Below are 57,671 nucleotides of genomic sequence, written 5' to 3'. Positions count from 1 at the left end.
CCCACGGCGTACGCGGTGACCGTGCGCGTCGCGAGGGTCGTGACGTCGATCCCGGTGCCGGCCTGCGGGACGCTCGCCCCTGCGTCGATGTGCGCGGCCTGGGAGCTGGTGTCGTTCAGCACGACGATCTGGCCGGTCACGGAGATGCCGGCGACGGATCCGGTCACCGCGATGTCGGTGACGTCCTCGGTGAGGTTCGCGTGCACGCCCACGGTGCCGGCCGCGGAGACGTCGGCCGTTCCCGCGACGCCGGCGTCGGTGTGCAGGCCGATCGTGAGGACCGAGATGCCGGCGCCGAGCGCGCCGAGCCCGACGCTCGCGGCGCCCGCGAGGACGACGACGTCGAGGCGGTCGTCGGCGGTGACCTGCACGCCGGCCTGCATCGAGTGCACGGTGCCGTAGATCGTGGCGGACGTGCCGGCCGGCGGCGCCGGGTGTCCGGACGTCGGGTTGAAGGTGTCGGCGGTGATCGATCCGCCGGGCGACGCGGCGCCGAGGCCCTGGTTGGCGGTGTCGCCGCTCGCGTAGATGTACGTGCCGTACGGCGCGTCGACCGGCGTCCACTTCGTGCCGTCCGCGGCGATCGAGGCGCCCGAGGTGAAGGCGACGTTGGCCTGGTAGTAGTGGCCGCTGCCGTCGGTGACGATCACGCCGTTCTTGTACGTGTGGCCGGCCTGGTAGAGCGCGACCTTCTGCGCCGCGGTGCCGCTGAGCGCGCTGCCCCAGCCGTCGCCGCCGCCGGAGGCCGCGCCGTCCGCCTGACCCTGGGCCGACATGGCGCCGCTGTCGCCGGTGGTGGCGCTCTTCGGGTCGGACAGCTCCCAGTACAAGGTCTCCGACGGCGCATGCGCGTTCGTCGGGTCGCTGTTGTGGCGGGCGACGTAGGTGTGCCCGGAGGAGGTCACGACGTCGCCGGTCGTGTACGAGTTCGCCGAGGAGTACGCACCGCGCTGCGGGCCGTTCGCGTCGGAGTTGTACTGGTCCGTCGGGGTCGTGCCGATCGACCACACCGAGACGGCGCCCGCGAGGCCGACGAATCCGCCGCCGACGCTCACCGCGTAGCTGGAGACGTGCTTGATGGCGAGCGCGTTCACGGCGACGCCGCCGTTCGCCCAGACGTCCGCCGCGCCGATGTAGGACGTGACGCTGACGTTCGCGACGCCGATGTCGATGCCGCCCGCGGCGCCCACGAAGCCGCCGGCGACGCCGCCGGCGAAGGTCAGCGAGTCGAGCCGGTCCGTCGCCGTGACGGTGACGCTCTGGTTCGACGCGACGCCGCCGAGGATGGATCCGGAGCCCTTGTTCACGGTCGTGCCGTCGTCGATGAAGGCGGCCACGCCGACCGTGAGGATGCTGACCCCGACGTTGCCGCTGACGCCGACGAATCCGGCTGCGAGACCGGCGACGATCCCGAACAGCTTCTCGGTCGAGCCCGCCTGCACCGCGAGGCCGTGCACGGTCTGCGTGCCGAAGCCGTCGTTCGCGATCGTGCCGTCGTCGACGCAGCCGTCGCCGGCGATCGTGCAGCCGTATCCTGCGCCGAGGCCCTTGACGGTGACGGTGTTGTTCGTGCCCAGGTAGGCCTGCGTGGACTTGGTGGCGACGACGACGTCGACGCCCACCCCGACGCCCACCCAGCCGACGGCGAGGGAGGCGGTCACCAGGATCAGCGACGTGTCGTCGGAGGCGAGGACGGCGATGTCGCCGTCCGAGCGCAGGGTGACCCCGTCGCCCGTGTAGGCGTTCGTGAAGGTCTTCAGCACCGTGACCCCGACCGTGCCCGCGACGCCGACCGTGGCGCCGGCGGCGGCGAGGTTCACCGAGACGACGGCGTCGCTCGTGTGCGAGACGACTTCGATGTCGTGCTTCGCGTTGACGATCGCGTCGTGGGCGATGTAGGCGTCGGCGTGCAGCTCGACGACCCGGACCGCGGCGGAGAGGCCGACCGCGGCGGTGCCGCTCACGGCGACGGAGGCGGCGATGCCGAGCGTGCGGTAGTTGTTGCCGGCGGCGACGCGCAGGGACTGCCCGGAGGACGCCGACCCGTCGTTCGCGGTGCAGGCGGCGGTGGCGCAGTTGATCTTGGCGTGGTCGCCGATCGACGCCGTGGTGTGCACCGTGAGCACCGAGACGGATCCGGAGAGGTTGACGGCGACGGTGCCCGCGGCTCCCGCCGAGACGCCGAGGGAGGCGATGTAGTCGCTGTTGGTCGCGGTGACCGCGACGCCGGAGAACCCGGAGGAGGTGCCGGTCGTGATCGTCTGCGGACCGGTCTGGCCGGCGTCGGCGCCGGGCAGCTGTCCGGAGCGGACGAAGCTGTGCGAGCGGCCGCTGCCCGTGGAGGTGAAGACGATCGGGACGGTCGCGCCCGGGACGGCCATGCCGTCGTGCGCGCAGTCGTCGGCGTTGAGCGTCGCCTCGCACTTGGTGCGAGCGATCTGGAAGTGGCCAGGGGTGTTGTCGACGACGTAGTAGGTGGCGCCGTCCACGAGCCCGCCGATGGCGGTGCCGCCGCCGGCGCTGTACACGACCGGGTCGCCCACGGCGGCCTGCGGGTCGTACGGGAGCACGATGGAGTCGGTGCCGACGTCGACGGCGGGGTTGAAGCGCGGGGCGTCGTCGCCCGCGGCGCCGGGGGTGTTCGTCGGGATGAAGCGCTGCGATTCGCTCATCATCCCGGAGGGCAGGGTCATGCCGGTGATGATCGGGGAATCCGCGTTCGGTCCGCGGATCTGGATGCAGGTGCCGCACCCGTTCACGAGGTGCACGAAGTACGTCGCGCCGTCGGAGAGACCCGTGATCGGCTTGCCGCCGCCGGCGTCGTAGACGACCTGCTGGCCCTCGACGAAGTTGTGCGTGTAGCCGAGGTTGATCGTGGTGCCGTCGGACATGAGGCCCTGCGGCAGCGGCGTGTGCGGCAGCGGAACCGGGTAGCCGCCCAGGTAGCCGCGCGGGTCGAACCGGGTGTCCACCCCGGAGGTCGTGTAGCCGCCGGTGTTCACGGTGCCGTGCGTGGTGGCGCCGCCGAGCGCCGTGACGACCGCGGACGAGCCGATCGTCGCGTTCGTGGTCTTGGTGACGACCGGCACGGCGACACCCGCGCCGATCGCGGCGGTGCCGCCGGCGCTGATGTTGCCCGCGATCACGAACAGCGTCATCGCCTCGTCGGCGGACACGATCACGTTGCCCCCGGCACGGACGTTCGCGCCGGATCCGATGCTTGCGGTGGTGGTCACGACGATTACCGGGACGGCGGCGTTGACGGTGACCGCGGCCGTGCCGCCCGCGGAGACACCGGCGGAGATGGACTTGATGTCCTCGCGCGAGGTCGAGGTGACGACGACGTCGCCGTTGGCGTGCACGGTGGAGGACGATCCGATGGTCGCCGAGGTGGTCTTGTGCAGGTCCTCGACGTCGAGGCCGACGCCCACGCCGGCCGTTCCGCCGACGGCCACGGCGCCGGCGAGCGCGAGGATCGTCGTGGTGTCGGAGGCCGTGACGGCGACCGACTGCGAGGTGCTGCCGCTCGAGTTCGTGCAGCTCACGCCCACGCAGTTCACCGTCGTGCTCGAGCCGATCCCGGCCGTGGTGACGTCCGTGAGCACGTCGACCGACACGGATCCGGCGATGCCGGCGTTGTTGCCGCCCGCGCCGGCGACCGCGACGAGGAGGATGTCGCCGAGCTGGGTGGCCGAGACCGTGAGCCCGGTGGCGCCGTCGGCCTCGATGTCGGCGTGGTCGCCGATCGTCGCCACGACGGTGCCGCTGCGGACCAGGAGGGCGAGCGAGGCGCCGACGCCCGCGCTGCTCGTGGAGATCGCGACGTTGCCGGACGCGATGCTGAGCTTGTCCGCCATGTCGGACGCGGTGACCGCGACGTCGCCGCCCGCGTGCACGACCGCGTTGTCGCCGATCGTGGCGGAGGTGGCGTGGTCGCCCGGGTTGATCACGATGACGGCGAAGGTGCCGGCGACCGCCGCGCTCGAGTCGGAGGCGCTGCCGCCGACGACGATCTCGAGCAGGTTCTCGGTCGAGGCCGCGGCGACGGAGACGCCGCCTCCTGCGGCGACCTTCGCCCCGGCGCCGATGCGGGCCTTCACGTCCTTCGTCATGACGAGGACGATGATGGATCCGGCGACCGAGGCGGATCCGCCGCTCAGCGCGAGCCCGCCGGAGACGTCCACGATGTTCGTGTCGTCCTGCGCCGAGACGTTCACGGACTGGCCGGAGCCGCCGGTGGCCGTCTGGTTGACCTTGGCGCCGTCGCCGAGGTAGGCCTCGGTGTCGAACAGCAGCACGTCGACCACGATCGTCGCGCTCACCGCGACGCCGCTGCCGCCGACGGCGCCGCCGAGGGCGAACGACGACATGGCCGGAAGGTGGTCGTCGATCGTGCTGTTGCCGGTCGTCGGCGCGAGCGGCGCGTATGTCTGGTGCGCCGTGACGCCGATGGCGCCGGCGGCCTGCAGCGTGGTCGCGGCCGTCGAGCCCGTGCAGTCGGGGTCCGTGGTCGGGTCGGCGCCGGAGCAGACGGCGGCGATCGTCGAGACGGCGGGCAGGATGTTCACGGCGAACGCGCCGCCGATGCCCTTGCCGCTCGTGGACAGCGCCCCGGAGAGCGCGAGGTTCAGCAGGCGCATGTCGGTGACCGCGTTGACGTCGATGCCCTGCGTCGAGATGACCGTGGCACCCTGGCCGATCCGCGCGGCGGTGTACAGGTTGAGGACGTTGATGCCCGCCGAGGCGGCGATGCTCGTGCCGGACTTGCCGCCGGCGGCCGCGAACGCCCAGACGATGAAGTCGTCGTGCTTGCCGGCGGGGGTGATCGCCTCGACCGTGACGCCCGCGCCGGTCACCGTGGCGCCCTGCAGCACGTGCCCCTTGTTGCTCAGGTTCAGGTAGTTGAAGCCGACCGCGGCACCGATCTCGGTGCTGCCCGAGGTCAGGTCGAAGGCGGTGCTGATGGCCTTGGCCGTGTTCCCGGTGAGGTCGGAGGCGCTGACCTTCACCGCGCCGCCCGTGGCGGTCACGGTGATGCCGCCGCCGATGCGGGCCTCGTTGGCCGCCTCGATCCAGTTCCACGCGATGGACGCCGCGATCCCGGTGCCGCCGCCGCTCTTGCCCGTCTTGCCGCTCGCGCTGCTGTTCGCCGAGGTCGTCTGGTCGTTGGATTTCGGGGTGGTCTTCCCGGCGGTGGCGCCGGTCGTGTTCGGGTTGTCCTTGATCTGCTGGTTCGACTTCGTGTCGGAGCTGTTGTCGCTGTCGCTGCTGCCGCGCGCGCTGGCGGTCGCGTTCGCGGCGTCCGCGAGCTCGGAGGTCGCCTCGATCGTGATCGCGGTGCCGCTGATCGAGCGGTCGATCGCCGCGAGGGTGTTCCAGTCGAGGACGACGTTGAGGGCGACGATGGCGCCGACCGCGACGTCTTTGCTCGCAGCCTCCGCCTTGCCGGACGTGTCGAGCTCGTCCGTGTGCTCCGCCAAGACGGTCACGGATCCGCTGACGGTCAGCGCGGATCCGCCGCCCAGGCGGGCGGTCACCGTGTCGTGGTTGCTCACCACGAGCGCGACGGCCGGCGTGATGGCGGGGTTGTCGCCGCTGGTCTTGGTCCCGGCCTCGACCTCGGCCGACACCTGCCGCCAGCCCTTCGCCTCGATCTCGACGTTGGCGCCGCCGGAGACGGCCGCGCCGTCCTCGACCTCGGAGCGCACCCGGTTCGACGGGAGCAGGGTGACCGGATCCTGGCCGGAGAAGATGTTCAGGGCGACCGAGGCGCCGACGCCGACCGAGTCGCCGGTCTCGGCCTTGCTGGTCGCCTTCGCGGCGTCGCGTTCGTTGCTGCGGCTGCGCAGGGTCAGGTCGTCCGTGGTGAGCGTGATCGACGCGCCCGCCGGGACCACCGCCTCGGTGCGGTTCTTCACGATGTTGATCGCGACGGATCCGGCCACGCCGATCGTGGTCGAGTCGCCGGCGCCGGATTCGGCGTGCGCCTCGAACTCGTGCTCGTCGAGACGGAAGATCTGGTCGGCCGAGGGCGAGGACGGCAGGTCGATCCCGTGCAAGAAGGGGCCGGCGACCGTGCTCCACGCGTGCCCGCTGGACGCGAAACGGTACAGGCCTGCGCTGTGGCCGAGTCCGTCGTCGGCGGTGAGCTCGTAGTAGTCCTTGTCCTTGGGACCGCCGGTGGGCAGCTTCTCGCCGGACTCGTCGCCGGCGTACTGCCAGGCCGAGCCGTCCCAGCGGTAGAGGCTGCCCTGCGGGTGGCCGGCGTTCGGCACGGTCAGGACGCAGAAGGCCGGGCTCGAGGTGTGTGCGCAGTCGCTCAGCTTGCTCTTCTCGGGCACGTCGCCGGCGAGCACCGCGCTGCCCCAGCCGCCGCCGGAGGAGTACTGGTAGACGCCCTTGCCGTGCGAGCCGTCGTCGGCGCTGAGGTGGAAGTACTGGGTCGCGTACGGGCCGGGCAGGTCCTTGCCGCGGTCGATGACGTCCCACGAGGTGCCGTTCCAGTGCCGCAGCACGTCGTGGTTGTCAGGGTCGGCGAGGTCGGTGATCCCCGCCTCGGCGTCGAGGCCGGTCGCGACGATCGTGGAGGCGCCGGTCGCGGCGCGGTTGGTCAGGTCGACGGCGTTGACCCCGACACCCGCGCCGACGCCGACGGCGGCCTTCGCGGTGGTGTCGCCCTTGCCGTGCGCCGAGGAGTCGGTGTGCGCCGAGCTCTTCAGGGTGACGGCGGCAGTGTCGGACGTGATCGTCAGGGCGTCGGCGATCGTCGCGGTGCTGACGGTGGTGACGATGTTGATCGCGAGCGCGGCGGCGACCGACAGGGACGGCGAGCTCGAGCCGCTGTTGTCCTGGCCGTCGGCGGTGCCGGTCTTCGGGGTCGAGGTCTTGCCCGAGTCCTTGCCGGCGGCGTTGTTGTCCTTCTGCGTCTTGTTCGCGTTGCCGAGGTTGTTGTCGGCCTTGCTGTTGGTGTCCTGACCGTCGTTCGAGGCGCCGCTCGCGGCCGCCTCCGCCTCGCTCGTGGTCTGCGAGCTGCCGGTCGCGGTGAACCCGATCGCGCCGTGCGCGTGCAGGCTGCGGTCGGTGTGCGCGTCCACGGTGTGGTTCACGACGGCGAGGGCCAGGGAGAGGCCGATCCCGGCGGTGGATCCGACCGTGGTGTCGCCCTTCGCGGTGGTGTCGACCGCGCCCGTGAAGGCGGCGGTCACCGCGATGGCTCCGGCGACCTGGACGGTGGGACCGGCCCCGAAAGCGGCCTGAGACGATTCGTTCGCGATCGATACCGCGACGGAGGGGGTGACGGTCACCTTGCCGCCCTGGCCACCCGCGTCGGTCTCGTTCGTCAGCGCATCGGCGTTCGTCGAGTTCAGCGTGATGTTGCGCGCTCCGACGACCGGGGGGCCGTTGGGCGCGGAGGTGTTCAGGTCGAAGCCGGTGAAGACGTCGTTGTTGACGAGGTTAAGGGCGACGGACGCGCCGATCCCGACGGTCGCTCCCCCGGACTGCGCCGCGGTGGCCTTGGTCGTGCTGCTGCCCGCGGATCCGGCGGTCATCGTGATGTCGCCGACTCCGGTGATCTGGACTCCCCCGCCGCCGAGCGGCGACGCGTGCACGGCCGCGGTGGTCTTCTCGTTGAGGAGGTTCATCGCGAAAGCGCCCGCAAGGCCCAGGGTGCCGTCCGAGCTGGACGCTCCCGCGGTGGCCTCGGCGTCGATCGTGTGCTTGGCGTCCGGCGCGGTGTTCATGATCGCGGACAGCGTGAGGCCGGTCGCGGCGTGCACCGTGCTGCCTGCGCCGATCGAGGCGTCGTTGACGATGTTCACCAGGTTGACGGCGACGGCCGCGCCGATAGTGAGCGACGAGCCCGTGCTCGCGGTTCCGGTGGCGATGGCCTTGGCATGCGTGGTGTTGCTGGTCGCGAAGGTCACCTGACCGGCCGTCGCGGTGACCGACTGCCCGTCGGCGAGCAGAGAGGTCGAGCTGGAGTCGACGATGTTGAAGACGATCGCCGCCGCGACGGTGATGGAGGTCCCGCCGCTGCCGCCGGCGCCGTCGCCGGACTTCACGGCGGGGGTCGTGGAACGGCTGCCCGCGCCGCCGTTGGCGCTCGAGGTGCCGTTCGCGAACGAGGCCTGGCTGTCGCCCTTGTGGTTGACGGTGGTGGTGTCGCCGCCCGGGTCGCTCGCGGAGGCCTCGCCTTTCGCGCCCGCCGAGCTCGCGCTGGCTTCGGTATCGGTGTCGCTCGCGCCGTCGGCGCGGAAGCTCACGTCGTGGCCGGCGACCGCGATGCGGCCCAGCGAGGCGTCGGCGCGGTGCGTGGCGAGGGTCATCGCGAAGGCGGCGCCGATGGCCAGGTCGCCGCCGTCGGTGGCGCCGGTCGCGACCGTCTTGGCCTTGGCGGTCTGGCTCGCATGCGCGGCGATCGAGCCGCCGACGTCGAGGGTCGCACCGTCCACGATCCCCGCGGAGGTCGACACGTTGTCGACGTCGAGGGCGACCACGGCGGTCAGCGTGAGGCTGCCGCCGCCCTTCGCGCCGCTCGTCGCGGTCGTGCCGCTGTCGCTCGCGCCGGTGGCGTTCAGGGTCAGGTCGTGCACGCCCGCGAGCGTCGCTCCGCTCGTCACCCCCGCGTTCGTGGTGACGTCGACGACGTCGATCGACGCGGAGGCGCCGACGCCGACGGACTTGCCGGTGCCGTCCTTCTTCGAGGTCGCATCCGTGCGGTCCCGCACGTTCGAGCCGCCGGTCAGGGTCAGGTTCGCGTGGACCGTCGGGATGCCGCGCACCTCGGCGAGGTTCTTCACGACCGCGACGTTCACGGCGAGGGATCCGGCCACGCCGACCGAGCCGCTGCCGGACGCGCCGGACTGCGCGGTCGCGGAGTACTGAGACTGAGCGGGCGCGACCGCCTCGACGGTGACGCCGGTCGCGTTCAGGGTCGCACCCCCTGCGAGATACGCCTCGGTGGTGAAGGTCGCGACGTTCACCGCGATGCCGATGCCGATGCCGCCGGATCCGTCGGCGTTGCCGCCCGAGGCGGACGCCGAGTCCACGTTCTTGGCGCCGGCGTGCACGGTCTGCGTGCCGCCCGTGGTCGTCACGCCCGTGCCCCCGATGTAGGCGTGCGTGCCGCCGGTCAGGATCACGACGCCGAGGGCGCCGGCGATGCCGCTGTTGCTGCCGCTGGTCCCGCCTGCGGCGCCGTCGGCGGTCTTCGCCTGGCCGTTCGCGCGGGCGGGATCGTTGACGCCCTTGTCGTTGCCGGTCGAGCCCTTGGGGCTGGTCTGCGCGGTCGCGGTGGCGGTGGTGTCGCTGTCGGCCGCGACCGCGAGGTCGGCCGCGGTGATGGCGGTCGGCGAGGCGGAGTCGATCGATGCGGTGGTGTTCTGGTTCAGGATCACGACCGCGATCCCGGCGCCGCTGTTCGCGGGGGTCGCATCGCCGGTCGCCACGACGTCGACGTGGTTGATGGCGTGCAGGGCGGCATCGCCCGTCGCGGCGAGGGTCGCGGTGCCGGTCAGCGTCGTCAGCGCGTCGCTGAAGACGGTCACGGTCGCGACCGCGGCGTCCTGCTGCGCGGTGGATCCGTCGCCGCCGGCACTGCCCTCGCTCTTGCCGCTGTCGACCTGCGGGTTCGCGGTGCCGTGCACGTCGCTGGTCGCGGTGAGGGCGGCGGTCGTCCCGCTGCCGAGCTGCGCGTCCCCGCCGACGGAGACGGTCGCGCCGGCGTCGATGATGAGGTTGTCGGTGTACTTCTCGTTCGCCGTGAAGGTCGGCACGGACGCGGTCGCGGAGAGGGTGAGCGCGCCCGTCGTCGTGTGGATGGATCCGCCGTCCACGGTGACCGCGGCGTGGTCGCTCACGATCACGCCGTAGAACGAGTCGGGCGTGACGGTCGAGGTGGCGGTCGCGGTGAGGCTCTTCGCGGTCACGTCCGCATTCGTGAACGAGATCGAGGTGTCGGCGCAGTGCGTCGCCGGTGTGCCGTTCACCAGGCAGGAGAGGGCGCTCGAGACGCCGCCGCTGACGGTCTGCGAGGCGGTCAGCGACACGTCTCCCGCGGTGAGGGACATCCCGCTGTCCAGCAGGATCTGCCGGAACACCACCGTCAGGTTGGCCGTGGCGAGGTCGAGCGCGCCGTGCAGATACAGGACGTCGTTGCCGGTGCCCTGGATCGTCAGCGAGTTCGTCGGCGTGACGAAGTCCGTGACCTCGGCGGCACCGGGGCAGCTCATGTTCAGGCTGCCCGCGGTCGCGGACGGGGACAGCGTGCAGGTGGCGTCCGCGGAGCCGAGGTCGAACGCGATGTCGGCCGCGGTGTTGATCGTCATGGGCGCGATGCGGGTGTAGATCACCGTGGTGTCGTCGAGGACGACGGTGCCGGAGTGCGCGTCGACGGGACGCGACACGGTCCTGGCCGCCGATCCGGCGAAGTTCAGGGTGTTGTAGCCGTCGCCGCCATCGAAGCGGACGGTGAGCGCGGGGTCGGCGGTGCCGCGGTCGATCACGAGCGTGTCGTCGTGGCCGCCCTGCACGTCGATCTCGGTGATGCCGGCGAGGGCCGTGGAGACGGTGCCGGCGGCCGTGGTGAAGACGGCCGTGCCGTCGGAGCCGAACGAGAGCATCCCGGTCCCGGTGGGCAGCTGCACGGTCCAGGTGCCGGCCGCGGGGGCCACGGGAAGCGTGGCCGTTCCGGCGGCGGTCGTGGACGACGGGGTGCTGCCGGACCCGGTCTGAGTGGTGCTGGTCTGGGTGGTGCTGGTCTGCGTGCTCGGCGCCGCGGGGCTCGTCGTGCTGTCGGTCGGTGTCGTCGATCCGCTGGTGTCCGTCGCCGAAGCGCCGGTCGAGCCCGTGCTGCTCGAGCTCGTGGTGCTCGAGTCCGTGGTGCTCGAGTCCGTGCTGCTCGAGTCCGGAGCGGGTGCCGGGGCCGGAGCGGGTGCCGGGGCCGGAGCGGGTGCCGGGTCAGGCGCGGGAGCGGGATCCGCCGCAGGGGCCGGGGCGGGCGCCGGCAGCAGCGACGCATCGACCGCGTAGCTCTCCCCCGCCGAGAGCGAGGGCGTCATGACGGTGCCGGGCGTGTGCTCCAGGCCCAGCACGTGGCCGAGCTCGTGGCGGACCACGGTGAGCAGATCCATGTGCGCCGACGCCGGGTCGTTCGGGAACGTGACGTTCCAGCCCCAGCCCGCCGCGTGCGCGTCGATGACGACCGCCCCGGAGTCCTCGCTGCCGAGCCACCCGCCGCCGAGGTCGCCGACGGAGGCGCTGAACCCGGAGAAGTCCGCGTTCGGGTCGACCGCCGTCCACTCCGCCTGCGCCTGGGCGACGGCGTCGTCGAGCTGGCCCTGGGTGAGCACGGCGGAGGCGTCGACCGGCGTGGCGGGAGCCGAGTCGGCCATCAGCGGAGAGGGGGCGTCTGTCGTCGCCGCGGCCGTCCCCGTGGTGCCGGTGGTCGTGGTCCCGGTGGTCGATCCGGTGCCGGTCGACCCGGTGGCGGGATCCGTCGATCCGGTCGACCCCGTGCCGGTCGCGGGATCCGCGGAACCCGTGGCGGATCCGGTGCCTGTGGTCGAACCGGTGCCTGTGGTCGATCCCGTGGGGGTCGTCCCCGTGCTGGTCGAGCCTGTGGTTCCGGTGCCGGTCGTCCCCGTGCCCGTGGTCGATCCCGCGCCCGTGGTCGATCCCGTCGAACCCGTGCCGGTGGAACCCGTCGCGGCCGGCGTGCCTGAGCTGCAGGTGACGGAGTTGCCGTCGGCGCTCCGCACGCAGTGCATCTGCGATCCCGAGGCGGCAGGCGCGGGATCCGCCGGCGTCGTCGTCGAAGCGGGCGGAGCGGCGGGAACCGTCGTCAGCACCGTCACAGGAGCGCTCGACGCGACCTGCTCGGTGGTCGACCCGACCGGCGCCTGAGCGCCGGCGGCGGCCTGGCTGTTCGCCTCCGCCTGCGCCTGCTGCAGAGCGGCCTCGTACTGCGCCTTCGCGGCGAGGTAGGCGCTCAGCGCTTGCGCGTAGGCGGCGAACTGACGCTGCGCGTCCATCGCCTCGAGCCGCTCCTGGCTGAAGGCGCGGAGCATGCTCTGCACGGTCGAGGACGGCGTCCAGACGGCTGCGGCCGTCGCGGGTGCGGCCGAGGCGGGCAACGGGGCTGCGGCGGCGCTCGTGGGCAGCGACAGCACCAGCGCCGTCGCGAACGCGGCGATGATCGCCACGACGCGTGTGCGCCGGCTGCGCGCGCCGAATCGATCCGGCACCCGCCGCCCCAAGTCATCCGTCCTGGCGTACACCAAGACCTCCCAGCTCCCATGGAACCGGTAGGCGCGCTCCCCCACGCGGATACCGAGACAAGCTGTACACGCACCGGACCCCCGCCGTCAACAACCAATATCCGACGGGGCGGAGATCGCTGCCGGACAGTGCTGGATCGCGCGGGCAGCACCCCCGGATGGGTGCGCATAGAGCTCATGCCAGAACCGGCATATGGCCCGATCCCGTCGCGTTTCCTCTCGCAGCCGGACGCGATCCCGGCGCAGACGGAGAACGCCCCCGGCCCCTCGGCGAAGAGGGGATCGGGGGCGTTCTGCCGGAAACCGGGGCTACTTGGCGACAGCCTCTGCCGGCTGTTTCGCCTGCGCGGGCTTCGCGGCGGGTGCCGGAGCGGCGTCCGCGGCCGGGCGCGGCCGGGCGGCGAACTCCTCGAACACCGCGCGCGGCGACTGAAGCGCCTCGATGCCGACGATGTCGCGGCCGAGCCAGAGGTTGTTCCACCAGCCCCACAGGATGCGCCACTTGCGCTCCCACGAGGGCATGGCGAGACCGTGGTAGCCGCGGTGCGCGACCCAGGCGAGGAAGCCCTTGAGCGCGAAGTCGCCGGACTGGAACACGCCGTCGTAGAGACCGAGACCGGCCACCGCGCCGAGGTTCTTGTGGAAGTACTCCTTCGGGTCCTCTCCGCGGAGCACCGCGACCAGGTTCTTCGCGAGCAGCTTCGCCTGGCGCACGGCGTGCTGCGCGTTCGGCACGCACATGCCGCCGACGCCGCCGCCGGACAGGTCGGGGACCGCGGAGACGTCACCGGCGGCCCACGCGCCCTCGATGATCTCGTCGGCCGTGCCGACGCGCAGATCCGCACGGGTCTGGATGCGCCCGCGCTCCTCGACGAGCAGGTCGCCGCCGCGCACGACGGTGGGGTTCGCCATCACACCGGCGGTCCAGATGATGAGGTCGGACGGGATGACCTCGCCCGTGGAGAGCTCGACGTTGCCGTCGACGGCGGCCTTGACCTGGGTGTCCAGGTGCACGTTCGCGCCGCGCTTGGCGAGGTCCTTCAGGACCCACTCGCTCGTCTTCAGCGAGACCTCCGGCATGATCCGGCCCATCGCCTCGATGAGGTGGAAGTGCGTGTCGTCGAAGCTCAGCTGCGGGTACTTCGCGATCAGCGAGGAGGCGAACGAGCGCAGCTCCGCGAACGCCTCGATGCCCGCGAATCCGCCGCCGACGACGACGACGGTGAGCAGGCGGTCGCGCTCCGGGCCGGCCGGGATCGCGGCGGCCTTGTCGAAGTTCGACAGCAGCGTGTCGCGCACGGCGACGGCCTCTTCGATCGTCTTCAGGCCGATCGCGTTGTCCGCGATGCCGGGGATCGGGAACGTGCGGGAGACGGCTCCGGCGGTCACGACGATCTGGTCGTACGCGAACTCGTACGGCTCGCCGACCGCGGGAGCGATGGTGGCGACCTTCTCCGCGTGGTTGATGCCGGTCACCTTCGCGGTGATGACGGTCGTCCGCTTCAGGTGGCGACGGTGCGCGACGACCGCGTGCCGCGGCTCGATCGAGCCGGCGGCCACCTCGGGCAGGAACGGCTGGTACGTCATGTACGGCAGCGGGTCGACCATCGTCACCTCGGCCTCGCCACGGCGGAGGTGCTTCTCCAGCTTCCACGCGGTGTAGAAGCCGGCATAGCCGCCGCCCACGATCAGGATCTTGGGCGCAGCAGCTCTCTGTGCCACGGTGCTCTCAGTCACGGAGGCTTACTCCTCAGTCATCGGGATTTTGGCGTGCGAAGGGCGCGCGCCGAACGGATGCGCCGGGCAGCAGCGGTGACGCCAAGCGCTATCAGGATACCAGGCACGGTGAGTGCGACGAGCGGGAGGGTACCGTACAGCAGTGAATCGGCGCTGGGCACGAGCGGGGAGCCCGGTCGGGAGGGCGCGTCCGCCTGCGGCAGAGGCGGGATCGCGGCCGGCGTCGAGGTGGGCTGCGCGGGCTGCTGCGCCGGCGCCCGGCGGTGCAGGCGCACCCACTCCGACAGGTCTCCGAGCGGGTTCTCGCCGATCGGCGGCAGCGCGGCCGAGACGGCCGCCGCGGCGTCGATGAGTCCGTAGCCGTACTGCGGATCGGGATGCGCCGTCGCCTGCGGGGCCGGACGGGCCGTCAGGATGATCTGGTTGATCACGCTGTCCGCGTTCATGCCGGGGTGCGCGGCCCGGACGAGCGCGACCACTCCGGCCACGATCGGCGCGGCGCCGCTCGTGCCGTTCCAGGTCTCGATCGTCCCGTTCGCGTCGACCCCGAGCAGCGCCTCGCTGGGCGCCGAGACCGCGATCGTGATGCCCTGGGTGGAGGCGGCGCGGCTGGCCACCCCGTGCTGGTCCACTCCCCCGACGGTCAGGACGCCCGGGATGGTCGCCGGCGCGCCCACCATCGACGTGCCGCTGCCGCGGTTGCCGGCGGCGACCACGACCACCACGTCGTGGTCGAAGGCGTACTGGAACGCGTGGTCCCAGCTCTGGTCCCACTCCAGGGTGTTGGTCGTGAACGACAGGTTGATCACGTTCGCGCCGTGATCCACCGCCCACACCATCGCGTCCGCGACCTGCTTGGCGAAGGGCACCGGTGCGGTGGTGCCGAACCCGAGCGAGATCGAGAGCAGCTTCGCCTCCGGGGCGACCCCGATCATGCCGGTCCCGTCGGGACGAGGGCGGCCTGCCGCGAGCGACGCCACCCGGGATCCGTGATCGCTGTCGAGCGGGCCCAGCGGCGTGCGCCCGTCGGGGGATCCGATCCCGGAGACGTCGGTGCCGTCCACGACCGCGCCGTCGAACTGCGGCGGTCCCTTCGCGATCCCGGTGTCGATGACGGCGATCGTGACGCCGGCCCCTCTGGTCGTCTTCCAGGCGTTCTCGATGCCGGCGCCGGGGATCCAGTACTCCGCGGCGCGCTCCGGGTCGGCGGGAGCGCTGGGCGTGGGTGTGGCGGCGACGAGCGGCGCCGCGAGGGCGAGCAGGAGCGCCGCGATGACGATCCGCCATCGCGTCGTGCCGTGCCGCGCCCGCCGCGCCGTCATCGCGCCCGGCTCATCGCGCCTGCGCGGCTCCCGGCTCGGCGCATTCGCAGCGCTCCGGGGACCAGCGGGAGCGGTCCAGGGCCGCGTCGCCGATCGGGTTGACGCCGGGGCCGGCCGCGAGGGCGTGCCCGGCGAGCGCGTGCAGGCACTTCACCCGCGTCGGCATGCCGCCGGCGGACACCCCGGCGATCTCGGCCACGTCCCCGAACTGCGCGCGATCGGCGAGGTAGGCCCGGTGCGCCCGCAGGTAGGCGGCGGCCGTGTCCTCGTCCTCCAGCAGGGCGGCGAGCTCCGGCATCACGTGCTCGGCCTCGAGCGTCGACATCGCGGCCGCGGCGGCCGGGTGGGTGAGGTAGTAGAAGGTGGGGAACGGCGAGCCGTCCGGCAGCCGGGGCAGCGTCGCGACCACGGTCGGGTTGCCGCACGCGCATCGCGCCGCGATCCCGACGACGCCGCGCGCCTCCCGGCCCAGCTGCGCGGAGACGACCGCGAGCTCGGCGTCGGTGGGCGGGGCGAACGGAGGCGTGGTCACCCTTCCAGGGTACGGGGTCACGACGGGAAGGCCGTCAGTGCGCGGCGGTTCCCGCCGCCGTCTGGGCGAGCCCCGCGCCGGTGACGCTGCGCAGCAGCTGCGCGGCCCAGTCCGACGACCGCTGCTGCGGCGTGTCGCTGACCGGCGCCTGCTCCTTCGGCTGCGCGGCCGCGTCGATGTCGTTGTCGATCAGGTAGACGACTTCGCCCGGCTTGACGTAGAACAGCCGCTCCCTGGCCTGGGCGGTGATGTACGCCGGATCGTTCCAGCGCGCGCGCTCGGCCTTCAGGTCGTCGATCTTCTGCTGCGTGACGTGCACCGAGTGCTCGAGCGCCGCGATCCGCTGCTTCTGGTCCAGATAGGTGCCGAGGGTCGGCACGAGCACCCAGGCGCCCAGCACGACCAGGGAGAGCATGATCACCATGAAGCCGCTCAGCCTGATCCCGCCGACCCAGCCGCGCACGTCGACCGCGGCCGGGCCGCGTCCTCGCTGCTCCCGGACAGACGAGGAAGGAGGAGTCCGCCGTTCGGTCATGACTCCTCCTTCACGTCGGCCGGCACACCGGCTCGTCAGCGGATGTGCTGATCAGCCCTTGAAACGCGGGAAGGCGGAGCGGCCGGCGAAGACCGCCGCATCGCCCAGCTCCTCCTCGATGCGCAGAAGCTGATTGTACTTCGCGACCCGCTCCGACCGAGCGGGCGCGCCGCTCTTGATCTGGCCCGAGTTCACGGCGACGACGAGGTCGGCGATCATGGTGTCCTCGGTCTCGCCCGAGCGGTGCGAGAGCATCGTGGTGTAGCCGGAGCGGTGCGCGAGGCTGATGGCGTCGAGCGTCTCGGAGAGCGTGCCGATCTGGTTCACCTTGACCAGCAGCGAGTTGGCGACGCCGAGGTCGATGCCCTTCTGCAGGCGCTCCGGGTTGGTCACGAACAGGTCGTCGCCCACGAGCTGGAGCTGCGAGCCGAGCTTGTCGGTGAGGGCCTTCCAGCCGTCCCAGTCGTCCTCGGCGAGCGCGTCCTCGATCGTGACGATCGGGAAGTCCTGCGCGAGGCCCACGTAGTAGTCGGTGAGCGACGCGGCGTCCCAGTCCTTGCCGTCGAGGCGGTAGACGCCCTCGTTGTAGAACTCGGTCGCCGCGGCGTCGAGGCCGAGCGCGATCTCGGAGCCGGGCGTGAAGCCGGCCTTCTCGATCGCCTTGACCAGGAACTCGAGACCCTCGCGGTTGCTGGGCAGGTCGGGGGCGAAGCCGCCCTCGTCGCCGAGGCCGGTGGCGAAGCCCGCGGCCTTCAGCTCGCCCTTGAGGACGTGGTAGACCTCGGTGCCCCAGCGCAGCGCCTCGGAGAAGCTGTCGGCGCCGATCGGCGCCAGGAAGAACTCCTGCATGTCGATGCCGTTGTCGGCGTGCGAGCCGCCGTTGATGACGTTGAACAGCGGCACGGGCAGCAGGTGCGCGTTCGGGCCGCCGAGGTAGCGGAACAGCGGCAGGTCGGCGGAGTCGGCCGCGGCCTTGGCGACGCCGAGGCTGACGCCCAGGATCGCGTTCGCGCCCACGCGGCTCTTGTTCTCGGTGCCGTCGACCTCGATGAGGATCTCGTCGATGACGCGCTGCTCGCTCGCCTCGACGCCCTCGATCGCGGGGCCGAGCTCGTCGATGACGGCCTCGACCGCCTTGAGCACGCCCTTGCCGCCGTAGCGGCTCTTGTCGCCGTCGCGGAGCTCGTACGCCTCGAAGGCGCCGGTGGACGCACCGGAGGGGACGGCGGCGCGCTGCACGATGCCGTCGTCGAGGAGCACCTCCACCTCGACGGTCGGGTTGCCACGGGAATCCAGAATCTCGCGTGCGCCTACAGCCTCGATCAGTGCCACGGAAGTGCTCCTTGCGTCGGGAGGATTAGGGGGTGGAGCGGCGTCGGTCCGCCGCCCAGTCTAGCCAGTGCGGGGGAAGGGAAAAGGGCCGACGAGCGAGGCCGCAGGCAGACCGGGACGGGATGCGGCTTGCTGTGGAGACCGCATCTCGTCCCGGCCGCCCGCGTCTTCGCTCGACGACCCTGGAGGTCCGGGACCTTACTTCTTGTAGGACTTGACGACGTCGAGCAGGCTCGGCACGTTGGCGTACGCCTCCTCGGCGTTCTCCTTCGTGACGATGACCGGCTTCAGCAGGTAGGCCGGGACGACCTTCTTGCCGTTGTTGTACGACTTCGTGTCGTTGACGTCGACGGTGGAGCCCTTCTGCAGCTCCTGCGTCATCTTGATCGCCTGGGCGACGAGCAGGGAGGTGTCCTTGTTGATCGTGGAGTACTGCACGCCCTCCATGATCGACTTCACGGACTCGACCTCGGAGTCCTGACCGGTGACGACCGGGACCGGCTTGCCGGCCTGCTGCGCCGAGGTGATGATGGCGCGGGCGAGGGTGTCGTTCGGCGAGAGCACGCCGTCCAGCGTGGCCGAGCTGTAGTTCGCCGTGAGGATCGCGTCCATGCGGCGCTGGGCGTTCTCGGCCTTCCAGCCGTCGGTCGCCGTCTGGGTGATGTCGGTCTGCCCCGAGACCACCTTCAGCGTGCCGTCCTTGATCTTCGGCTCGAGCACGTCCATCGCGCCCTTGAAGAAGACCGCCGAGTTGGCGTCGTCCGCGGAGCCGGAGAAGAGCTCGATGTTGTACGGAGCCGGGTGGCCGGCGCGCTTGGCGAGGCCGTCGAGCAGGGCCTGTCCCTGCAGCTGGCCGACCTTGAAGTTGTCGAACGCGACGTAGTAGTCCACGGCGTCGGTGTTCTCGATCAGGCGGTCGTACGCGATGACCGTCGCCCCGGCGTCGTGCGCGGCCTGCACCTGGGTGGACAGCTGCTTGCCGTCCTTCGCGCCGATGATGATGACCTTCGCGCCGCTGGTGACCATGGCCGAGATCTGGTTCTGCTGCTCGGCGACCGTGTTGCTGGCCGGTGCGTACTGCACGTCCGGCTTGAAGCCGGCCTTGTTCAGCCCGTCGGTGAACAGCTTGCCGGCGAGCACCCAGTTCTCACTGGTCTTGTCGGGCAGCGCGACGCCGATCTTGGCGTCGGCTGCGAAGCCCTTGGCTGCCGGGCCGCTCGAGGCGGGCGTGCCGCCGCGCTCGGACGAGCAGCCGGTCAGGGCGAAGGCACCCGCGACGACGATCGCTGTCGCCGAAAGGAGGATCTTCTTCATGTGATCTCTTTCTCTTCTGGTGTGCAGGGATGGATCCGCGCGGTGCGGCCGGTCCCCTACTTCCCGCTCGCGTTGCCGGAAGCGGAGGTCTGGAACGGCTCTTCCCTGCGGGAGAACCGGCGGGTGATGAACCCGGTGAGGGACGGACGGCCCTGCTGCTTGTTCCACACGTCGACGCCGACGGCCAGCAGCAGGACGAGGCCCTTGACCATCGAGACGACGTCGGCGCCGGCGCCGAGCAGCGCCATGCCGTTGTTCAGGAACGCCATGACCAGACCACCGATGATGGATCCGATCACGGTGCCGATGCCGCCGGAGACGGCGGCGCCGCCGATGAAGACCGAGGCGATCGCGTCGAGCTCCCAGCCGTTGCCGTCCTGCGGGCCGGAGGCGGTCGCCCGGGCCACGTAGATCATGGCCGCGACGGACGCGAGCACCGACATGTTCATCATGACGAAGAAGTCGGTCCAGCGGTCCTTCACGCCGGACAGGCGCGCGGCCTGCCGGTTGCCGCCGACCGCGTACAGGTGCCGGCCGAACACGGTGTTGCGCGTCACGAAGGTGTAGATGATCACGAGGACCAGCAGGATCACGCCCGAGACCGGGAAGCTCGTGCCGACGCGGCCGGACGCGAACTGGTAGCCCGCGACGAGGATCAGCACCGACAGGATCACGACCTTGACGACGCTGACCCAGACGGGGGCCACGTCCGTCCCCGCCTTGCGCTGCGAGGCGCGCAGGAAGAACTCGAAGCCGATCACCCAGATCACCGCGAGCAGGGCGAGGATCATCGTGGGCACGTTGAACGGCAGCGGCAGCGCGATCTCGCCGAGGTAGCCGGCGCCGATGTACTGGAAGTCGTTGGGGACGGCCACCGAGGTGGACTGGCCCACCCACTGGTTCGCACCGCGGAAGAAGAGCATGCCGGCCAGGGTGACGATGAACGCCGGCACGCCGACGAAGGCGACCCAGAAGCCCTGCCAGGCTCCGACGAGCACGCCGACGCCGAGGCCGAGCAGAACGGCGGCCCAGGACGGGAAGTGCCAGTCCGCCATCGACTTCGCGACCACGATGCCCACGAACGCGGCCACCGAGCCGACCGACAGGTCGATGTGACCCATGATGATGACCATCACCATGCCGATCGCGAGGATCAGGATGTAGGAGTACTGGTTGACGACGTTGATCAGGTTCCCCGGCGAGAGCGTCAGCCCGCCGGTCCAGACCTGGAAGATCAGGATGATGACGACCAGCGAACCCAGGATGCCGAACTGACGGAGGGTGGACTGGCCGCCGCCCATCATCTTGCCCAGGTCGCGGAATCGGAAGCCGCGGTCCTCGGGATCGAGTGACGGCTGCGTCTTCGGGAGTTCGGTCGTGGTGCTCATGCTGTGGCCTTCTGAGTCAGGGAGGTCATGCTGCGCATGAGCGCCTCCGGGGTGGCTTCGGATGCCGAGAGGCAGTCGGTGACACGCCCCTCGAACACGGTGTAGATGCGGTCGGACATGCCGAGCAGCTCGGGCAGCTCGCTGGAGATCACGATGACGCCCTTGCCCTGCGCGGCGAGCTCGTTGATGATCGCGTAGATCTCGTACTTGGCCCCGACGTCGATGCCGCGGGTGGGCTCGTCGAGGATGAGCAGGTCGGGATCCGTGAACATCCACTTCGCCAGCACGACCTTCTGCTGGTTGCCGCCCGAGAGCGTGTTCACGCCCTGCTCGACGGTGGGGGTCTTGATCCGCAGCGACTTCCGGTACTGCTCGGAGACCTGCGCCTCCTCGATGTCGTTCACCACGCCGCCGCGGGAGATCTTGGAGAGCTTCGCGGAGACGATCGAGCGCTTGATCGAGTCGAGCAGGTTGAGCCCCAGCACCTTGCGGTCCTCGCTCACGTAGGCGAGGCCGTGCCGGATCGCGGAGCGGACGTCGGGGAGCACGATCTCCTGGCCGTCCTTGACGATCGTCCCGGAGAGGAACTGCCCGTAGGAGCGCCCGAAGATGCTCATCGCGAACTCGGTGCGACCGGCGCCCATGAGGCCGGCGATGCCGACGACCTCGCCGCGGCGGACCTCGATGCTGGAACCCTTGACCACCATGCGCTCGGCGACGCTGGGGTGGCGCACCCACCAGTCCTTGACCTCGAAGAAGACGTCGCCGATCTCGGGCGTGCGGTCCGGATAGCGGCTCTCCAGCGAGCGGCCGACCATGCCGCGGATGATGCGGTCCTCGTTGATCTCGCCGCGGCTGACGTCGAGCGTCTCGACCGTGCGGCCGTCGCGGATGATCGTGATCTCGTCGGCGATCTGCTCGATCTCGTTGAGCTTGTGGCTGATGATGATCGACGTGATCCCCTTGGCCTTCAGTCCGAGGATCAGATCGAGCAGGTGCTGCGAGTCGTTCTCGTTCAGGGCCGCCGTGGGCTCGTCCAGGATGAGCAGCTTGACGTCCTTGTTCAGCGCCTTCGCGATCTCGATGAGCTGCTGCTTGCCGACGCCGAGGTGCTTGATCGCGACGTCCGGGTCCTCGCGGAGGCCGACCCGGGCGAGCAGCTCGATCGTCCGCTGCTTCTGCGCGGTCCAGTCGATGCGCACGCCCTGGCGGATCTCGTTGCCGAGGAAGATGTTCTCGGTGATGGAGAGCTCGGGGATGAGCGCGAGCTCCTGGTGGATGATCACGATCCCGGCGTGCTCGCTGGCCGCGATGTCCTTGAACCGCTGCTCCTGCCCGTACAGCAGGATCTCGCCGTCGTAGCTCCCGTACGGGTACACCCCCGAGAGCACCTTCATCAGGGTGGACTTGCCGGCGCCGTTCTCGCCGCAGATGGCGTGCACCTCGCCGGTGCGAACGGTGATCGACACATCCGAGAGGGCCCTCACGCCCGGGAACTCCTTCGTGATGCTGCGCATCTCGAGGATCGGTCCCGTCACAGTCGGCAACGCCGTCGTCTCGCTCACGGATCTCCTTCGATACCAGGTCCGGTGATGTTCCGGTCAATGTTACCGTTCACATCGGGTTACATCGTGCCCTGCCTGCGCGGGCAGTGTCAAGTGCCCCCGCCGATTTCGTTTCCCTACCGTGACGCGGCGGACTCGCGGCCGCACAGCACGGGCACCACGGGCCCGAACACCGGCGCCGACTCCCCGCGGATCTGCGCGAGGAGGATCTGCACGGCGCGCCGGCCCAGCTCGGGGAAGTCCTGGTGCACGGTCGTCAGCGGCGGCGCGACGTGAGCCGCGACGGGCACGTCGTCGAAGCCGACCACGCTGACGTCCGCCGGAATGCGCAGCCCCGCGTCGCGGAAGCCGTGCATGAGCCCGATCGCCATCAGGTCGTTCGCGGCGAACACCGCCGTGAAGTCGCGTCGGCGGGCGAGCTCCTGCCCCGCGAAGTAGCCGAAGTCCGCGCTCCAGTCCCCCCGGATCGGCGGGATCGTGGGGAGGTCGGCATCCCGCATCGCGTCGAGATAGCCGCGCATCCGCGACTCGGCCTCGATCCAGTCCTGCGGGCCGGCCAGGTGCAGGATGTCGCTGTGGCCGAGGCCGATCAGGTACTCCGTGATCATGCGGGCGCCCGCGAGCTGATCCGCGGAATGGCTGACCCCGTCGGACCCCGAGGCCGTCTGCAGGCTCACGAACGGGACGGACACGGCCATGCCGCGCAGCACGTTGAACACGCGCACCTGCGGGGCGAGCACCACGATGCCGTCGACCGGCTCGCGGACCAGCTGCCGCACGGCGTGCCCGATCGCCTCCGGCGTGGTGTCCGGCAGGTTGAGCGTGCTGATGGCGTAGCGCTCGGCGCGCGCCGCGTCCTCGATCGCGGCGATCGAGGAGGTCGGCCCGAACTCCCCCGTCGTCGCGGACAGGATCCCGAGGGTGTTCGACCGGCTCGTCGCGAGCGCGCGCGCCGCGACGTTGGGCCGGTAGTCGAGGACCCGGATCGCGTCGAGCACGCGCTCCTTGGTCTCCGGCCGGATGCTGGGATGGTCGTTCAGCACGCGCGAGACGGTCTGGTGCGAGACGCCGGCGAGGCGGGCGACATCGCGGATGCTGGGCATCCGGGCACGCTCGGAGGCGGTGGACATGCAGAGCCTCCTCGATGTGCACGGTCACATGAATCACTCCATTATGGCCGTGCGGGGTTCACCGCGCACCCGCCGTCGCCGCCCGCGGTTCCGTGCCGCGCTGCTCGGGCCTGCGGGCGGAGCCGCAGTCAGCGCTGCTCGGCGGCCGAGATGACGTGCGCCCCGCGCACCGGGCCGTGCGCACGGAGGGCCGCGCGGCCCCGCGCGCGCAGCCGTTCGGCCGTGCGGTCGGCGGTCGGCGCGTCCTCGCACAGCAGCGCGATCGTCGGCCCGGATCCGGAGACGATCCCCGCCAGGACCGCTCCGCCGACCTCCCGGTCGATCGTCTCCTCCAGCTCAGGACGCAGCCGGAAGGAACCCGCCTCGAGCTGATTGCGCAGGCACCCGGCGAGCTCCTCGGGCTCCCCCGTGAGCAGCGCCTGGAAGAACGACGGCGGAACCTCGAACGGGTCGATCTCCTCGCGTCCCGCATAGAACGCGGGCCCGTTCTCGGCCCGCACCACGTCGTAGGCGCGGTAGACGGCAGGCGTGGAGAGTCCCTCGTCATCGGGGATCAGCACCCACTCGTAGCGTCCGCGGGCGAGCGCGGGCGTGAGCACGTCGCCGCGCCCCGTGCCCACCGCGGTGCCCCCGCTCAGCGCGAACGGCACGTCGGCGCCGAGACGCGCTCCGAGCTCGTGCAGCCGGTCGTGGCCGAGCCCGGTGCGCCACAGCTCGTTGCAGGCGACCAGGGCGGCGGCCGCGTCGGCGGATCCCCCGCCCATCCCGCCCGCGACCGGCACGCTCTTGCGGATCTCCAGGTGCACCCCGCCGTCATGCCCGGTGGCGGCGGCCAGCACCTTGGCGGCGCGCATCGCGAGGTTCCGATCGTCCAGCGGCACCGTGGACGGATCCGCGACGCCCGTCACGGCCAGCGAGAAGTCGTCGGACGGGGTCGCGATCACGTCCTCGTAGAGCGAGACCGCCTGGAAGACCGTGGACAGGGCGTGGTAGCCGTCGCCGTCGAGCGGGCCGACGCCCAGGAACAGGTTGATCTTGCCCGGCGCGCGGACGTGCACCCGGTCCCGGCGCTCCCCCGCGTCGCTCACCGGATCACAGCTCCGAGGAGACGGACCACAGGTTCACGTCGAGGCCGGCGCCGGCGATCTCGTCGATGCGGGCGAGCTCCTCCGCGGTGAGCTCGGGCGCGTCGAGCGCGGCGAGGTTCTCATCGAGCTGGGCCGGGCGGGACGCGCCGATCAGCGCCGAGGCCACCACGCCGTCCCGCAGCACCCACTGCAGAGCCAGCTGGGCGAGGCTCTGACCGCGCTCCCGCGCGACCTCGTCCAGCGCGCGCAGCGTCGCCAGGCCCTCGTCGCTCAGCCTTCCCTCCGGAAGCGATCCGCGCTTCTGCGCCCGCTCCGCGACGCCGTCGCGGAGGTACTTGCCCGTGAGCAGGCCCTGGGCGAGCGGTGTGAACGCGATCGCGCCCATGCCCTCCTCGCGGAGGCTCTCGGTCAGGCCGTCCTCGACCCAGCGGTTCAGGATCGAGTACGCGGGCTGGTGGATGACCAGCGGCGTGCCGAGCTCGCGGGCGATGTCGGCGGCAGCCTCGGTGCGCTCGGCGCTGTACGAGGAGATGCCGACGTACAGCGCCTTGCCCTGGCGGACCAGCGTGTCCAGCGCCCCGATCGTCTCCTCGACCGGCGTGACCGGGTCGGCACGGTGCGAGTAGAAGATGTCGACGTAGTCCAGCCCCATACGGGTGAGCGACTGCTCCGCGCTCGCGAGGATGTACTTGCGGCTGCCGAGGTCGCCGTACGGCCCCGGCCACATGTCCCAGCCGGCCTTGGACGAGATGATCAGCTCGTCGCGGTAGGGCGCGAAGTCCTCCGCGAAGATGCGGCCGAAGTTCTTCTCCGCCGAACCGTACGGCGGCCCGTAGTTGTTGGCCAGGTCGAAATGGGTGATGCCGCGGTCGAACGCGTGCCGCAGCAACTCGCGCTGGCTGTCCAGAGGGATGTTGTCGCCGAAGTTCCACCACAGTCCGAGCGAGATCGCGGGGAGGTAGAGGCCGGAAGACCCCACCTGGCGGAAGCGTGCGCCCTCGTATCGATCCGCGGCAGCGGAGTACGGGCGATGGATGTCGAGAACGTCGGGGCGGAAGCGCGGCTCGGTCACGGTCCCAGGTTAGCGGGCCCCGGTCCTGCGGCACCCTGGCAGTCCGCACCGGATCCAGGCGGGGACGATCGGAGCGGCGCCGTCCTCGTCGCGCGAGAGGACACCCCGCCAGGACCCGGAAATTGGCTATGCTGTTTCGCCACAAGCGGACCGACCCCGATCCGCGTCCGACGAACGCTTGCCCGAGTGCGGACCCATACCCGGCCCTGACCCCGCCCGAGCGTGCGGCGACAGGATCAGTCATGCACTGGCACCGGCGCATTCCCCTCGCTCTCACTGCCGCGGGAGCCCTCGGCGCGGGCGTCATCGCCTCGGCGTCGACCACGGCCGATCCCGGCTGGTGGCAGTCCTGCTTCAGCCGGCTCGGCGCGATGGGCGATGCCTCCAGCCTGGTGTTCAACGGCGGCGTGATCGTCGCGGGAGCGGTGATCATCGCTTCCGCGATACCCACGGCCGTGCGCCTGCATGCCGCGTCTCCGGCGGGATCCTGGGCGAGAAGCGCCCTTCCGACGCTTCTCCCGCTGCTCATCGCCGCCCTCGGGCTGAGCCTCGTGCTGATCGGGCTGCTCCCCCTGTCCGTCGACCTCGCCGGCCATGAGACCGCGGCCAACGGGGCGATCGCATCCTCCGCGGCGATGCTGATCCTGCACCGGGTGTTCCTGCGCGGACTGTCCCGCGCCCTCGACGGGATCGCGACCGGAGCCGCGGTCGTTCTCACCGTCGGCTTCATCGGCATGACGGCCGGGCTGGTGTCGCTGACGGTGTTCGAGGGGCTGGCGTTCGGCGTCATCCTGTCGTGGCTGCACACGCTCGAACGGCGTCTGAAGGGGTCTGATGAGGGCGTGCGGAAGCAACTCTCAGCAAACTCTCAGCAAAGAGTCTTGTCCCCCATTTGGGGGACAAGCACTCTCGGTGTTACGCTCAAGTCCGCACCTGGGGAAGCCGGCCAAGTTCTGGGGACGTTGTCCGGCTAGATGCACTCCGATGGAATGTGTCGTGCCTGCTCGGGAACCCGAAACCCGGGCGGCACGACACCTCGGTGCCGACGAGGCTCAGGTGGCCCGCGCGATCCGGTGGTAGTCGTCCACCGTCAGATCCTCGCCCCGCGCTGTGGGCGCGACGCCCGCCGCTTCCAGCACGGCCGAAGCCTCCGCCGAACTGCCGAAGACGCCGGAGAGCGCCTGCCGCAGCATCTTGCGGCGCTGGTTGAACGCCGCGTCCACGATCGTGAAGGTGCGGAGCCGCACCTCCTCCGAGCCGCGCGGGTCCGCGTCGCGGTGGAAGCCGACGAGCAGGCTGTCGACGTTCGGCACCGGCCAGAAGACCTGCCGTGACACCGTGCCGCACAGGCGCCACGGACCGTACCAGGCGGCCTTCACGCTCGGCGCGCCGTAGATCTTCGAGCCCGGCTTCGCCGCGAGGCGCTCGGCGACCTCGGCCTGCACCATCACGACACCGCGCTGCAGATACGGGAACGTCTCGAGGAAGTGCAGCAGCACCGGCACCGAAACGTTGTACGGCAGGTTCGCGACGAGCACCGTCGGGTCCCCCGGCAGCTCGGTCACACGCAGGGCGTCGGCGTCCACGACGGTCAGGGCGCCCTCGGGGACGCCTCGTTCGAGAGCGGTCTGCGGCAGCCGCGCGGCCAGGCGGTGGTCGATCTCGACGGCCGTGACCGCCGCTCCGGTCTCCAGGATCGCGAGGGTGAGGGATCCCAGGCCCGGCCCGATCTCGACGACCCGCTCGGCCGGCTGCACCTCGGCCGCCTGCACGATCTTGCGCACCGTGTTGGCGTCGACCACGAAGTTCTGGCCGAGCCGTTTCGTGGGCGTCACGTCGAGATCGGCGGCCAGCCGGCGGATGTCGGCGGCGCCGAGCAGGGAGACGGTCATCCCCCCATTCTCCGGCATGGCGCCGGGCCGCCCGCACCGGCTCCTCGATCCGGCGGTGGGGTTCCCTCGCGCGGACGCGGTGCCTCGCCCCGGACGGCGCGCCGAAGGACGGCGCTCAAGCGAACGAGCCGTAGACCTCGAGGGTGTTCGCGGCGATCGTCGCGCCGAGCTCGCCGACGTCGAGGCCGAGCTCTGCAGCCATGAAGCGCAGTGTGAGCGGGATCAGGTAGGGCGCGTTCGGGCGTCCGCGCAGCGGCGTCGGGGTCAGGAACGGGGCGTCGGTCTCGACCAGGATCCGCTCGCGCGGCGTGACCCGGAGGGCGTCCCGCAGATTCTGCGCGTTCTTGAACGTCACGTTCCCCGCGAACGACAGGTAGTACCCCGCCTCCGCGCACACCCGCGCCATCGCCTCGTCGCCCGAGAAGCAGTGGAACACGGTGCGCTCCGGGGCGCCGACGCGGGTCAGCGTCTCCAGGACGTCGTCGTGCGCGTCGCGATCGTGGATCTGCATCGCGATGCCGTGCTTCTTCGCGAGCGCGATGTGCGCCTCGAAGGACGCGTGCTGGGCGGCCCGCCCCGGCTCTTCGGTGCGGAAGTAGTCCAGCCCGGTCTCGCCGATCGCCCGGGTGCGCGGACGCGCGGCGAGCTCGTCGATGACCGCGAGGGCCTCGTCGAGACGTCCGGCCCCGGCGTACGCCGGCGCATCGTTCGGGTGGATCGCGACGGCCGCGAGCACGCGCGGATCCGACTCCGCCGCCGCCACGGCCCAGCGCGAGGACTCGATGTCGCCCGAGGCCTGCACGACGCCCGCGATCCCGACGGCCTGCGCCCGGTCCAGCTGCTCGGCGAGGGACAGCCCCTCCTCACCGTCCGCGATCTCGAGGTGGCAGTGGTTGTCGTAGACCGGGACGGCCAGCGGCTCCGGCGCAGGCGGATAGCGCAGATCCTTGCGTCCGTCCGTCGCGCGCTCGCGCACGGATGTCTCGGGCGTCTCAGCCATGCGTCTCCTCGTGGCGCTCCTGGCTCAGGCCGAGGCCTCGATGCGCGGGAACAGCGGCGAGAGTGCCTGCACCTGCGTGCCGACGGGCAGCTGCCCCCAGCGGCCCGCCTCGCGGATGGGCTGCGCGGTGAGGGCGCCCAGGGCATCCCCGGCGCCGAGGGCGTCCCAGAGCTTCCCTGTGGCCTGCGGCATCACCGGCGAGAGCAGCACGGACAGTGCGCGCAGACCCTCGGCGCAGGTGTACAGCACGGTGCCGAGGCGGTCCTTCTGGTCCTCGTCCCTCGCCAGCGCCCACGGCTCGTTCTCCGTGATGTAGCCGTTCAGGGCGTCGACGATCGTCCACACGTCGGCGATCGCTTCGTCGATCCGGAACCGGTCCACGGCGGCGTCCGCATTCGTCGCAGCCTCGGCGACGATCCGCTGCACGGCCAGGTCCTGCTCGGTGTACTCCGCCGCAGCCGGCACGACCCCGCCGAAGTAGCGCTCGATCATCGCGATCGTGCGCGAGGCGAGGTTGCCGAAGCCGTTCGCGAGCTCGGCCTGGTAGCGCGCCGACAGGTCCTCCCAGGAGAAGGATCCGTCCTGCCCGAACGCGATCGCGGAGAGGAAGTAGAACCGGTACGCGTCGGATCCGAAGACGTCGGTGATCTCGGTCGGCGCGATGCCGGTGAGCTTCGACTTCGACATCTTCTCGCCGCCGACGAGGAGCCAGCCGTGCGCGAACACGCCCTTGGGGACCTCGAGGCCCGCGGCCATGAGCATGGCGGGCCAGATCACCGCGTGGAAGCGCAGGATGTCCTTGCCGACCACGTGGTAGCCGGGCCAGCGGCGATCGAACGTGGTCCCTGAGCCTGTCGAAGGGTCGTCGGATCCGTAGCCGACCGCGGTCACGTAGTTGAGCAGCGCGTCGACCCACACGTAGATCACGTGCGAGGTGTCCCAGGGCAGCGGGATGCCCCAGTCGAACGTGGAGCGGGAGATCGACAGGTCCTTCAGGCCCTGCGACACGAACGAGACCACCTCGTTGCGCGCCGAGTCCGGGCGCACGAAGTCGGGCTCGGTCTTGTAGAGCTCGAGCAGGCGATCCTGGAACTCGCTGAGCTTGAAGAAGTAGTTCTTCTCCTGCAGCAGCTCGAGCGGCTTGGAGTGGATCGCGCAGACCTTGAGCCCCTCGAAGGGGCCCGTGCCGTCGACGATCTCGGACTCGGGCTTGAACTCCTCGCAGCCCACGCAGTACAGCGCCTCGTACTCGCCGGCGTAGATGTAGCCCGCGTCGTAGAGCTTCTGGAAGAACACCTGCACGTTGGTCTCGTGCCGCTCCTGCGTGGTGCGGATGAAGTCGTCGTTCGCGACGTCGAGCGTGTTCAGCAGCGGGAACCAGCTCTCGGTGACGAGCTTGTCCACCCACTCCTGCGGCGTCACGCCGTTCGCGGCGGCGGCGCGCAGCATCTTCTGGCCGTGCTCGTCGGTGCCCGTCAGCATCCAGGTGTCGTCACCGGCCTGACGGTGCCAGCGCGCGAGCGTGTCGACGGCGACGCTGGTGTAGCCGTGCCCGATGTGGGGCACGTCCGACGGGTAGTAGATCGGCGTGGTGATGTAGAAGGACTCGCCTGCGGGCATGCGTTCGATTCTAGGGCGGTCGCGAGGGGCGGTCTGGACGATGACGAGCCCCTCCGGACTCGGTCGGTCCTGACGCATGATTGACAGCCCCCTGTCAAAGAGGCAGAATCGCGCCGTGGAGAGCGATCAGCATCCGTACGGTCCGGATCAGCGCCTCGCGGTCTTCGCGCTCGAGGTGTTCCGTGTGAACGGTCTTCTCGCGCGCAGCGGAGAGCGGATCGCGGCCGTCGCGGGCCAGTCCGCCGCACGATGGCAGGTGCTCGGGCGCGCTCATTTCCAGCCCAGGACGGTCGCCCGGATCGCCCGCGAGCTGGGGCTGGCTCGGCAGAGTGTGCAGACCGTCGCCAACGCACTGCGCGACGACGGCCTGATCGCGTACCTCGACAACCCGGCCGACCGGCGCGCACGGCTGGTCACCACGACCCCGTGGGGCGCGGCCGTGCTCGCGCGGATCGAGACGGCCAATGAGACGTGGGCTTCCCGCGTGATGCCATGGCTGTCGGCGGAGGACCTCGAGCAGGCGACGGTCCTGCTCGAGCGGATCGGCTCGGCGATCGAGCGCGATCTCGACGTAGGAGAGGAACCGGCATGAACCACTACATCGTGCTCTACCACGCGCCGCGATCGGTCGCGGAGCGCTTCGCCCGGGCCACCCCCGAGGAGGCTCAGGCGGGACTCGGGGCGTGGCAGGAGTGGGCGGAGCGGCTCGGGCCCGCGCTCGTCTACCCCGGCAGTCCGCTCGCGCAGGCGCTCACCGTGACCGCGGGCGGCGCGGTCGACGCCGACACCGACGTGATCGGCATGTCGATCCTGCAGGCGGCGACGAGGGATGCCGCGCTCGATCTCGTCCGCGCGCATCACCATCTCACCTGGGACGAGGGCTGCTGCATCGCGCTGCTCGAGGAGGCGCAGATCCCGGAACTGGCCCGCCCGTGAACGCGTCGCTCATCCCCTCACCGCGTCGCTCACCCACCTGACGGAGGATCGGCGCTCGGCGATGATCGCGCCGTGCGGGCGGACGCTGCCGGCGGTACCGGGCTCGCGCTCGCGGCACTCCGCGTGCACCACGACGAGGCCCGTGTCGTCGAGCAGGGCGGTGAGCGCCTCGGCCGACCAGTAGTAGGCCGGCGTGACCGCGTGCGCGAACCGCTCCCGCGGTTCGCCGTCGAAGAACCCGATCAGCAGACGCCCGCCGGGAGCCAGCACGCGCCCGAGCTCGGCGACGACCGCGGGGAGCTCGGGCGGCGCCAGGTGGATGAGCGAATACCAGGCGAGGATCCCGCCGAAGGCTCCGTCGGGGAAAGGCAGGGCGCGGATCGACGCCCTCTCGAAACGCAGCGCCGGATGCCGCTCTCGGGCGGCCATGAGGAACTCGGCCGACACGTCGACGCCGACCACGTCGCGGCGCGGTGCGCCGACGCAGCCCGGTGGCGAGTCCGCCAGGAACGCCGTCCACTGCCCCGGTCCGCATCCGGCGTCGAGCAGCGGGCCGGGAGTCTCGTCCCGCCACCGGCCGATCAGGGCGATGTCGGCTCGCTCCATCTGCTCGATGCTGCCGATCAGCGCGATGTACTCCGCGGCCCTGGCATCGTACGCGGCGGCGACCCGCGCGTCGCCGGCGGAGTCGCTCACAACGTCATCCTGGAATCCGGATCAGCGCGCGGCGAGCGCCGCCTGATACAGGTCCCGGGAGCGCAGACCGGTCGCGGCGGCAACCTCGGCGCAGGCCTCCTTCAGGCGCATTCCCGAGGCGACCAGCGCCTGCACCTGCACCAGCGCGTCCTCGGGCGACACGTCGCGCGGCGTCGCTCCGGAGACGACCACGACGATCTCGCCCTTCACTCCCCCGTCGGCCCACGCGGCGAGCGCGGCGAGCCCGTCGCGGCGCACCTCCTCGTAGAGCTTGGTGAGCTCGCGGCAGACCGCGGCACGGCGATCCGCGCCGAAGGCCTCCGCCATGTCGTGCAGGGTCGCGGCGAGGCGGGACGGCGACTCGAAGAACACCATCGTGCGCGGCTCGGCGGCGACCGCGGCGAGGGCGGTGCGGCGCTCCCCCGGCTTGCGCGGCAGGAAGCCCTCGAATGTGAACCGGTCCGTCGGCAGACCTGCCACGGCGAGCGCCGTCACCACCGCACTCGGCCCGGGGATCGCCGTCACCGTCACGCCGCGCTCGGCCGCGGCGGCCACCAGCCCGTACCCGGGGTCGCTCACGGTCGGCATCCCGGCGTCGCTGAGCACCACGATGTCCTCGGTCGCGGCGAGCTCTGCGAGCTCGGCGGACTTCGCCTTCTCGTTGTGATCGTGCAGCGCGATGAGGCGGGGACGGTTCGCGATCCCGAGCCCCTGCAGCAGCCGCTGCGTGGTGCGGGTGTCCTCCGCGGCGATGATCCCGGCGTTCTCCAGCACCTCCACGAGGCGCTTCGACGCGTCGCCCAGATTGCCGATCGGAGTGGCCGCGAGGATGATCATCCGCCCCAGCATAGGCCTCGACACGGCCAGCATAAGCTGGTGCGGTGACCGCGCCCCTCCTGCCCGACATCGACGTCCGGCGAGATCACCGCCCGACCGGCTGGGAGCGCGTCCGCGACGCCTGGATGCTCGATCCGGCGCGGCGCCGCCTGCTCGCCTGGCTCGCCCCGGCACTGATCACGGTGCTCGCCGCGGTGCTTCGGATCGTCGGGATCGCACACCCCCACACGCTCGTGTTCGACGAGACCTACTACGTCAAGGACGCCTGGTCGCTGTGGACGCAGGGCTACGAGGGCTCCTGGCGCAACGGGGCCAACGATCTGTTCGCCAATGGCGACACGAGCGCGCTGGAGACGACCGCGGCGTTCGTGGTGCACCCTCCCCTCGGCAAGTGGCTGATCGCGCTGGGGATCGCGGCCTTCGGCCCCGGATCGAGCTTCGGCTGGCGGATCTCCACCGCGATCATCGGCACGCTGAGCGTGCTGGTCGTCTACCTGATCGCCAAGGAGCTCACCCGTTCGATCGCGGTCGCCTCGCTCGCCGCGCTGTTCCTGGCGGTGGACGGTCTGGGTATCGTGCTGTCCCGGATCGGGCTGCTGGACGGGGTCCTCACGTTCTTCATCCTGCTCGGCTTCCTCTTCCTGCTGTACGACCGGCGGCGCACGATGCCGCTGCTGCAGGATCCCGGGTTCCACGAGCGCGTCGACGCGCCCCCGCTGTGGGGACGGCTGCTCTGGCGCCGGCCGTGGCTCGTCGCGACCGGACTCGCCCTGGGCGCGGCGTGCGCGATCAAGTGGTCGGGCGTGTACGTGCTCGCGGCGGCCGGGCTCTACGTCGTCGTCATCGACGCGCTCGCCCGCCGTCGCGCCGGGGTCGCGCTGTGGCCCAGCGACGCCGCGTTCCGGCAGGGCCCGATCAGCTTCCTGGCGATGGTGCCCGCGGCCGGCGTGGTCTACGTCGCGAGCTGGACGGGCTGGTTCGTCACGAACGGCGGCTACGACCGGCACATCACCGGCAACGTGCTCACGTCGTGGTTCAAGTACCACTCCGACATCCTGGCGTTCCACGTCGGCCTCACCTCCTCGCACCCTTATGCGAGCCCGGCCTGGCAGTGGCCGCTGCTGCTGCGTCCGACCGCGTTCTGGGTCGGCGGGCAGGACGCCCCGTGCTTCGGCACCGACCACTGCATCGGCACGATCACCTCGATCCCGAACCCGCTGATCTGGTACCTCGGGGTCGCGGCCGCGATCTACCTGCTGGTTCGCTTCGTGCGCGGGCTGGTGCTGCGCGCGCCGATGCCGTGGAGCTATGCGATCCCGCTCGTGGGCCTGGCCGGCACCTACCTGCCCTGGCTCGCGTTCCCCCAGCGCACGATCTTCCAGTTCTACACGGTCGTCATGGCGCCGTTCCTGATCCTCGCCCTGGTCCTGGCGCTGCGCGACCTCGCCGGGCGTCCCGAGGACGATCGGCACCGCCGTCAGGCCGGGCAGCGCACGGTCGCCGTGATCGTCGTGCTGATCGGACTGCTCTCCGCGTTCTTCTATCCGCTGTGGATCGGCCTGCCCGTGCCCTGGTGGTTCTGGCAGGCGCACAACTGGATGCTGAGCTGGATCTGAGGGGGCAGGCATGCGCATTCTCGACACCGTCGACGAGACGCTGATCGCCCGGCTGCGCGCGCAGCAGGAGTTCTTCTGGCTCGATCTCGCCGACCCTGCCGACGCGGACGTGCAGCGCCTGGGCGCGCTGCTCGGGCTGCATCCGCTCGCGATCGAGGACAGCACGAAGTTCGGTCAGCGCCCCAAGCTGGACACCTACGGCGACACCGCGCTGCTGGTGCTGCAGGGCGGGATCGAGTCGCACCCGGAGGACGAGAACGACCATCCGCTCGAGGAGGTGCACTGCCACCTCAGCGGAGACTTCATCGTCACCCTGCACGGCTCCCGCTTCACCGATCTGCAGCATGTGAAGACGCTGCTGGAGCGCTCCACCGCACCCAAGACCGAGCGATATTACGTCTACAAGATCATCGACGTGATCGTGGACAGCTTCTTCCCGATCCTGAGCGACCTCGACGAGGAGATCAACGACCTCGAGGACGCGATCATCGCGGGCGGCGGGCGGCGCGAGCTCCAGGAGACGTTCCGGCTGAAGCGGCTGCTGCTCAAGCTGCGCCGCGCCGTGGTGCCAATGCGCGACCTGTTCGCGCGCGAGATCGAGGTGATCACCGACCTCGCGGGCCTGGAGAGCGACAGCCATGACTACTTCCGCGACATCTACGACCACCTGATCCGGATCACCGACGAGCTCGACGGCTACCACGACATGGTGTCGGGCTGCACCGATCTGTACCTGTCGACGGTCGCGAACCGTCAGGGCGAGACCTCGAAGCAGCTCGCGATCATCGCATCGATCTTCCTGCCGCTGAGCTTCCTCACCGGCTTCTTCGGGATGAACTTCGACTGGGCCATCGCGCACGTGCTGTCGGGCCCGTGGTCGTTCTTCCTGCTCGGGATCGGATCCATGGTCGTGTCCGGCGCGGTGATGTGGTGGTGGTTCCGCCGCAAGGGCTGGACCGGGAACGACGAGTAGAGCGCTCGGCGGCGTCAGCGGGGATCGCCCGATCCGACCTGCTCGCGGCGCCTCAGCGTTCGCGGAGGAGAAGAGCCGGATCCGAGACCGGCAGCCGGCAGACGAATCCGCGGCAGTCGTAGGCGACCTCGTCCACGCCGGCCCGGCCGTCGAACAGCGAGAAGCCGGCCGCCGACCACTCCTGCGCCTGGGCGGTGCTCACCACCGCGACGAGATCGGCGTCCGCCCGGCGTGCCGCCAGGGCGAGCGGACCGGACGGATCCGCCGTCAGCACGACGATCTGCCGCGGCGGCTCCGCGATCCCGCGGGCGGCCCGCAGCAGTGCACCGTGCGCGAACGGATGCTGCAGCGCCGCTGCCGCCCCGGCCTGGATCAGAGCCTCGGCCCGTTCCCGGTGGTCGTCCCCCGCACCGAGGCGCCACGCCGTCAGCGAAGCGGCCGCGCGGGCCGCGGAGCCGGACGGCAGATCGCCGTCGGTCTCGTCCGTCGCGACCGGGATCCCGAGGCTCGTGAGCACCGGATCCGGCGCCGGGTCGGCGGACAGCACGTCGCACGCCGCGACCGCCCACTCCGCCTCTCCCGTGGCCAGCGCGAGCGCGAACAGCCCTTCGGCGAGCAGCCCGAGATCCGATGCGGTGGCGACCGCGGCCGAGGCGTCGCCGTCGAGCGACGTGTGCACCAGCGTGCCGTTCTCGTCGCGGTTGATCGTGAGGACGGCACGCGCGGCCTCCGCGGCCGCGTCGATCCACTCCGGTTCCCCGAGCGCCGCCCCGGCCCGGGCGAGCGCGCCGATCGCGAGCCCGTTCCAGCCCGTGATGACCTTCCCGTCCACGGCGGGCGGCTCCAGCCCGGCGCGCTCCGCGAGCGGACGGCGGTAGTAGCCGCCCTCGCTGCGGGCGCCGTCGATCCACGACTCCGAGTCCTGCGCGGCGCCGAAGCCCCCGCCAGGGCGGCGCAGCGCGGTGAGCAGGAAGGCGGCGATCCCCCGGACGACGTCCTCACGTCCCGCGTCGAGGGCGACCTCGAGCAGCTGCGCGTTGTCGGTCAGCATGCGCTCGTAGTGCGGGACGGTCCAGTCCCGTTGCGTGGCGTAGCGGAAGAAGCCGCCGTCCTCGTCGCACAGCTCGGAGGCCGCCATCGCGGCGAGGGCGCGGTCGGCCACCTCCGCGTGCCCGACCGCCTGCAGGAACCGCAGGGTCGTCGCGACCGGGAACTTCGGCGCACCGCCGAAGCCGCCGTACCGCCTGTCCTCGCGTTCGGAGATCCTCGCCGCGGCCTCCCGCAGCGTCGCCGCGGAAGGAACGGCCGATGCCTCGCCCTGTGCCAGCGACGCCAGGGCCGCGGCGACCGCGCCGGCCTGCTCATCGACCTGCGCGCGGCGCTCGGTCCACGCCTCGCGCACCGCGGCCAGCACGGTCCGGAAGGAGGGCATCCCGCCCCGCGCGGTCGGCGGGAAGTACGTTCCGGCGTGGAACGTCCGCCCCTCCGGCGTCGTGAAGACCGTGAGCGGCCAGCCGAGGTCGCGGGTGAACGCCGACGCCGCCGCCATGTAGGCGGCGTCGACGTCCGGGTGCTCCTCGCGATCGATCTTGACCGCCACGAAACCGGCGTTCAGCTCCGCGGCCGTGGCCGGATCCGAGAACGACTCGCGAGCCATGACGTGGCACCAGTGGCACGTGGAGTAGCCGATCGAGAGCAGCACCGGGACGTCGCGCCGCCGCGCCTCGGCGAACGCCTCCGCCCCCCACGGATACCAGTCCACGGGGTTGTCGGCGTGCGCGCGCAGGTACGGGCTCGCCGTCCCGGCCAGGCGATTGCTCATACCGCCACGCTACGCCCGTGCTCCCCTCGGGGTCGTCGCTCGACCACCCTGGATGAGGGTCAGTTCACCTCGTCGGGGTGTGAGCCGACGCGTCCGGATCCGTCGCCCTGATCGATCGCGTCGATCGCCGCGAACTCGACGTCGCTCAGCGCGAAGTCGAACAGGCCGAGGTTCTCGCGCAGCCGCTCGGCGTGCACCGACTTCGGGAAGACGATGTTGCCGTGCTGCAGGTGCCAGCGCAGCACCACCTGCGCGGGCGTCTTGCCGTGGGCGGCCGCAGCCTCGGCGACGGCCGGGTTCCCGAACAGGTCGTACTTGCCCTGCCCGAGCGGACCCCACGCCTCGATCTTCACGTCGTTGTCGCGCGCCCAGGAGACAACGTCCCGCTGCTGGTGGGCGGGGTGCAGCTCGATCTGGTTCACCGCGGGCACCACGCCGGTCTCCGCCACGATCCGCTCCAGGTGCGGCACGAGGAAGTTGGACACGCCGGCCGAGCGGGCAAGACCCCGGTCGCGGATCGCGACGACCTTCTCCCAGGCGTGCACGTAGTTGTCCTTCGCCGGCGTCGGCCAGTGCACCAGGTAGAGGTCGACGTGGTCCAGGCCGAGCTTCTCCAGGCTCTCCGCGATGGCCGCGTCCGGCTGGTCGCCGTCGTGCCGGTCGTTCCAGAGCTTCGTGGTCACGAACAGCTCGTCGCGCGGGATGCCGCTCTTCGCGATCGCTGCGCCGACGCCCTCCTCGTTGCCGTAGATCGCCGCGGTGTCGATGTGCCGGTACCCGATCTCGAGCGCCTCGCTCACCGCACGCTCGGTGTCGGCGGGATCGACCTTGAAGACTCCGTATCCGACCTGGGGGATCGTGTGACCGTCGTTGAGAGTGATGTCAGGGATCGTCGTCATGTCTTCACCCTAGAACGCCGGCCGGACGTCCGGACGGCGCCGGTGCGCGGCCGGGGAGCGGCGCCGCCTCGCCCTCCGCCGGTGCCGCCCGACGACCTCGGCCGTGCGCGTTAGGCTGGAGGGCTATGTCTGCGCCCGTCATCTCCTACCCGCCGGAGCTCCCGGTCAGCGCCGCGCGCGACGAGATCGCGGCCGCGATCCGCGCGCACCAGGTCGTCATCGTCGCGGGCGCGACAGGCTCGGGCAAGACGACGCAGCTGCCGAAGATCTGCCTCGAGCTGGGCCGGGAGAGGATCGCGCACACGCAGCCGCGCCGGCTCGCCGCGCGCACGATCGCCGAGCGCGTCGCGGAGGAGCTGCGGGTGCCGCTCGGCGGCCTCGTCGGCTACAAGGTCCGCTTCACCGACCAGGTGTCGGACGAGACCCGGATCGCGCTCATGACGGACGGGATCCTGCTCAACGAGATCCACCGGGACCGGCTGCTGCGCCGCTACGACACGATCATCATCGACGAGGCGCACGAGCGCTCGCTCAACGTCGACTTCCTGCTGGGCTACCTGCATCGGATCCTGCCGGAGCGCCCCGACCTGAAGGTCATCATCACCTCGGCGACCATCGATCCGCACAGCTTCGCGAAGCACTTCACGGACGCCGAGGGCGAGCCGGCGCCGGTGATCGAGGTGTCCGGGCGCACGTATCCGGTGGAGATCCGGTACCGGCCGCTCGTCGATCCGTCTCGAACTCAGTCGGAGGGGGCCGATTCCGCCGGTTCCCGGCCGAAGACGCCGAATCGACTGAGTTCGGCACGCGGAGGCGCCGAGCCCGAGGACGAGGTCAGCGCGATCGTGAAGGCGCTGCAGGAGCTGGATCGCGAGGAGCGCGGCGACGTGCTCGTGTTCCTGCCCGGCGAGGCGGAGATCCGCGACGCCGCCGACGCGGTGCGCGGCGCCTTCCGCTCGCAGACCGCGCCGGTCGAGGTGCTGCCGCTGTACGGCCGGCTCTCCGCCGCCGAGCAGCACCGCGTCTTCGAGCCGTCCGCGGTCGCCGGGGTGCGGCGGCGCGTGGTCCTCGCCACCAACGTCGCCGAGACCAGCCTCACCGTGCCCGGCATCAAGTACGTGATCGACACCGGCACCGCCCGCATATCGCGCTACAGCAACCGGTCGAAAGTGCAGCAGCTGCCGATCGAGGCCGTCTCCCAGGCCTCCGCGAACCAGCGCTCTGGTCGTGCCGGGCGCACCAGCGCCGGCATCGCGATCCGCCTGTACAGCGAGGACGACTTCGCCGGACGCCCCGAGTACACCGAGCCGGAGATCCTGCGCACCTCGCTGGCCTCCGTCGTGCTGCAGATGCTCAGCCTCGGCTTCGGCGACATCGCGCAGTTCCCGTTCCTCACTCCGCCGGACTCGCGCGGCGTGAAGGCGGCCATCGAGCTGCTCGTCGAGCTCGGCGCGGTGCAGCCGCCGCGCCCTTCCCGCTCCTCGGCGGGTCCGGCGGCCGAGGCCGAGGCTCCGCGTCTCACCCGGATCGGCCGCGACATCGCGCGCATGCCGATCGACCCGCGCTTCGCCCGGATGCTCGTGGAGTCGGCGAAGACAGGCACGGTGGAGCCCGTGCTCGCGATCGTCGCCGGTCTTTCCATTCAGGACGTGCGCGAGCGCCCGTCGGCCGACGCGCCGAAGGGCGTGCGCGACGAGGCGGAGCGGATGCATGCGCGGTTCGCGGATCCGACGAGCGATTTCCTCTCGATCCTGAACCTGTGGAACCACCTGCGCGAGCAGCAGCGCGAGCTGGGCTCGAGCGCGTTCCGCCGGCTCTGCCGCGCCGAGCACCTCAACTACGTGCGCGTGCGGGAGTGGTTCGACGTGCACCGCCAGCTGCGCACCCTCGTGAAGGCGCGCTCGTCCCGGTCGTCGAGCGAACGGAGCGACACCTCCGGATCGTCGGACGAGCGGAACCAGACGACACGCGGCGGGAGCCGCGTCGTGCTCGGTGCGGCCGATCCCGACGCGATCCATCGCGCGCTCCTCGCCGGGCTGCTGTCCCAGATCGGCGTGCTCGACGAGCGCACCACGGCCAAGGGCCCCGCGCCGAAGGGCGCGGCGAAGGACCCGAAGCGCCGCTTCGCCGAGTACCGCGGAGCGCGCGGGATCCGCTTCGCGCTCTTCCCCGGCTCGGCCCTGCGGCCCGCGAGAGCCTCAGGGACCGGGGCGCCCCGCGCCGTGATGGCCGCCGAGATCGTGGAGACCTCGCGCCTCTTCGCGCGCACGGCCGCCGCGATCGACCCGGCCTGGGCCGAGGCGCTCGCCGGCGACCTCGCGAAGCGGCAGATCTCCGAGCCGCACTGGTCGAAGGAGGCCGGCGCCGCAGTGGCGTTCGAGAAGGTGACGCTGTTCGGCGTCGAGATCGTGCCGCGCCGGCGCGTGCAGTTCGCCCGCATCGACCGGCCCGCCGCGCGCGAGCTGTTCCTGCGGCACGCGCTCGTCGAGGGCGAGTGGGATCCGACGCGGATCGACAAGCGCGTCTCCGCGTTCTGGCGCAGCAACGCCGAGCTGCGCCGCCGCCTGGAGAAGCTCGAGGAGCGCGAGCGCCGCCGCGACATCCTCGTGGGCGACGAGGCCGTGTTCCGCTTCTACGACCAGCGCATCCCCGCCGAGGTGTTCGACGTGCGCTCCTTCGAGGCGTGGTGGCGCGACGCCCTCGCGAAGACCCCGAAGCTGCTCGTGATGCGCGAGGACGATCTGCTCGAGGACGCCGATCGCGCCGATCAGCAGGACTTCCCCACGCGCTGGACGCAGGGCGACCAGGTGCTCGGGCTCGCCTACCGGTTCGAGCCGGGCGCGCCGGACGACGGCGTGAGCGTCGTCGTCCCGCTCGCCCTGCTGCAGCAGGTGCAGGACACCGGCTTCGACTGGCAGGTGCCCGGGCTGCGCGCCGAGCTCGTCACGGCCCTGCTGCGGGCGCTGCCCAAGGCCATCCGCCGGCACGTGGTGCCCGCCGCCGACTGGGCCGACCGCTTCGGCGCCGAGCTCGCCGCCGAGGGACCAGAATCGCACGCGGGGCTGCCGGGGCGCAGCCTGCGCGAGGCGCTCGCCCGGCTCATCCAGCCGCTCGCGAACCAGCCGATGTCGGCCGCGGACTTCGATCTGGAGCGGGTCCCCGCGCACCTGCGGATGAACTTCCGCGCGGTGGACGAGCGCGGCCGGGTGGCCGGATCCGGCCGGGATCTGGGCGTTCTCCAGCGCGAGCTGGCCGACCGCTCCCGCGCGAGCGTGGCCCGCTCGATCGAGCGCGGCCCCGAGACCGCGCGCCCGGGCAGGCGCGGTGCGGCCGAGGTCGCCGCCGCGACGCCCGCCCCCTCCGAGCGCGACGGCATCACCGCGTGGGATCTCGGCGATCTCCCGGAGGTGCTCGACACCCGGGTCGCCGGCGGCGTCGTCCGCGGCTATCCGGCCCTCGTCGACCGGGGGAAGTCGGTGTCGCTCCGCGTCGAGGCCACGGCGGACGCCGCGCTCGCCGCGACCCGCGAGGGCGTGCTGCGCCTGGTGCTGCTCGGGATCCCCTCCCCCGCCTCGTACGTCCAGGAGCACCTGACCAGCGCGGAGAAGCTCGTACTCGCCGCCTCCCCCTACCCGAACGTGGCCGCGCTCGTCGAGGACGCCCGCACGGCTGTCGCCCGGGCCGCGATCGACCGGCTCACCGGGCCTGCCACCGGCTCCAGCTCTGGAACCGTCGGGATCGTGCGCACCGCGGCCGAGTTCGCCCGCGTCCGCGACGGCGTCTCCGCGATCGTCGTGGACGAGCTGTTCGCGCTCGTGTCGCTCGTCGCGAAGATCCTGACGCGGGCGCGCGAGGTGGAGCGGGCGATGAAGGGGCAGAACTCGCTCGCGCTGCTCGCACCGCTGAACGACATCCGCGGTCAGCTGGACGGTCTGCTGCCGTCCGGTTTCATCTCCCTGGCCGGTGCGGAGCGCCTCGCGCACTATCCGCGCTACCTCGAGGGGATCCTGGACCGGCTGCGCACCCTCGCGGATGCGCCGGGCAAGGACCGCACCCGGATGACCGAGTACGAGCGGATGGCGCAGGCGTACCTCGACGCCGGCGGCTCCTTCCCGCTCGACCGGAGCGCCGATCCCCGGCTGGTCGAGGTGCGCTGGCTGCTCGAGGAGTACCGGGTGAGCCTGTTCGCGCAGCGCCTCGGCACCGCGCAGCCGGTCTCCCCGCAGCGCATCGCGAAGGCGCTCGCCGAGAAGCGCGGCTGACCGCCGCCCGGTACTGACGGCCCCGTCGCATCGCGGCCGTCGTAGCCTGGAGCCATGGCTCAGGCGATCGTGCAGACGGAGACCGGCGGACCCGAGGTCCTCACCCTCGTGGAGGCTCCGGATCCGGTCCCCGCGGCGGACGAGGTGGTGGTGCGGATCGAGGCGGCGGGCGTCAACCCGGTCGACGCCAAGCAGCGCAGCGGCGCCCGTCCGCTCCCTCCGATCACCGAACCGCGGCACCTCGGTTTCGACGGCGCCGGGGTGGTGACCGCGGTCGGATCCGCTGTGCAGGGCATGGCGGCGGGCGACCGGGTCGCGATCCGCGACACCCGGGGCACCTACGCCACGGCGCTCGCGGTCCCGGCCGCCCACACCGCGGCGCTCCCGGACGCCGTGTCCGCTGCGGAGGGTGCCGCGCTCGCAATCCCCGCAGGGACGGCCTACCAGTGCCTCCGCTCGCTCGACGTCGGCGAGGGGGATCTGCTGCTCCTGCACGCCGGCTCCGGCGCGGTCGGGCAGGCCGCGATCCAGTTCGCGGTCGACCGGGGCGCCGAGGTCATCGCGACCGGCAGCCCGGCGACCCACGACCGGCTGCGCGCGCTCGGGGCGATCCCTGTCGTGTACGGCGACGGCCTACAGGAACGGATCCGCGAGGCCGCGGACGGCCGCGAGATCACCGTCGCCCTCGACGCCGCGGGCACCGACGAGGCCATCGCGGCGTCGCTCGCACTGGTCGCCGACCGCGACCGGATCGCCACGATCGTGCGCGGCCCCGACGCGGCAGAGCTCGGCATCAGGGCGTTCAGCGGCGGCAGTCCGATTCCGCTCACGGCCCAGGAGCAGGCCTGGCGCGCCGAGGCGCTGCCGGTCACGATCGCGCTGATCGCCGACGGACGCTTCTCGGTCGAGTTCGGCCCCGAGCTGCCGCTCGCCGAGGCGGCGCAGGCGCACCGCCTGATCGAGGAGCACGCCGTCCGCGGCAAGATCATCCTGCGCCCCTGATCCCCTCGCCCCTGACCCCCGCGCCCCCTGACCCCTGCGCGGCGCCGATCCCGGACGCCGCAACAGACGGAAACATCCCGGCGCGGATCGCGGGGGAACCGGAGGATGGACCGGTGACCGATGCCGCCTCCCTCCGCGACGCCCCCGCCACCCGTTTCGCCACGAAGCAGGTGCAGGCGGCGTACGTGGCCGGCACGCCGCAGAACACCGCGGTGCCGCCGCTGTATCAGTCCGCCGCCTACGAGTTCGCGAACCTCGCCGAGGCCCGCGACCTGTTCGCGCTGCGTCGCGCCGGGAACATCTACAGCCGCAACGCCAGCCCCACCCAGCAGCTGCTCGAGGAGCGGGTCGCCGCGCTGGAGGGCGGCGTGTCCGCCGTGGCCGTCGCGAGCGGCCAGGCCGCCGTCGCGGTGACGATCCTCGCGCTCGCCGGACGAGGCGGCCACGTCGTCGCGGCCGACCGCCTCTACGGCGGCACGGTCGATCTGCTGCAGGACACCCTGGACGACTTCGGCATCACCGTCACCTTCGTCGACCAGGACGACCCCGCCGCCTGGCGCGCGGCCGCCACCGAGCGCACCCGGCTGTTCTTCGCCGAATCCGTCGCGAACCCGCTCGCGCAGGTGCTCGACATCCGCACCGTCGCCGACCTCGCGCACGAGGCCGGCGTCCCGCTCGTGGTCGACAGCACGGTCGGCACGCCGTACCTGATCCGCCCGGGCGAGCACGGCGCGGATTTCGTCGTGCACTCCGCGACGAAATACCTGAGCGGCCACGGCACATCGCTCGGCGGCGTGGCGGTGGACGTCGGATCCTTCGACTTCGGCGCCGACCCGGAGCGCTGGCCGCAGTTCACCGTTCCCGCCGCGCGCTTCGGCCCGCTCTCGCTGTGGGAGCGGTTCGGCCAGGGGTTCGCGTTCGCGACGCTCGTCAAGGCCAAGTACGTGCACGACCTGGGACCCTCGCTGTCGCCGTTCAACGCGCACCAGATCCTGCAGGGCATCGAGACGCTCGACCTGCGGGTGTCCCGGCAGAGCGCGTCGGCGCAGGCCGTCGCCGAGACTCTCGCCGGCCATCCCGCGATCGCCGCCGTGCACCACCCCGGTCTGGCCGGCAACCCCTGGCACGAACTGGCCGCGCGGTATCTCCCGCGCGGCATCCCCGCGGTGTTCTCGATCGACCTCGTCTCGACGGGCGACGAGGCGCAGGATCAGGATCGCGTGGAGCGGTTCGTGGACGGCCTGCGCGTCGTGCGCCTGGTCGCCAACATCGGCGACGCGCGCAGCATGGTCTCCCACCCCGCGTCGATGACGCACTCGCACCTGAACGCCGAGCAGCGCGCCGCCGCCGGCATCGGCGCCACCACGATCCGGCTGTCGATCGGCATCGAGGACCCGGCCGACATCCTCGCCGACCTGGAGCAGTCGCTCGACCGGATGACGACCGCGCTGCGTTCCGAACTCAGTCGATCCGGGGCTACCGCCGCGCTGTGACCCGCCCCAGCCCCGGATCGACTGAGTTCGCCACGGTCGGGGCTCGCTACGCTGAGCGGGTGCCGATCCTGAACAAAGACATGACCCTGTGCATCTCGCTGTCCGCTCGCCCGAGCAACAACGGCACGCGGTTCCACAACCACCTCTACGAGGCGCTGGGGCTGAACTGGATCTACAAGGCGTTCGCGCCGACCGATCTCGCCCAGGCGATCGCCGGGGTGCGCGGGCTGGGGATCCGCGGCTGCGCGGTCTCGATGCCGTACAAGGAGGACGTCATCGCGCTCGTGGACCGGATGGACGCCTCCGCCACCGCGATCGACTCGGTGAACACGATCGTGAACGACGACGGAGTGCTCACCGCCTACAACACCGACTACTCCGCGATCGCGCAGCTGATCGCGGAGAACGAGCTCGACCCGGCCTCGCCCGTGCTGCTGCGCGGATCCGGCGGCATGGCCAAGGCGACCGTCGCCGCGTTCCGCGACGCGGGCTTCACCGACCTCACGATCGTCGCCCGCAACGAGGTCGCCGGCCGCGCCCTCGCTGACCTGTACGGCTTCGCGTGGGCCGCCGACCTCGGCGAGCGCACCGCGGACATCCTCGTCAACGTCACCCCGATCGGCATGGCCGGCGGTGCCGAGGAGCATGCGCTCTCCTTCCCCGAGTCCGCGATCGAGGCGGCGCGCACCGTGTTCGACGTCGTCGCCCTCCCCGCCGAGACGCCGCTCGTGCAGGCCGGGGTCGCCGCGGGCAAGACGGTCATCAACGGCGCCTCGGTCGCGACGCTCCAGGCGCTCGAGCAGTTCGTGCTCTACACCGGCGTCCGCCCGAGCGACGACCAGGTGCGCGCGGCCGAGGAGTTCATGCGCGCGCAGTGAACGCCCGCACGCCGTGAGCGGGCGCGCCGTGAGCGGGCGCGCCGTGAGCGGGCGCGCCGTGAGCGGGCGTGTGCATGGCAGATGGGCCGCCGCCGGCGCCCCGGTAGAATCGGACGGTCATGCCCTCCGCCTCGAACTACCCCGCCCCGCGCCTGGACTCCCGCCCCGTCGAGACCTTCACCGCCACCCTCGGCGACCTCGCGGCGCGCCTCGATGCGGCCGTCCCGGCCGCGGCGGGCACGAGGTTCACCGGGGTCGCGCTGGCCACCGATCAGGTGCGGCCTGGCGACCTCTTCCTCGGGATCCGCGGCGCGAAGGCGCACGGCGCGCGGTTCGCGGCGAAGGCGGTCGAGGCCGGCGCGACCGCGGTGCTGACCGACGCCGAGGGCGCCGCGCTCGTCCCCGAGGACGTCCCCACGGTCGTCGTCGACGATCCGCGTCGCTCGGCCGGCCCCGCCTCGGCCTTCCTGTACCGGGACCCCGCCGCATCGATGACCTCGATCGGCATCACCGGCACGCAGGGCAAGACCACGACGGCGTTCTACGTGGCCGCCGCGGCGGGCCTGCAGCGCTCCGGCACGATCGGCTCCATCGGCACCACCGTCGGCGACGACTTCTTCCCGCCGGTGCTGACCACGCCGGAGGCCCCGGAGCTGCAGGCGATGTTCGCGGTCATGCGCGAGCAGCAGCTCAGCACGGTGGCCGTCGAGGCGTCCAGTCACGCGCTCGTGCTCGGCCGGGTGGACGGCTTCGCGTTCGATGCGGGCGTCTTCCTCAACCTCGGGCACGACCACCGCGACTACCACCCCACCCAGGCCGACTACTTCGCCGCCAAGGCGCTGCTGCTCACCCCGGAGCACGCGAAGGTCGGCATCGTCGACATCGACTCGCACTGGGGGCGCGTGCTCGCCGAGCAGGCCTCGGTGCCGGTGCGCACGGTGTCGGCGAGCGGATCCACGGCGGCGGACTGGCGTGCCGAGCAGGTCGAGCTGCGTGCGCACGGCTCCTCGTTCGTGATCCGGTCCCCGCGCGGCGAGCGCGTCCCGTTCTCCACCCAGCTCACCGGCGCCTTCAACGTGAACAACATCCTCGCCGCGGTCGCCGCGCTCGTCGAGTCGGGCCGGGAGCTCGCCGACCTGGCCCCGGGCATCGCGGCCCTGCCGAGCGTCGAGGGCCGGCTGCAGCGCTTCGACTTCGGTCAGCCGTTCACCGCGATCGTCGACTCCGCGCACAAGCCCGAGGCGATCAACGCGGCACTGCGCGCGATCCGGACGACCTCGCCGGAGGGCCGGCTCATCGCGGTGCTCGGCGCGAACGGCAACCGCGACGCCGCCAAGCGCCGCATGATGGGACGGTTCGCGGCGATGCTCGCGGACGTGCTCGTGATCACCGACGACAACCCCTACGACGACGACCCCGCCGAGATCCGCGCGACGCTCATCGACGGCGCGCGCTCCTCGAGCGCCGAGATCGTCGAGATCGGCGACCGGCGCGAGGCGATGGCCGCCGCCGTCCGGATGGCCCGCCCCGAAGACACCGTGGTGATCCTGGGCAAGGGCCACGAGCGCTACCACGCCCTGGCCGGCGGCGAGATCGCCTGGTACGACCCCGACGTGCTCCGCGAGGTCATCGAGGCCCGCTGACCCGCCCGCGGTCACTCCTCGAGCGGATCGTCCTCCGCCGGCACCGGCCCGGTCTCGACCGGGAGCCCGGGGGTGTTCGACCAGGCGCTCCAGGATCCGGGGTAGACGGTGATCTCGCGGCCGATGAGCGCGCCCGCGAGGGCCAGCTGCGCCGCCGTCACGCCGGATCCGCAGTACGCCGCGATCGGCACCTCCTCGGCGGCCCCGGCGACCTCGAACGCGGCGAGGATCTCCTCCGGCTCGCGGAAGCGGCCGTCGGCCGTGAGCACTTCCGTGATCGGCAGATTTCGGGCACCCGGGATGTGCCCCGCGACCGGGTCGATCGGCTCGGCCTCGCCGCGGAAGCGCTCGGGCGCCCGCGCGTCCAGCAGCACCCCGCCCCAGCCGGCGACCTGGTCCGTGTCGAGGATGTCGGCGGATCCGGGGCTCGTCAGCACCACGTCGCCCGGCGGCGGCACCACTTCGCCCTGCTCCACCGCGCCGCCCGCGGCGCGCCACGCGGAGAGCCCGCCGTCCAGGACGCGCACGTCGGCGACGCCCGCGCGCTGCAGCGCCCACCACGCCCGCGAGGCCGGCAGCGAGCGGGAGTCGTCGTAGACCACGACGGGCTGGCCCCGGCGGATCCCCCACCGGCGCGCGGCGGCCTGCAGCGTCGCGTCCGAGGGCAGCGGATGACGGCCGTCCGAGGGTGCGCCGTCGCCGGCGAGCTCCTTCTCGAGATCGGCGAACACCGCGCCGGGCAGGTGACCTGCGAGGTAGTTCTCGTGCCCGTCGGTGAACCCCAGGCGGTACCGCACGTCCAGGAGGCGCACGGTCTCGCCCGCATCCAGGGCGGAACGGAGCTCGGCGGCGGAGATCAGCGGGGAAGCCTGCATGCTCCCATTCTGCCGCTCTCCTCGCCGGCCGCTCCAGCCGAGCCCCGCCACGGTCACTGCGACTCCCGACCGAGCCGCCGCCCGACCCGTCGCCGCGCGATCCGCGGGCCCCGTACGCTGGAGCCATGACCGCACCCGACCGAAACGGATTGCGCTGGGGCATCCTCGCCACCGGCGGCATCGCCCACGCCTTCGCCGCGGACCTGCGCACCGCGGGGCTCGACCTCGTCGCCGTGGGATCCCGCTCGCAGGAGTCCGCCGACGCCTTCGCCGCGCGCTTCGACATCCCCCGGGCGCACGGCTCCTACGAGGCGCTCACGGCGGATCCCGAGGTCGACATCGTCTACGTCGCGACTCCGCACCCGATGCATCACGCCGCCGCCCGCCTCGCGCTCGAGAACGGCAAGCACGTCCTCGTGGAGAAGGCGTTCACCCTCACCCGTGCGGAGGCGCAGGACCTCGCCGATCTGGGCGGGCAGAAGGGCCTCCTGGTGATGGAGGCGATGTGGACGCGGTACCTGCCGCACATGCTGCGGCTGCATGAGATCCTCGCCGCCGGCACCCTGGGCGAGATCCGCGCCGTCTCCGCCGACCACACGCAGCTGCTGCCCTCCGATCCGGCGCACCGCCTGAACGCGCTCGAACTCGGCGGCGGGGCGCTGCTGGACCTGGGCGTCTATCCGATCTCGTTCGTGCACGACGTGCTGGGCGCGCCGGTCACCGTGCAGGCCTCCGCGCGGCTCATCGAGACCGGGGCGGACGCCGACATCGCCACCGTGATGACGCACGAGGGCGGGGCGATCTCGACCACGCTGTCCTCCTCGCGAGCCGCGGGCGCGAACACCGCCGTCGTGCTCGGCACCGAGGCCCGCATCGAGCTGGAGCGGGTCTGGTACTCCCCCACCGTCCTGCGGGTGATCGCACCGGACGGCGCGATCCTCGAGGAGTTCGACGGACGCACCGATGGCTCGGGCCGGCAGTACCAGGCCATCGCGGCCGAGAGGTTCGTGGCCGACGGATCCCTCGACAGCGACCGACTGCCCGTCGCCGAGAGCGTCGCGATCATGGGACTGATGGACCGGATCCGCGCCCAGATCGGCGTGCGCTACCCGACCGAGACCGCCTGACCGGCGGGATCGTCTACCGAAGGAGCCTCCATGGCCGAGCCGCAGGACACCCGCGTCGCCGTCTACCTCGACTTCGACAACATCGTCATCTCGTGGTACGACCGCGTCCACGGGCGCAACTCGTACAGCAAGGACCGGCAGCGGATCCAGGAGAACCCCGCCGATGCCGAGGTCGCAGAGCGGCTGAGCCGGGCAACGATCGACGTCGGCGCGATCATCGACTACGCCTCCTCGTTCGGCACCATGGTGCTCACCCGCGCCTATGCGGACTGGTCCTCGCCCGTGAACGCGGAGTACCGGTCGCAGCTCGTGGCCCGCGCGGTCGACCTGGTGCAGCTCTTCCCCGCCGCCGCCTACGCCAAGAACGGCGCCGACATCCGCCTGGCCGTGGACGCCGTGGAGGACATGTTCCGCCTGCCCGACCTCACCCACGTGGTGATCGTGGCCGGCGACTCGGACTACGTCCCGCTCGCGCAGCGCTGCAAGCGCCTGGGCCGGTACGTGGTCGGGATCGGGGTGGCCGGATCCACCGCCAAGTCCCTGGCCGCCGCGTGCGACGAATTCGAGGCCTACGACTCGCTCCCCGGCGTCGCACGGCCGCAGGCGGCCGCGGAGCAGGCGCAGCCCGATCCGAAGAAGCCGGTGAAGCAGGCCCAGGCGCCGCGCAAGTCGACGAAGCAGGGCCCCGCCGACGTCGTGGCGGAGAAGGACGAGCCGAGCACGACCGATCAGGAACGCGCCACCGCGACCCTGGAGCGCGCCCTGCGACTCGGCCACGACAAGAGCGACGCGGACGAGTGGCTGCACAGCTCCGCCGTGAAGACGCAGATGCGCCGGATGGACCCCTCGTTCAGCGAGAAGGCTCTCGGCTACCGATCCTTCAACGCGTTCCTCAAGTCGCGCGCCGACATCGCCGAGCTCGAGGAGACCGGCCACGAGCGCCTGGTCCGCCTCCGCGAGGTCTGAACCGCCGTCGCTCCGCGCCGTCCGAGCCTGACGGCGCCGCAGCGCTCACCCGTTCAGGATCGCGGCGATCGCGCCCTCGAGCGTGGGGGTGCGGAACCGGAAGCCTGCGTCGAAGAGCGCCTGCGGGGCGACCCAGTTGCTCTTCAGCACGAGCTGCGACTCGGTGCCGAGGACGGCCATGCCCGGCTCCAGCACGAATCGCGGCGCGGGCAGCCCGAACGGCGCATGCGCCGCGCGGCGGAGCGTGCGCATGAGGTCGCGGTTGGTCACGGCCACGGGCGCGGCCATGTTCACCGGCCCGCTGATCGCGTCGTGGTCGCGGAGGAACCGGATCGCCTCCACGAAATCCCGCTCATGGATCCAGGAGAACATCTGCCGCCCCTGCGACCGATGGTGGCCGGGCTCCGCGGGGGCGGTGGGGTGGGGGCCGATGCCGCGGTAGCGACGGTGCGGGAACCACCACCCGTCGTACTGCGCTCCGCCCGCCCCCAGCCGCGCCAGTCTCAGCAGCATCGTCATCACGGGAGCGCCGCGGCCGAGCACGAGGGTCGTGCGCAGCGCGATCCGCCGAGTCGCCGGCAGGTCGCCGCCGAACAGCTCCGCCTCCCAGGCCCGGGTGACGTCGGGCAGGAATCCGCCGTCGTCTGCGGGATCCTGCTCGGTCTGCGCGCGGTCGAGCGCGTAGCGATAGAGCCCCGCGGAGCTGCCGTTCAGCCACACGGCGGGCGGGAGCTCGGCCGCCGAGATCGCACGGTGCAGCGCCCGCGTGGTCTCGACGCGGGAACGCAGGATCTCGTGGCGGTTGCGATCCGTGTAGCGGCAGTCGATCCGCCTGCCGGCGAGCCCGACCACCAGCGCCGATCCGTCGACGAGCCGGCGGATCCCCTCGGGATCGTCCCAGGACGCGTCGGCACCGGAGCGCCCGATCGTGCGCACGTCGTACCCGTCGATCCGCAGCGCGTCGCGGATGGCCGTGCCCAGGTAGCCGCTGCCCCCGCCGATCACGGCGCGGGGCTGCGCGGGCGCGGCTGCGCTCATTCGGATCCTCCCTCGCCCGCGGGCGATCCGCCGCTCTCCTTCTTGCGCTTCTCGATCTCCGCGCGCAGCCGCCACTCCTCGATCTCGCGGTCGAGGTCGGCGATCTGCTGCTCTGTCGTGCGGGTGTCGACCGGTGCCGGCGGCGTGGGCGGCGCGGACGGCTGGGATCGCCGCTCCCTCGCCGGCCGGGCGAGCCGGATCCCCTCGCCGTCGTACTCCCGGCCGACCAGGAACCAGATCAGGGATCCGGCGAGCGGGATCAGGATGACCAGGATGATCCAGAACATCTTCGGCAGGTGCTTCACCTGATCGTCGCGTCGCGTGATGATGTCGATGAGCGCGCCGATCAGCAGCGCCAGCGTCAGGATCGAGAACAGGACGGCCATGCCGACAGCCTAGGAGATCCCTATGGCCCTCAGGATCACGGGAGCGTGTGCCCGGCGGCCCGGAACAGCTCGTACCACTCGGCGCGGCTCAGCTCCACGTCGGCGCCGTCGGCCGCCTCTCGCACCCGGGAGGGGGTCGTGGTGCCGAGCACGACCTGCATGCCGGCCGGGTGCCGCGTGATCCAGGCGGTGGCGATCGCGGTCGGGGTGACCCCGTGCGCTGCGGCGATCCGGTCGATCGCCGTGTTGAGCTCGGGGTAGTCCGGGTTGCCCAGGAACACGCCCGTGAAGAAGCCGGCCTGATAGGGCGACCACGCCTGCACGGTGATGCCCTCGATGCGGCAGTACTCCACGATGCCGCCGCCGTCGCGCACGACGCTCTGATCGAGGTCGCCCATGTTGGCTGCGAGCGGCTGGGCGATGACCGGCGCATGCGTGATCGACAGCTGCAGCTGGTTCGCCACGATCGGCTGCGTCACCGCGGTCTTCAGCAGGTCGATCTGGCGCGGGGTGTGGTTCGAGACGCCGAAGGAGCGCACCTTGCCCGACGCGTGCAGCTCGTCGAACGCCCGCGCGACCTCCTCTGGCTCCACGAGCGCGTCAGGACGATGCAGCAGCAGCACGTCGATCCGGTCCGTGCGCAGGGCCGCGAGCGACCCCTCCACCTGACGGACGATGTGGTCGTAGGAGAAGTCGAATACCCCCTCGGCCGGCACGATGCCGCACTTCGTCTGCAGCGTGATCTCGTCGCGTTCCGCCGCGGACAGCCCCAGCGCCTCGCCGAACCGCTTCTCGCAGCCGTGCATCGCGCGCCCGTAGATGTCGGCGTGATCGAAGAAGTCGATCCCGCTCGTGCGGGCGGTGTCGTAGAGCTCGCGGATCTGAGCGTCCGTCAGGTCTTCGATGCGCATCATTCCGGCGATCACGGCCGGCGCGCTGCCTCCGGCGAATCGGATCTGCTTCATGCCGTGCTCTCCTTCGTCGTCTCGGCGGCCGTGTCCTGCGCCGCCGCGGTCTTGTTCGCCTGCGCCTGTGCCACGAACGCCTGGTAGTCCCGCTCCACGAGATCGGCGTACTCGTTCGCCCAGCGCACCAGGATATCGGCCAGCTGGCCGCCCTTGCCGGCGTATCCCGCGATCAGGGGCGCGGCGGGCGCCTGGGCGTGCGCGCGGGCGAGGGTGATCGCGCAGGCCACGGCGTACTCGAGGTACCCCTCGTCCTGGATCTCGTCGGTGTCGATCGACCCCTTCATGTCGTGGAACTGCCGCACGTAGTAGTCCCGGCCTGCGCGGGAGTCCTGACCCGTGCCGTGGATGTGCCCGAGGAACGGGTCCGAGAACGCCTGCAGCACGCGCTGCATCCCGACGACTCTCGCGCCCTGCCCGTGCTCGTCGATGAGATCCTTCAGGTCGGCGGGCTGCGCGATGCCGCCGTACTCGGCCAGCACGCTCCGCCCCGCCTCCTTCACCTGCAGGATCATCGGCTCCGCGTCCGAGGTGCTCAGCACCGCCAGGTAGCAGCGGGTGCCGACGCTTCCCACTCCCACCACGCGGCGGGCGACGTCGCGCACCCGGTACTGCCGCAGCAGCAGCTGGATGTCGACGTGCGCCGACTCGGCGTACGACCGGAACGCCTCATCGCCGATCGCACGGAGGTCCGGATCGGCGTGGGTCATGACCGGAGGCTGCTCGACGAAGCGCAGCCGGCCATCCTTCCCCTTCTCGGTCAGCCTGCGAGCGGCGCGATCCGTGGTCCGCTTCTCCGCTGCCGCGATCGCCTTCTGCAGGTCCTGCCGCGAGTCCACGTCGAGGCCCTCCAGGCGCGCGCTCGCGTCGAAGTGCGCGAAATAGCGCTGCAGCGGATCGGCGTTCACCGCGGCGCCGAGCGCCCTGACATAGGCGATCACGCTGCGCCGCGCGGCCTCGTCGGCGACGGCGGAGCCGCGATCGGCTCGCGCGCCGATCACGACGCTGGCGACCAGGCGCTTCAGGTCCCACTCCCAGGGCGCCCACGCGGCCTCGTCGAAGTCGTCCAGGTCGAACAGCAGGGTGCGCTGCGGCGAGGCGAAGAAGCCGAAGTTCCCGATGTGCGCGTCGCCGCAGGACGGCACCAGGATCCCGGTGTTCGGCTCCCGGGCGAAGTCCGCGGCCATCAGCACGGCCGAGCCGCGGTAGAAGGCGGCGGCGCTCGCGGCCATGCGCTCGGTGCGCAGCGGGACCAGGCCGGGCAGCCGGGTGCTGTTCTGCCGCTGCAGGATCCCGAGCGGATCGCGGCCCTTCCGGGTGATCGCGGCGAGCTCGGAACGCGGGGTGCGGTCGCGCGCGGCGCGGCCCTGGGCGAGTCCTTCGGCCCGGGTCAGCATCGCGTCGCCGACGAGCGTGGTATCGGCCATGCCTCATTCTGCCTCGCACCGGACCGCGCCGGACCGGACCGACCGCACCGGACCGGACCGGCGAGCGGGCTCCGGTTCGGAGCCGCGCCGCGAGATCGCCGCACCGCGTCGCCGATCCGGGAGAGGATCGCGGACGCAGGATATCCGCACGCGGGACGATAATGGCTCTCGGCCCTGGCCAGCGGGCGATCGAGCACAGACGAAAGGCGCCGCATGAGCGAGCAGCATCCGGGACCGGCCCTCGATCCCGAGGACGCACTGGAGAACGAGCGGGAGCTCACCGGAGACCGGCTGACCGCGGTCGAGGACTTCTCCAGCGAGGAGGCCGGCTACCACAAGGCGCTGCGGCCGCGGCAGATCCAGATGATCGCGATCGGCGGCGCGATCGGCACGGGCCTGTTCATGGGCGCCGGCGGCCGTCTCGCCTCGAGCGGCCCCGCCCTGATCTTCGTCTACGCGCTCTGCGGCTTCTTCGCCTTCCTCATCCTGCGGGCGCTCGGCGAGCTGGTGCTGCACCGCCCGTCGTCTGGCTCCTTCGTGTCCTACGCACGCGAGTTCTTCGGCGAGAAGATGGCGTTCGTCAGCGGCTGGCTGTACTTCCTGAACTGGGCGATGACCTCGATCGTCGACGTCACCGCCGCGGCGCTCTACGTGAAGTTCTGGGCGCAGTACTGGGAGCCGCTGCGCAGCGTGCCGCAGTGGGTGATCGCGCTGGTCGCCCTGGTCGTCGTGCTCTCGCTGAACCTCGTCAGCGTCAAGCTGTTCGGCGAGATGGAGTTCTGGTTCGCCATGATCAAGGTCGTGGCGCTCATCGCGTTCCTCGTGATCGGCACCGTGATCCTGATCCTGCACGGCTCGACCGACGTGGGCCCGACGGGGTTCTCGGTCATCGCGGATCACGGCGGCATCGCGCCCCTGGGCCTCTTCCCGCCCCTCATCGCGATCTCGGGCGTGGTGTTCGCGTACGCGTCGATCGAGCTCGTCGGCACTGCGGCGGGCGAGACCGCGGAGCCGGAGAAGATCATGCCGCGCGCGATCAACACGGTGGTGATCCGCATCGCGGTGTTCTACGTCGGATCGATCCTGCTGCTGTCGCTGCTGCTGCCGTTCGGCACGTACAAGGCGGGCGAATCGCCGTTCGTGACGTTCTTCTCGCACCTGGGCGGCGCGGACACCGGAGCGATCGCGGGGTCGGTGATGAACTTCGTGGTGCTGACCGCCGCGCTGTCCAGCCTGAACGCGGGGCTGTACTCGACGGGACGGATCCTGCGCTCGATGTCGGTGAACGGATCGGCGCCGCGGTTCACCGCCGTGATGAGCCGCAACGGGGTCCCGTACGGCGGGATCCTGCTCACCTCAATGATCACGCTCGCGGGCGTCGTCCTCAACGCGGTGGTGCCGTCCCAGGCGTTCGAGATCGTGCTCGAGGTCTCCGCCCTGGGCATCATCGGCGGCTGGGCCACGATCGTGGTGTGCCAGCTCAAGTTCCACTCGCTGACCAGGCGCGGCGTGCTGGAGCGCTCGTCGTTCCGGATGTTCGGGGCGCCGTACACCGGTTATCTCACGCTCGCCTTCCTGCTCTTCGTGCTCGTCACGATGGGCTTCACCGAGACGGGACGCTGGGTGCTCGCCTCCCTGGTCGTGATCATCCCGGCGCTGATCGTCGGGTGGTTCGCCGCCCGGAAGGGGATCCTCGCCGCATCCCGGCAGCGCGAGGGGTACACCGGCATGCACCCCGTGCTGCCGCATCGCCAGGCGACCGAGGCGCTGCGCGACGAGGACTGAGGCCGCCGCGCTCCTCGGGCGACGGGCTTCTCGCCGGGCCACCGGAATGTCGGTGGCCCGGCGTAGCGTCGAGGCGACGGCGGACGAACCGCCGGAAGGAGCGTGCAGCATGGACTGGAAGATCGAGCTCATCTTCGTGCCGGTCACGGACGTCGACCGTGCGAAGGAGTTCTACGAGCGGGTCGGGTTCCACGCCGACTTCGACGAGGTCCCGTACGAGGGCCTGCGATTCGTGCAGATGACGCCGCCGGGATCCGCGTGCTCGATCGCGTTCGGCACCGGTCTCGGAATCGACCTCGAGCCGGGCCGGCAGAACACGATCCAGGTCGTCGTGCCCGATGCGGACGAGGCGCTCGCGCACTTGCGCGACATCGGAGCCGAGGCGGACGGCGTGAACGAGCTGGCCTGGGGCCGCTTCGTCACGTTCGCCGACCCCGACGGCAACCGCTGGACCCTGCAGCAGGTCCCCGATCGCAGCGGTCAGGCCTGAGCGGAGGCCGGGGACCGGCGCCCGAGGGGCGCTGCTCCCCGGCCCCGCCGCAGCCGTTCGACATGTCTGCGCGGAATCCCCACAGGGGGATTAGCGTGGTGCCATGACCTCCCCGATCGATCCCACCTCGACCACCGCCTGGCACGAGCTCACCGCGCTGCGGGACTCGTTCACCCCCGATCTTCGCGGCTGGTTCGCGGACGACGCGCAGCGCGTCGAGAACCTCACGTTCGACCTCGCCGACCTGCGCGTCGACCTGTCGAAGAACCTCGTCACGTCCGACGTGCGTGCAGCCCTGGTCGGGCTGGCGGAGCAGACCGGCGTCGCCGAGCGCTTCGCCGAGATGCTCTCCGGCGTCCACATCAACACCACCGAGGATCGTGCCGTGCTGCACACCGCGCTGCGCCGTCCGAAGGATGCGGAGCCGGCCCTCGTCGTCGACGGCCAGCAGGTCGACACGGACGTGCATGCGGTGCTCGACGCCATGGCCGCGTTCGCCGATCGGGTTCGCTCGGGCGGCTGGCTGGGCATCACCGGCAAGAAGGTGACGCACGTCGTCAACATCGGCATCGGCGGCTCCGATCTCGGGCCCGTGATGGTCTACGAGGCGCTCAAGCCCTACGCGGACGCGGGCATCCAGGCCCGGTTCGTGTCGAACATCGACCCCACCGACATCGCCCAGAAGACCGCCGACCTCGATCCCGAGACGACGCTGTTCATCGTCGCGTCGAAGACGTTCACCACGCTCGAGACGCTCACCAACGCCCGCCTCGCCCGCGACTGGCTCTGGCGAGGCCTCACCGCGTCGGGCGCGATCGCCGACGACGAGGACAGCCGTACGGACGCCGTGGCGCACCACTTCGTCGCGGTGTCCACCGCCCTCGACCGGGTCGCCGCCTTCGGCATCGACCCCGCGAACGCCTTCGGCTTCTGGGACTGGGTCGGCGGGCGGTACTCGGTGGACTCCGCGATCGGTCTGTCCCTCGTCATCACGTTCGGGCCCGACGCCTTCCGCGAGCTGCTCGCGGGCTTCCACGCCGTCGACGAGCACGTGCGCACCACTCCCCTGGACCGCAACGTCCCGGTGCTGATGGGTCTGCTCAACGTCTGGTACGGCAACTTCCTCGGCGCGCAGTCGCACGCCGTGCTGCCGTATGCGCAGCAGCTGAGCCGCTTCCCCGCCTACCTGCAGCAGCTCACGATGGAGTCGAACGGCAAGTCGGTGCGCTGGGACGGCACCCCCGTCACCACCGACACGGGCGAGGTCTTCTGGGGCGAGCCGGGCACCAACGGCCAGCACGCGTTCTACCAGCTGATCCACCAGGGCACCCGGCTCATCCCCGCCGACTTCATCGCGGTGGCCAACCCGGCCTATCCCCTCGAGGACGACGGGCGTGACGTGCACGGCCTGTTCCTCGCGAACTTCCTCGCCCAGACCAAGGCGCTCGCGTTCGGCAAGACGGCCGCCGAGGTGGAGGCCGAAGGAACCACCGGCCCTCTGGTCGCCGCCCGCACGTTCCCCGGCAACCGCCCGACCACGTCGATCTTCGCGCCCGCACTGACCCCGGCCGTGCTCGGCCAGCTGATCGCGCTCTACGAGCACATCACGTTCACCCAGGGCGCGATCTGGGGCATCAACTCCTTCGACCAGTGGGGCGTCGAGCTCGGCAAGCAGCTGGCGCTGCAGATCGCCCCCGCGATCGAGGGCGATCAGGACGCGGTGGCGGCACAGGACCCCTCCACCAGGGCG

The 57,671-nt window shown here is 71.5% G+C and carries 39 protein-coding genes (2 of these 39 only partly in view); 15 read left to right on the top strand and 24 right to left on the bottom strand.

Annotation, left to right across the window (positions count from 1 at the left end; all coding sequences use genetic code 11):
- The 12 genes from ACTJJZ_RS00515 to mgrA all read right to left on the bottom strand — a co-directional run.
- Window positions 1–12,245 carry the start of an Ig-like domain-containing protein gene (locus tag ACTJJZ_RS00515; protein ID WP_440719208.1) on the bottom strand. It extends 18,079 nt beyond the left edge of the window, so only the first 12,245 of its 30,324 coding nucleotides appear in the window; the start codon lies at window positions 12,243–12,245; the stop codon falls past the left edge of the window.
- 342 nt (window positions 12,246–12,587) lie between these two features.
- Window positions 12,588–14,015 carry an NAD(P)/FAD-dependent oxidoreductase gene (locus tag ACTJJZ_RS00510; protein WP_440719207.1) on the bottom strand — a complete coding sequence of 476 codons (1,428 nt, stop codon included), beginning with the start codon at window positions 14,013–14,015 and terminating at the stop codon, window positions 12,588–12,590.
- Between the two features lie 17 nt (window positions 14,016–14,032).
- Complete coding sequence (locus ACTJJZ_RS00505) at window positions 14,033–15,337, bottom strand: S8 family peptidase (RefSeq protein WP_440719206.1); 1,305 nt, start codon at window positions 15,335–15,337, stop codon at window positions 14,033–14,035.
- Between the two features lie 10 nt (window positions 15,338–15,347).
- Window positions 15,348–15,869 carry a DUF501 domain-containing protein gene (locus ACTJJZ_RS00500; protein ID WP_440719205.1) on the bottom strand — a complete coding sequence of 174 codons (522 nt, stop codon included), beginning with the start codon at window positions 15,867–15,869 and terminating at the stop codon, window positions 15,348–15,350.
- A 34-nt stretch (window positions 15,870–15,903) separates the two neighbouring features.
- Window positions 15,904–16,404: an FtsB family cell division protein gene (locus tag ACTJJZ_RS00495; RefSeq protein ID WP_440719204.1), complete on the bottom strand. Its 501-nt coding sequence runs from the start codon at window positions 16,402–16,404 to the stop codon at window positions 15,904–15,906.
- 51 nt (window positions 16,405–16,455) lie between these two features.
- Window positions 16,456–17,736, bottom strand: a complete 1,281-nt coding sequence (eno, locus tag ACTJJZ_RS00490) for a phosphopyruvate hydratase (protein ID WP_440719203.1) — start codon at window positions 17,734–17,736, stop codon at window positions 16,456–16,458.
- A 198-nt stretch (window positions 17,737–17,934) separates the two neighbouring features.
- Window positions 17,935–19,050, bottom strand: coding sequence for a substrate-binding domain-containing protein (locus ACTJJZ_RS00485; protein ID WP_440719202.1), 1,116 nt, complete (start codon window positions 19,048–19,050; stop codon window positions 17,935–17,937).
- Between the two features lie 56 nt (window positions 19,051–19,106).
- Window positions 19,107–20,438 (bottom strand): multiple monosaccharide ABC transporter permease, encoded by a 1,332-nt coding sequence (gene mmsB, locus ACTJJZ_RS00480; RefSeq protein WP_440719201.1) that lies wholly within the window; start codon window positions 20,436–20,438, stop codon window positions 19,107–19,109.
- Window positions 20,435–21,955, bottom strand: coding sequence for a multiple monosaccharide ABC transporter ATP-binding protein (gene mmsA, locus ACTJJZ_RS00475; RefSeq protein WP_440719434.1), 1,521 nt, complete (start codon window positions 21,953–21,955; stop codon window positions 20,435–20,437). The genes mmsB and mmsA overlap by 4 nt, the downstream gene beginning before the upstream one ends.
- A 164-nt stretch (window positions 21,956–22,119) precedes the next feature.
- Window positions 22,120–23,133, bottom strand: a complete 1,014-nt coding sequence (locus ACTJJZ_RS00470; RefSeq protein WP_440719200.1) for a LacI family DNA-binding transcriptional regulator — start codon at window positions 23,131–23,133, stop codon at window positions 22,120–22,122.
- Window positions 23,134–23,261: 128 nt separating this feature from the next.
- On the bottom strand, window positions 23,262–24,221 hold the full coding sequence (locus ACTJJZ_RS00465) for a 4-(cytidine 5'-diphospho)-2-C-methyl-D-erythritol kinase (protein WP_440719199.1): 960 nt from the start codon (window positions 24,219–24,221) through the stop codon (window positions 23,262–23,264).
- 4 nt (window positions 24,222–24,225) lie between these two features.
- Window positions 24,226–25,293, bottom strand: coding sequence for an L-glyceraldehyde 3-phosphate reductase (mgrA, locus tag ACTJJZ_RS00460; protein ID WP_440719198.1), 1,068 nt, complete (start codon window positions 25,291–25,293; stop codon window positions 24,226–24,228).
- Between the two features lie 242 nt (window positions 25,294–25,535).
- On the opposite strand from mgrA, the gene ACTJJZ_RS00455 reads away from it, so the two are divergent.
- Window positions 25,536–26,267, top strand: coding sequence for a hypothetical protein (locus tag ACTJJZ_RS00455; protein ID WP_440719197.1), 732 nt, complete (start codon window positions 25,536–25,538; stop codon window positions 26,265–26,267).
- Window positions 26,268–26,345: 78 nt separating this feature from the next.
- On the opposite strand, the gene rsmA is transcribed toward ACTJJZ_RS00455, so the two are convergent.
- The 3 genes from rsmA to metG all read right to left on the bottom strand — a co-directional run bounded on the left by rsmA (window position 26,346) and on the right by metG (window position 29,805).
- Window positions 26,346–27,185, bottom strand: a complete 840-nt coding sequence (gene rsmA, locus ACTJJZ_RS00450) for a 16S rRNA (adenine(1518)-N(6)/adenine(1519)-N(6))-dimethyltransferase RsmA (protein ID WP_440719196.1) — start codon at window positions 27,183–27,185, stop codon at window positions 26,346–26,348.
- Between the two features lie 115 nt (window positions 27,186–27,300).
- Complete coding sequence (locus ACTJJZ_RS00445; RefSeq protein WP_440719195.1) at window positions 27,301–28,185, bottom strand: TatD family hydrolase; 885 nt, start codon at window positions 28,183–28,185, stop codon at window positions 27,301–27,303.
- A gap of 24 nt (window positions 28,186–28,209) precedes the next feature.
- Window positions 28,210–29,805, bottom strand: a complete 1,596-nt coding sequence (metG, locus tag ACTJJZ_RS00440; protein ID WP_440719194.1) for a methionine--tRNA ligase — start codon at window positions 29,803–29,805, stop codon at window positions 28,210–28,212.
- A gap of 115 nt (window positions 29,806–29,920) precedes the next feature.
- Between metG and ACTJJZ_RS00435 the strand changes: the two genes are divergently transcribed.
- Entirely contained in the window at window positions 29,921–30,397 is a 477-nt protein-coding gene (locus tag ACTJJZ_RS00435; RefSeq protein ID WP_440719193.1) for a MarR family winged helix-turn-helix transcriptional regulator, read from the top strand.
- On the top strand, window positions 30,394–30,741 hold the full coding sequence (locus ACTJJZ_RS00430; protein ID WP_440719192.1) for a hypothetical protein: 348 nt from the start codon (window positions 30,394–30,396) through the stop codon (window positions 30,739–30,741). The genes ACTJJZ_RS00435 and ACTJJZ_RS00430 overlap by 4 nt, the downstream gene beginning before the upstream one ends.
- 9 nt (window positions 30,742–30,750) lie before the next feature.
- On the opposite strand, the gene ACTJJZ_RS00425 is transcribed toward ACTJJZ_RS00430, so the two are convergent.
- Both ACTJJZ_RS00425 and rsmI read right to left on the bottom strand, forming a co-directional pair.
- Complete coding sequence (locus tag ACTJJZ_RS00425; protein WP_440719191.1) at window positions 30,751–31,437, bottom strand: class I SAM-dependent methyltransferase; 687 nt, start codon at window positions 31,435–31,437, stop codon at window positions 30,751–30,753.
- 21 nt (window positions 31,438–31,458) lie between these two features.
- Entirely contained in the window at window positions 31,459–32,274 is an 816-nt protein-coding gene (gene rsmI, locus ACTJJZ_RS00420) for a 16S rRNA (cytidine(1402)-2'-O)-methyltransferase (RefSeq protein WP_440719190.1), read from the bottom strand.
- Window positions 32,275–32,318: 44 nt separating this feature from the next.
- On the opposite strand from rsmI, the gene ACTJJZ_RS00415 reads away from it, so the two are divergent.
- Both ACTJJZ_RS00415 and ACTJJZ_RS00410 read left to right on the top strand, forming a co-directional pair.
- A complete protein-coding gene (locus tag ACTJJZ_RS00415) occupies window positions 32,319–33,890 on the top strand; it encodes a dolichyl-phosphate-mannose--protein mannosyltransferase (RefSeq protein WP_440719189.1) in 1,572 nt (523 codons plus the stop codon).
- Window positions 33,891–33,900: 10 nt separating this feature from the next.
- On the top strand, window positions 33,901–34,863 hold the full coding sequence (locus ACTJJZ_RS00410; RefSeq protein WP_440719188.1) for a magnesium transporter CorA family protein: 963 nt from the start codon (window positions 33,901–33,903) through the stop codon (window positions 34,861–34,863).
- A 52-nt stretch (window positions 34,864–34,915) separates the two neighbouring features.
- Here ACTJJZ_RS00410 and ACTJJZ_RS00405 read toward each other — a convergent pair whose 3' ends face one another.
- Both ACTJJZ_RS00405 and ACTJJZ_RS00400 read right to left on the bottom strand, forming a co-directional pair.
- Window positions 34,916–36,685 (bottom strand): thioredoxin domain-containing protein, encoded by a 1,770-nt coding sequence (locus ACTJJZ_RS00405; RefSeq protein ID WP_440719187.1) that lies wholly within the window; start codon window positions 36,683–36,685, stop codon window positions 34,916–34,918.
- Between the two features lie 59 nt (window positions 36,686–36,744).
- Complete coding sequence (locus tag ACTJJZ_RS00400) at window positions 36,745–37,584, bottom strand: aldo/keto reductase (RefSeq protein WP_440719186.1); 840 nt, start codon at window positions 37,582–37,584, stop codon at window positions 36,745–36,747.
- 125 nt (window positions 37,585–37,709) lie between these two features.
- On the opposite strand from ACTJJZ_RS00400, the gene hrpA reads away from it, so the two are divergent.
- The 5 genes from hrpA (at window position 37,710) to ACTJJZ_RS00375 (ending at window position 46,862) form a co-directional block, all read left to right on the top strand.
- Window positions 37,710–41,846, top strand: coding sequence for an ATP-dependent RNA helicase HrpA (gene hrpA, locus ACTJJZ_RS00395; RefSeq protein ID WP_440719185.1), 4,137 nt, complete (start codon window positions 37,710–37,712; stop codon window positions 41,844–41,846).
- Window positions 41,847–41,900: 54 nt separating this feature from the next.
- Window positions 41,901–42,848 (top strand): quinone oxidoreductase family protein, encoded by a 948-nt coding sequence (locus tag ACTJJZ_RS00390; protein WP_440719184.1) that lies wholly within the window; start codon window positions 41,901–41,903, stop codon window positions 42,846–42,848.
- 113 nt (window positions 42,849–42,961) lie between these two features.
- The gene (locus tag ACTJJZ_RS00385) at window positions 42,962–44,341 is read left to right on the top strand and encodes an O-acetylhomoserine aminocarboxypropyltransferase/cysteine synthase family protein (RefSeq protein WP_440719183.1); all 1,380 of its coding nucleotides are present in this window, start codon (window positions 42,962–42,964) and stop codon (window positions 44,339–44,341) included.
- 59 nt (window positions 44,342–44,400) lie between these two features.
- On the top strand, window positions 44,401–45,219 hold the full coding sequence (locus tag ACTJJZ_RS00380) for a shikimate 5-dehydrogenase (protein WP_440719182.1): 819 nt from the start codon (window positions 44,401–44,403) through the stop codon (window positions 45,217–45,219).
- 119 nt (window positions 45,220–45,338) lie between these two features.
- Window positions 45,339–46,862, top strand: coding sequence for a UDP-N-acetylmuramoyl-L-alanyl-D-glutamate--2,6-diaminopimelate ligase (locus tag ACTJJZ_RS00375; protein ID WP_440719181.1), 1,524 nt, complete (start codon window positions 45,339–45,341; stop codon window positions 46,860–46,862).
- Between the two features lie 11 nt (window positions 46,863–46,873).
- Here ACTJJZ_RS00375 and ACTJJZ_RS00370 read toward each other — a convergent pair whose 3' ends face one another.
- Window positions 46,874–47,737, bottom strand: coding sequence for a sulfurtransferase (locus ACTJJZ_RS00370; protein WP_440719180.1), 864 nt, complete (start codon window positions 47,735–47,737; stop codon window positions 46,874–46,876).
- Window positions 47,738–47,862: 125 nt separating this feature from the next.
- Here ACTJJZ_RS00370 and ACTJJZ_RS00365 point away from each other — a divergent pair, with 125 nt between their 5' ends.
- Both ACTJJZ_RS00365 and ACTJJZ_RS00360 read left to right on the top strand, forming a co-directional pair.
- Window positions 47,863–48,864: a Gfo/Idh/MocA family protein gene (locus tag ACTJJZ_RS00365; protein WP_440719179.1), complete on the top strand. Its 1,002-nt coding sequence runs from the start codon at window positions 47,863–47,865 to the stop codon at window positions 48,862–48,864.
- 30 nt (window positions 48,865–48,894) lie between these two features.
- Window positions 48,895–49,830: an NYN domain-containing protein gene (locus ACTJJZ_RS00360; protein ID WP_440719178.1), complete on the top strand. Its 936-nt coding sequence runs from the start codon at window positions 48,895–48,897 to the stop codon at window positions 49,828–49,830.
- 45 nt (window positions 49,831–49,875) lie between these two features.
- Here ACTJJZ_RS00360 and ACTJJZ_RS00355 read toward each other — a convergent pair whose 3' ends face one another.
- Genes ACTJJZ_RS00355 through ACTJJZ_RS00340 form a run of 4 tightly spaced genes read right to left on the bottom strand, consistent with a single transcriptional unit; the run spans window position 49,876 to window position 53,646 of the window.
- Entirely contained in the window at window positions 49,876–50,868 is a 993-nt protein-coding gene (locus ACTJJZ_RS00355) for an epimerase (RefSeq protein WP_440719177.1), read from the bottom strand.
- Entirely contained in the window at window positions 50,865–51,254 is a 390-nt protein-coding gene (locus tag ACTJJZ_RS00350) for a PLD nuclease N-terminal domain-containing protein (protein WP_440719176.1), read from the bottom strand. Before ACTJJZ_RS00350 ends, ACTJJZ_RS00355 begins: the two co-directional genes overlap by 4 nt.
- Window positions 51,255–51,289: 35 nt before the next feature.
- Entirely contained in the window at window positions 51,290–52,219 is a 930-nt protein-coding gene (locus tag ACTJJZ_RS00345) for an aldo/keto reductase (protein ID WP_440719175.1), read from the bottom strand.
- Entirely contained in the window at window positions 52,216–53,646 is a 1,431-nt protein-coding gene (locus ACTJJZ_RS00340; protein ID WP_440719174.1) for a DUF2252 domain-containing protein, read from the bottom strand. The genes ACTJJZ_RS00345 and ACTJJZ_RS00340 overlap by 4 nt, the downstream gene beginning before the upstream one ends.
- A gap of 213 nt (window positions 53,647–53,859) precedes the next feature.
- On the opposite strand from ACTJJZ_RS00340, the gene ACTJJZ_RS00335 reads away from it, so the two are divergent.
- The 3 genes from ACTJJZ_RS00335 to pgi form a co-directional block, all read left to right on the top strand.
- Window positions 53,860–55,431: an amino acid permease gene (locus ACTJJZ_RS00335; protein ID WP_440719173.1), complete on the top strand. Its 1,572-nt coding sequence runs from the start codon at window positions 53,860–53,862 to the stop codon at window positions 55,429–55,431.
- Between the two features lie 109 nt (window positions 55,432–55,540).
- Window positions 55,541–55,921, top strand: a complete 381-nt coding sequence (locus ACTJJZ_RS00330; protein WP_440719172.1) for a VOC family protein — start codon at window positions 55,541–55,543, stop codon at window positions 55,919–55,921.
- A 103-nt stretch (window positions 55,922–56,024) separates the two neighbouring features.
- A protein-coding gene (pgi, locus tag ACTJJZ_RS00325; RefSeq protein ID WP_440719171.1) for a glucose-6-phosphate isomerase crosses the window boundary here: on the top strand, window positions 56,025–57,671 show its 5' portion. 15 nt of this gene lie beyond the right edge of the window; 1,647 of the gene's 1,662 nt are visible here — the first part of the coding sequence; it begins with the start codon at window positions 56,025–56,027; the stop codon falls past the right edge of the window.

Source organism: Microbacterium sp. 22242 (genome assembly GCF_052045495.1).
Taxonomy (GTDB): Bacteria; Actinomycetota; Actinomycetes; order Actinomycetales; family Microbacteriaceae; genus Microbacterium.
The sequence above is the reverse complement of the archived record's forward strand: the minus strand, read 5'-3'. Positions and strand labels throughout refer to the sequence as shown.

Excerpts from the sequence above, each read along its gene's own strand:
- ACTJJZ_RS00505 (WP_440719206.1), bottom strand. The coding sequence starts at position 15,337 with ATGACGGCGCGGCGGGCGCGGCACGGCACGACGCGATGGCGGATCGTC.
- ACTJJZ_RS00495 (WP_440719204.1), bottom strand. The coding sequence starts at position 16,404 with ATGACCGAACGGCGGACTCCTCCTTCCTCGTCTGTCCGGGAGCAGCGA.
- ACTJJZ_RS00485 (WP_440719202.1), bottom strand. The coding sequence starts at position 19,050 with ATGAAGAAGATCCTCCTTTCGGCGACAGCGATCGTCGTCGCGGGTGCC.
- mmsB (WP_440719201.1), bottom strand. The coding sequence starts at position 20,438 with ATGAGCACCACGACCGAACTCCCGAAGACGCAGCCGTCACTCGATCCC.
- mmsA (WP_440719434.1), bottom strand. The coding sequence starts at position 21,955 with ATGCGCAGCATCACGAAGGAGTTCCCGGGCGTGAGGGCCCTCTCGGAT.
- ACTJJZ_RS00470 (WP_440719200.1), bottom strand. The coding sequence starts at position 23,133 with ATGTCCACCGCCTCCGAGCGTGCCCGGATGCCCAGCATCCGCGATGTC.
- ACTJJZ_RS00455 (WP_440719197.1), top strand. The coding sequence starts at position 25,536 with ATGCACTGGCACCGGCGCATTCCCCTCGCTCTCACTGCCGCGGGAGCC.
- rsmA (WP_440719196.1), bottom strand. The coding sequence starts at position 27,185 with ATGACCGTCTCCCTGCTCGGCGCCGCCGACATCCGCCGGCTGGCCGCC.
- ACTJJZ_RS00445 (WP_440719195.1), bottom strand. The coding sequence starts at position 28,185 with ATGGCTGAGACGCCCGAGACATCCGTGCGCGAGCGCGCGACGGACGGA.
- metG (WP_440719194.1), bottom strand. The coding sequence starts at position 29,805 with ATGCCCGCAGGCGAGTCCTTCTACATCACCACGCCGATCTACTACCCG.
- ACTJJZ_RS00430 (WP_440719192.1), top strand. The coding sequence starts at position 30,394 with ATGAACCACTACATCGTGCTCTACCACGCGCCGCGATCGGTCGCGGAG.
- rsmI (WP_440719190.1), bottom strand. The coding sequence starts at position 32,274 with ATGATCATCCTCGCGGCCACTCCGATCGGCAATCTGGGCGACGCGTCG.
- ACTJJZ_RS00410 (WP_440719188.1), top strand. The coding sequence starts at position 33,901 with ATGCGCATTCTCGACACCGTCGACGAGACGCTGATCGCCCGGCTGCGC.
- ACTJJZ_RS00405 (WP_440719187.1), bottom strand. The coding sequence starts at position 36,685 with ATGAGCAATCGCCTGGCCGGGACGGCGAGCCCGTACCTGCGCGCGCAC.
- ACTJJZ_RS00400 (WP_440719186.1), bottom strand. The coding sequence starts at position 37,584 with ATGACGACGATCCCTGACATCACTCTCAACGACGGTCACACGATCCCC.
- hrpA (WP_440719185.1), top strand. The coding sequence starts at position 37,710 with ATGTCTGCGCCCGTCATCTCCTACCCGCCGGAGCTCCCGGTCAGCGCC.
- ACTJJZ_RS00390 (WP_440719184.1), top strand. The coding sequence starts at position 41,901 with ATGGCTCAGGCGATCGTGCAGACGGAGACCGGCGGACCCGAGGTCCTC.
- ACTJJZ_RS00375 (WP_440719181.1), top strand. The coding sequence starts at position 45,339 with ATGCCCTCCGCCTCGAACTACCCCGCCCCGCGCCTGGACTCCCGCCCC.
- ACTJJZ_RS00370 (WP_440719180.1), bottom strand. The coding sequence starts at position 47,737 with ATGCAGGCTTCCCCGCTGATCTCCGCCGCCGAGCTCCGTTCCGCCCTG.
- ACTJJZ_RS00365 (WP_440719179.1), top strand. The coding sequence starts at position 47,863 with ATGACCGCACCCGACCGAAACGGATTGCGCTGGGGCATCCTCGCCACC.
- ACTJJZ_RS00360 (WP_440719178.1), top strand. The coding sequence starts at position 48,895 with ATGGCCGAGCCGCAGGACACCCGCGTCGCCGTCTACCTCGACTTCGAC.
- ACTJJZ_RS00355 (WP_440719177.1), bottom strand. The coding sequence starts at position 50,868 with ATGAGCGCAGCCGCGCCCGCGCAGCCCCGCGCCGTGATCGGCGGGGGC.
- ACTJJZ_RS00350 (WP_440719176.1), bottom strand. The coding sequence starts at position 51,254 with ATGGCCGTCCTGTTCTCGATCCTGACGCTGGCGCTGCTGATCGGCGCG.
- ACTJJZ_RS00345 (WP_440719175.1), bottom strand. The coding sequence starts at position 52,219 with ATGAAGCAGATCCGATTCGCCGGAGGCAGCGCGCCGGCCGTGATCGCC.
- ACTJJZ_RS00340 (WP_440719174.1), bottom strand. The coding sequence starts at position 53,646 with ATGGCCGATACCACGCTCGTCGGCGACGCGATGCTGACCCGGGCCGAA.
- ACTJJZ_RS00335 (WP_440719173.1), top strand. The coding sequence starts at position 53,860 with ATGAGCGAGCAGCATCCGGGACCGGCCCTCGATCCCGAGGACGCACTG.
- ACTJJZ_RS00330 (WP_440719172.1), top strand. The coding sequence starts at position 55,541 with ATGGACTGGAAGATCGAGCTCATCTTCGTGCCGGTCACGGACGTCGAC.